This window comes from Acidocella aquatica (assembly GCF_030160635.1).
Classification (GTDB): domain Bacteria; phylum Pseudomonadota; class Alphaproteobacteria; order Acetobacterales; family Acetobacteraceae; genus Acidocella; species Acidocella aquatica.
Map to the genome: position 1 here is coordinate 57,451 of NZ_BSOS01000041.1, position 40,956 is coordinate 98,406.

General features: G+C 59.6%; 31 protein-coding genes (1 of these 31 only partly in view). 19 read left to right on the plus strand and 12 right to left on the minus strand.

Features of this window, described 5'->3' with window-relative positions; translation table 11 throughout:
- Positions 1-179 carry the 5' end (the start) of a 2Fe-2S iron-sulfur cluster binding domain-containing protein gene (locus QQJ84_RS07800; RefSeq protein ID WP_284257566.1) on the minus strand. Its footprint begins 883 nt before the window's first position, so 179 of the gene's 1,062 nt are visible here — the first part of the coding sequence; it begins with the start codon at positions 177-179; its stop codon lies off the left edge, out of view.
- A 9-nt stretch (positions 180-188) separates the two neighbouring features.
- Complete coding sequence (locus tag QQJ84_RS07805) at positions 189-1,610, minus strand: coniferyl aldehyde dehydrogenase (protein WP_284257567.1); 1,422 nt, start codon at positions 1,608-1,610, stop codon at positions 189-191.
- A gap of 356 nt (positions 1,611-1,966) precedes the next feature.
- Here QQJ84_RS07805 and QQJ84_RS07810 point away from each other — a divergent pair, with 356 nt between their 5' ends.
- From QQJ84_RS07810 to QQJ84_RS07845, 8 genes are all read left to right on the plus strand, one after another.
- Positions 1,967-3,082: an alkane 1-monooxygenase gene (locus tag QQJ84_RS07810; RefSeq protein ID WP_284257568.1), complete on the plus strand. Its 1,116-nt coding sequence runs from the start codon at positions 1,967-1,969 to the stop codon at positions 3,080-3,082.
- A 98-nt stretch (positions 3,083-3,180) separates the two neighbouring features.
- The gene (locus QQJ84_RS07815; RefSeq protein WP_284257569.1) at positions 3,181-3,891 is read left to right on the plus strand and encodes a hypothetical protein; all 711 of its coding nucleotides are present in this window, start codon (positions 3,181-3,183) and stop codon (positions 3,889-3,891) included.
- A gap of 115 nt (positions 3,892-4,006) precedes the next feature.
- Entirely contained in the window at positions 4,007-4,756 is a 750-nt protein-coding gene (locus QQJ84_RS07820) for a hypothetical protein (RefSeq protein WP_284257570.1), read from the plus strand.
- On the plus strand, positions 4,753-5,244 hold the full coding sequence (locus QQJ84_RS07825; RefSeq protein ID WP_284257571.1) for a hypothetical protein: 492 nt from the start codon (positions 4,753-4,755) through the stop codon (positions 5,242-5,244). The genes QQJ84_RS07820 and QQJ84_RS07825 overlap by 4 nt, the downstream gene beginning before the upstream one ends.
- A 3-nt stretch (positions 5,245-5,247) precedes the next feature.
- On the plus strand, positions 5,248-6,807 hold the full coding sequence (locus QQJ84_RS07830; RefSeq protein WP_284257572.1) for a long-chain-fatty-acid--CoA ligase: 1,560 nt from the start codon (positions 5,248-5,250) through the stop codon (positions 6,805-6,807).
- Positions 6,807-7,232 (plus strand): PaaI family thioesterase, encoded by a 426-nt coding sequence (locus QQJ84_RS07835; RefSeq protein ID WP_284257573.1) that lies wholly within the window; start codon positions 6,807-6,809, stop codon positions 7,230-7,232. The genes QQJ84_RS07830 and QQJ84_RS07835 overlap by 1 nt, the downstream gene beginning before the upstream one ends.
- A 42-nt stretch (positions 7,233-7,274) precedes the next feature.
- Positions 7,275-8,381 (plus strand): NAD(P)-dependent alcohol dehydrogenase, encoded by a 1,107-nt coding sequence (locus QQJ84_RS07840; protein WP_284257574.1) that lies wholly within the window; start codon positions 7,275-7,277, stop codon positions 8,379-8,381.
- A gap of 74 nt (positions 8,382-8,455) precedes the next feature.
- Positions 8,456-9,256 (plus strand): enoyl-CoA hydratase/isomerase family protein, encoded by an 801-nt coding sequence (locus QQJ84_RS07845; protein WP_284257575.1) that lies wholly within the window; start codon positions 8,456-8,458, stop codon positions 9,254-9,256.
- A 99-nt stretch (positions 9,257-9,355) separates the two neighbouring features.
- Here the strand turns inward: QQJ84_RS07845 and QQJ84_RS07850 are convergent, their stop codons facing one another.
- Positions 9,356-10,159 (minus strand): enoyl-CoA hydratase/isomerase family protein, encoded by an 804-nt coding sequence (locus QQJ84_RS07850; protein ID WP_284257576.1) that lies wholly within the window; start codon positions 10,157-10,159, stop codon positions 9,356-9,358.
- A 72-nt stretch (positions 10,160-10,231) separates the two neighbouring features.
- Positions 10,232-11,026 (minus strand): enoyl-CoA hydratase-related protein, encoded by a 795-nt coding sequence (locus tag QQJ84_RS07855; protein ID WP_284257577.1) that lies wholly within the window; start codon positions 11,024-11,026, stop codon positions 10,232-10,234.
- A gap of 250 nt (positions 11,027-11,276) precedes the next feature.
- Between QQJ84_RS07855 and QQJ84_RS07860 the strand changes: the two genes are divergently transcribed.
- From QQJ84_RS07860 to QQJ84_RS07895, 8 genes are all read left to right on the plus strand, one after another.
- Positions 11,277-14,075: a LuxR C-terminal-related transcriptional regulator gene (locus QQJ84_RS07860; RefSeq protein ID WP_284257578.1), complete on the plus strand. Its 2,799-nt coding sequence runs from the start codon at positions 11,277-11,279 to the stop codon at positions 14,073-14,075.
- Positions 14,076-14,218: 143 nt separating this feature from the next.
- A complete protein-coding gene (locus QQJ84_RS07865) occupies positions 14,219-15,916 on the plus strand; it encodes a DUF1302 domain-containing protein (protein ID WP_284257579.1) in 1,698 nt (565 codons plus the stop codon).
- A 31-nt stretch (positions 15,917-15,947) separates the two neighbouring features.
- Positions 15,948-17,300, plus strand: coding sequence for a DUF1329 domain-containing protein (locus QQJ84_RS07870; RefSeq protein WP_284257580.1), 1,353 nt, complete (start codon positions 15,948-15,950; stop codon positions 17,298-17,300).
- An 86-nt stretch (positions 17,301-17,386) separates the two neighbouring features.
- Positions 17,387-18,445 carry a WD40/YVTN/BNR-like repeat-containing protein gene (locus tag QQJ84_RS07875; protein WP_284257597.1) on the plus strand — a complete coding sequence of 353 codons (1,059 nt, stop codon included), beginning with the start codon at positions 17,387-17,389 and terminating at the stop codon, positions 18,443-18,445.
- A gap of 45 nt (positions 18,446-18,490) precedes the next feature.
- Positions 18,491-20,929, plus strand: a complete 2,439-nt coding sequence (locus QQJ84_RS07880) for an efflux RND transporter permease subunit (RefSeq protein ID WP_284257581.1) — start codon at positions 18,491-18,493, stop codon at positions 20,927-20,929.
- A 62-nt stretch (positions 20,930-20,991) separates the two neighbouring features.
- Positions 20,992-21,750 (plus strand): SDR family oxidoreductase, encoded by a 759-nt coding sequence (locus QQJ84_RS07885; protein ID WP_284257582.1) that lies wholly within the window; start codon positions 20,992-20,994, stop codon positions 21,748-21,750.
- A 47-nt stretch (positions 21,751-21,797) separates the two neighbouring features.
- Complete coding sequence (locus QQJ84_RS07890; RefSeq protein ID WP_284257583.1) at positions 21,798-23,036, plus strand: acetyl-CoA hydrolase/transferase family protein; 1,239 nt, start codon at positions 21,798-21,800, stop codon at positions 23,034-23,036.
- Between the two features lie 23 nt (positions 23,037-23,059).
- A complete protein-coding gene (locus QQJ84_RS07895) occupies positions 23,060-23,992 on the plus strand; it encodes a BKACE family enzyme (protein WP_284257584.1) in 933 nt (310 codons plus the stop codon).
- A gap of 39 nt (positions 23,993-24,031) precedes the next feature.
- Here the strand turns inward: QQJ84_RS07895 and QQJ84_RS07900 are convergent, their stop codons facing one another.
- Genes QQJ84_RS07900 through QQJ84_RS07910 form a run of 3 tightly spaced genes read right to left on the minus strand, consistent with a single transcriptional unit; the run spans position 24,032 to position 28,931 of the window.
- Positions 24,032-25,006: a hypothetical protein gene (locus QQJ84_RS07900; protein WP_284257585.1), complete on the minus strand. Its 975-nt coding sequence runs from the start codon at positions 25,004-25,006 to the stop codon at positions 24,032-24,034.
- Positions 25,003-25,896, minus strand: coding sequence for a RodZ family helix-turn-helix domain-containing protein (locus QQJ84_RS07905; protein WP_284257586.1), 894 nt, complete (start codon positions 25,894-25,896; stop codon positions 25,003-25,005). Before QQJ84_RS07905 ends, QQJ84_RS07900 begins: the two co-directional genes overlap by 4 nt.
- A gap of 14 nt (positions 25,897-25,910) precedes the next feature.
- Positions 25,911-28,931, minus strand: a complete 3,021-nt coding sequence (locus QQJ84_RS07910; protein WP_284257587.1) for a glycosyltransferase — start codon at positions 28,929-28,931, stop codon at positions 25,911-25,913.
- A gap of 200 nt (positions 28,932-29,131) precedes the next feature.
- Here QQJ84_RS07910 and QQJ84_RS07915 point away from each other — a divergent pair, with 200 nt between their 5' ends.
- The 3 genes from QQJ84_RS07915 to QQJ84_RS07925 all read left to right on the plus strand — a co-directional run bounded on the left by QQJ84_RS07915 (position 29,132) and on the right by QQJ84_RS07925 (position 32,251).
- Positions 29,132-29,896, plus strand: coding sequence for a Stf0 family sulfotransferase (locus tag QQJ84_RS07915; protein ID WP_284257588.1), 765 nt, complete (start codon positions 29,132-29,134; stop codon positions 29,894-29,896).
- A gap of 120 nt (positions 29,897-30,016) precedes the next feature.
- Positions 30,017-30,634: a TetR/AcrR family transcriptional regulator gene (locus tag QQJ84_RS07920; RefSeq protein WP_284257589.1), complete on the plus strand. Its 618-nt coding sequence runs from the start codon at positions 30,017-30,019 to the stop codon at positions 30,632-30,634.
- Between the two features lie 123 nt (positions 30,635-30,757).
- On the plus strand, positions 30,758-32,251 hold the full coding sequence (locus QQJ84_RS07925; RefSeq protein WP_284257590.1) for an ATP-binding protein: 1,494 nt from the start codon (positions 30,758-30,760) through the stop codon (positions 32,249-32,251).
- A gap of 44 nt (positions 32,252-32,295) precedes the next feature.
- Here QQJ84_RS07925 and QQJ84_RS07930 read toward each other — a convergent pair whose 3' ends face one another.
- The 5 genes from QQJ84_RS07930 to QQJ84_RS07950 all read right to left on the minus strand — a co-directional run bounded on the left by QQJ84_RS07930 (position 32,296) and on the right by QQJ84_RS07950 (position 40,764).
- Positions 32,296-33,186 (minus strand): ATP-binding protein, encoded by an 891-nt coding sequence (locus QQJ84_RS07930; RefSeq protein WP_284257591.1) that lies wholly within the window; start codon positions 33,184-33,186, stop codon positions 32,296-32,298.
- A gap of 701 nt (positions 33,187-33,887) precedes the next feature.
- Positions 33,888-34,328 (minus strand): hypothetical protein, encoded by a 441-nt coding sequence (locus QQJ84_RS07935; protein ID WP_284257592.1) that lies wholly within the window; start codon positions 34,326-34,328, stop codon positions 33,888-33,890.
- 333 nt (positions 34,329-34,661) lie between these two features.
- Complete coding sequence (locus tag QQJ84_RS07940; RefSeq protein ID WP_284257593.1) at positions 34,662-39,674, minus strand: CheR family methyltransferase; 5,013 nt, start codon at positions 39,672-39,674, stop codon at positions 34,662-34,664.
- Positions 39,675-40,058: 384 nt separating this feature from the next.
- Complete coding sequence (locus tag QQJ84_RS07945) at positions 40,059-40,424, minus strand: roadblock/LC7 domain-containing protein (protein ID WP_284257594.1); 366 nt, start codon at positions 40,422-40,424, stop codon at positions 40,059-40,061.
- The gene (locus tag QQJ84_RS07950; protein ID WP_284257595.1) at positions 40,417-40,764 is read right to left on the minus strand and encodes a hypothetical protein; all 348 of its coding nucleotides are present in this window, start codon (positions 40,762-40,764) and stop codon (positions 40,417-40,419) included. Before QQJ84_RS07950 ends, QQJ84_RS07945 begins: the two co-directional genes overlap by 8 nt.
- Positions 40,765-40,956 lie beyond the last annotated feature (192 nt).

The following is a 40,956-nucleotide window of genomic DNA, read 5'->3' on the forward strand; positions in this document are numbered from 1 at the left end:
CGGCACTTGCAGGAGCCGCAGGTGCCGACTGTGCAGTTGTGGGGGAAGGGGATGTTTTGCGCGAGCGCGGCCTCCAGCAATGTCTGGCTTGAGCTGACCGGGAATTCGGCGCCCCAGGGGTTAACATGGGCAACATGGGGCGCTGAACCGGAGAACAGCTTTTTGAAAAAACCAGACATTGACGGGCCTTATCGCGTTATCATGGCGGCGAGGTATTGCTGCATCGGCTCGCCGTAGGGCGGGCGCAGGGCGTATTCGGCCTCGATGGCCTTGCCCTGGCGGTAGATCGCGCGGGCGTGGGAGAAGGTGCGGAAACCGGCCTGGCCGTGATAGGCGCCCATGCCCGAAGCACCGACGCCGCCGAAGGGCATTGTCTCGGAGAAGGCGTGGGTCATGCAGTCGTTTACGGTCACGCCGCCGGAGATGGTGTTGCTGAGAACCTGGTGTTCCTCGGCGGGGTCCTGGCCAAAGTAGTAGAGCGCCAGGGGGCGGTCGCGCTTGTTCACAAAGTCGATCGCTTCGCCGACATGGCGGTAGGTGAGCACGGGCAGCAGGGGGCCGAAAATTTCCTCCTGCATGATCCTGGAATCCTCCGGCGGCTGGACGACCAGGGTGGGCGGCAGGCGGTGGACGTTTTGCGCGGTGAAATCTTCGTTCGCCGGGTTGATTTCGACGATGCGCGCGCCGCGCTCCCTGGCGTCGGAGAGGTAGGATTGCAGGCGGGCGTGGTGGCGCTCGTTGATGATGGCGGTGTAGCCGGGGTTGTTCGCCAAAGTAGGGAACATGTTGCCGACGGCCGTGGTGGCGGCGGTGATGAAGCGCTCCAGCGAATGTTCGGGGATGAAGACATAGTCGGGTGCGAGGCAGATCTGCCCGGCGTTGAGGGTCTTGATGGTCATGATGCGGGCGGCGGCGTCTTCGACCGAGGCGCATTGCGAGACGATGACCGGGGATTTGCCGCCGAGTTCCAGCGTGACCGGGACGAGGTTGGCGGCGGCGGCGCGCATGACATGGCGGCCGACCGAGGTGCTGCCGGTGTAGAGCAGATGGTCAAACGCCAGGGTGGAGAATTCCGCCGCGACATCCGGCCCGCCGAGCACGACGGCGATTTCGCTCTCGTTGAAGGCGGCGCCGATGAGCCGGGCGATGAGCGCGGAGGTGGCGGGGGTGAGCTCGGATGGTTTGATGATGCAACGGTTGCCCGCGGCGACGATGCCGGCCAGCGGGGCGAAGGTGAGGTTGACCGGGAAGTTCCAGGGGCTGAGCATGCCGACCACGCCAAGGGGAACGTATTCGACGCGGGCCTGGGCATCGGGGAACATGCCGGCATGGGCTTCCGGCTGCATCCATTTGGCCAGATTGTCGCGGGCGAATTTAAGTTCGTTGATGCTGCCCAGGACATCGGCCAACAGGGTGAGTTCGCGGGTGCGGCTGCCGAAATCACGGGTGATGGTGTCGGCGATTTCGTCCTTGTTGTCGGCCAGCATGGCAATCAGCCGGTTTAGCCAGCCGATGCGCTCATCGGCGGAGAGGATGCCATGCGCGAGGCTGGCCTGCTTCTGGGTTTGCAGCAGGGCGTGCATGCGGGCGATTTCGGGGGCGGTTTTCATATGGTTGTCCTCCTTTTGGTTGACCGCAATTGAGCCGGGAACGCTGCGGCGCGAGCCAAACTTTAGGCTGGTGACGCGTTAGAATTCATCGACGAAACGGATATTGTTCGACTGTTGGTCGACATAATAGAAGCGAGCGCGGGCGGGTTGCAAGGGCCGGGCGGGGAATAGCAGAAAAATAACCCGGCGGGGGATTTTTAGCTTGCGGATTTACCTGCGAACTAATATTGTCGACCACAAGACGATAAAAATAGATGGGCGTTCGGCTTTTGCTGGATGGGTTGCGTTGAGGTTTTGGCGGATGCGCTCACCATGCGGGCTGAATTTTTGGAAATGCTTTAGGGAGTCATGAGTCCATGCTGGAATATGCCAGTTATTACGTTGCGGTCGTTGTGCAGTTGCTGACCGCCTATGGGTTTTATCTTGGTGGTGACTGGGTGTTTATGGGCATCGCCAGTTTTCCGGTGTTTGCCGTGGTGGATGCGGTTTTGCCGAACGATATGGCGGCGCGGAAAATGAACAGCCATTTCTGGGCGAATGTGCCGGTGTGGATTTGCACGCTGCTCGCGCCGGCGTTGTATTTGGCCGCCGCATGGCGCGTCGGGCAGGGAACGCTGGATGGCCTGCAGATCGCCGGTTCAATCTTCAGCCTTGCCTGGCTTTCGGTGGTGCCGCTGGTGCCCTCGGCGCATGAACTCTATCACCAGCGCGGCGTGCTGCAGCGGTTTGTGGGGCGTTACGCGCAGGTTTGTTATCTTGATTGCACGCGCGAGATCGCGCATGTCATCGGCCACCATATTGATGTGGCGACGGGCAAGGATAGCGATACCGCGCGCCGTGGCGTCAGCCTTTATGCCTTTACCCTGCCTGCGGTGATTGAAAGCTCGCTGGCCGCCTGGAAGGTGGAGAGCGATGCGCTGGAGAAGCGCGGCAAGGGACGCTGGTCGATTGGGCACCGGCTGTACAAGGCGATATTGGCGCAGGTGATTTTCCAAACGGTTGTGTATTTGATCGGTGGGATTGATGCCGTGCTGGTTGCGCTCGCGGCCATGATGATTGCGCGTTGCTGGGCGGAATGCTTCAACTACTTCCAGCATTATGGGCTGGTGCGCGTTGAAGGCGCGCCGATTGCCAAGCGGCATGTGTGGAACCACATGGGCTGGCTGACGCGCCGGATGGGCTGGGAAATTACCAACCATGCCGATCATCACCTCGATTCCTACCTGCCGTATTACAAGCTGACCCCGGATATGACGGCGATACGGATGCCCAACGTGTTCATCTGCTTTCTGGCGGCGTTGATCCCGCCTGTGTGGACCGGCATGATCGTCAAGCCGGCGCTCAAGCGCTGGGATTTGGAGTTTGCCACGGCGGAGGAGCGTAAGCTGGCGCGGGCGCAGAATCTGGCGGTGGGCTGGCCGGATTGGTTCGATGACGCCACGGTTGCCGCGGGGCAGGCGCAGCCTGCTTAGCGCGACGGTTTGACGCGATGATCCGCAGGGCGGTCTCTGCGGATCGATTTGCGCGACTCATAATAAAATATTCATAATAAAACACGAGGGGATTTCAGATGATGTCAGACCGGACAAGCCTGAAATGGCAGTGGGTTGCGTCGGCCAGTGGCATAGGTTTTGTGTTTTTCTACACGATTTTTTTTGGTTATTATGGGCATAATCTGCCGCCTGTTTCGGCGGCGTTGAGTGCCGATGATCTGGCCGCGTTTTATCATGCCAATGGCAGTGCGATTTTGTTTGGCCAGACCATGGCGGCATTTTTTGGGATTTTGTGGGTGCCGTGGACGGCGCAGCTCACCGTGGTGATGTTGCGCATTGAGGGCAAGAGCCCGGTGCTGACGTGGATTCAGTTGATCGGTGGGATTCTCACGGCGTGGGTCGTGGTGTTCTGCCCCTCGATCTGGGTGACATGCGCATACCGCACGGATATCGACCCGAATTCGCTGCGTGCGCTGAATGATCTGGGATATCTGATGTTCAACATCACTTATATGGGCACGACCTTGCAGGCTGTGGCGGCGGGGGTTGTTGGCCTCGCGGACAGGAGCGAGCATCCGCTATTTCCGCGCTGGGTGAGCTGGGTGGCGATTTTGGCTGGAATCAGCTTCATTCCCATCACGCTGGATCCGTTCTTTAAGTCAGGGCCTTGGTCGTGGAATGGGACAATGAATTTCTGGGCGTGGTTTGGGACGTATTTTGCGTGGATCGTGACCATGAGCTGGTGCATGAGTGCCGATGTGTGGCGCAAGCTGAAGGCGGCGGCGTGAGGCTGGCTTTGATTTTCTTTTAACTAAAGTTAGTTTTTCTGGGGCGGCCCGTGGGATAATGCTTTCACGGGCCGTCAGCCGTAATCGGGGCCAGAAAATACGGAGGGTGTGGAAGATGACAGATAAAGCCAGCTTGAAATGGCAGTGGGCCGCCGGGTTCAGCGGTGTTGCGTTCGCTGTTTTATACGGAATATTCTGGGGATATTTTGGCCATAACATTCCCCCTGCCTCCCCTGCGCTGAGCCCGGCCGCGCTCGCCGCGTTTTATATTCAGTATCATGGCTCGATCTTGTTTGGTGAATCCATGGGGGCGTTCGTCGGGATTTTATATGGCACCTGGAGCGCGCAGATGGCGCTTGTGATGTGGAGGATTGAGGGGGCGAACCCGATCTTGACGATTTCGGCGCTCATTGGAGGCATTTTGACCACATGGGTTGTTGTTTTTTGTCCGGCGCTATGGGCGGCGGCGGCTTATCGCACCGATATCGACCCGAATACGCTGCGGACCCTGAATGACTGCACATTTATTTTGTTTAATATCACCTATATGGGCACCACGGTGCAGGCCATTTTGGCTGGGATTGTCGGATTGCTTGATAAAGGCGCGCGCAAGGTGTTTCCGGCCTGGGTAAGCTGGTGGGCGATTCTGACTGGGTTGAGTTTCATCCCCATTACGGCGATGCCGTTTTATACCTCCGGGCCGGTGGCGTGGAATGGGGCGATCACGTTTTGGATTGGCTTTACGACCTTCTTTGTCTGGATGATCACGATGGGATGGTACATGGCGGTTGAGGCGTCGTACCGGTTGAAGCAGCGGGAAGCTGGCGGCGCGCGCTATGGCGCGAGCGGAAAGGTGGCCGCATGAACACGATGAATTTTGTGCAGCGCCGGCTGATGGGACATGCGGCGTTGATCATGCTGATTGGTTTTGTGGCTGGTGTGGGCTTGCTGGTTAGCGCCGTTGGCGGGATTGAGGTGTTGCCGGGCAAGATTATTCCGATTGCGCTGTTCGGCTCTGTACCTGGGTGGACGGCGGCGCATCTGGGCGGGATGCTCAATGCGATTTTGATGATCGTGGTCGCGCTGATGTTGCCGGTGTTGGGGTTTTCGTTGAAAACGAGCGGGAATTTAGGCCTGATGCTGATTGGCACGGGCTGGGCGAATACGTTGTTTTATTGGGCATCGCTGCTCAGCCCGAACCAGGCGCTGACGTTTGGCGCCAACCGGTTTGGGCCGGCGAGCATGATCGCGGTGCTGGGGTTGTTGCCGGCGCTGGTGTTTGTTGTTGTCGCCATCGTGGCTTTTGTAATGATTGCACGCCAGGCTTTCCGGCCGGGCTCAAGGGAAGTCTGATAGATGTGGGTGTATCCTGAAATTCACTTTCTCGCTGACCTGGTGACGTATCATGCGCGCCGCGCGCCACGGAAGTTGGCGCTTGTCTATGGCGAGCAGCGTTACGATTATGCGGCACTTGAGGTGGAATCTGCGCGGGCGGCAAATGCGCTGCTGGCGGAGGGGGTGAAACCAGGGGATCGTGTTGTATTTTTTGGCAAAAACTCGGCGGATTTTTTTCTGGCGTTGTTTGGCACGGCGCGATCGGGGGGATGTTTTGTTCCGCTGAATTGGCGGCTGGCCGCATCGGAACTGGTGCAGGTTGCAGCGGATGCGGCGCCGGTGTTTGCGATTATAGAAGAGGAGTTTGAGCCGGTCTGGCGCGAGGTGCGCGCGGCGGCGGGGATTACCGCGGGCTATTGCGTGATTGGCGACACGCGGCGGCTTTGCGTCTGGAGTGGCGGACATACAGCGGTGCTGCCGCGGCTGCATCTGCGTGAGGACGATGCCGTGATTCAGCTCTATACCTCGGGCACCACCGGCGTACCGAAAGGGGTTGTGCATACCCATGCCAGTTTCAATCATTCGCGGCTCTCGGAACATTTGGAGCGCGCGTTTGATTGGCGGGAAGGCGATATGTTTTTATACGCACTGCCGAATTTTCATCTGCTAGGCGTCGCGCTTTCGCTGCAATGCCTCTACAATGGTGTGGCTTTGTGCATTCAGAAGCAGTTTCATCCACAGGAATTTCTGATCGGGATTGCGCGGTCGCGCCCCACGCTGCTGGTGTTGACACCGACGATGATCCAGCTTTTGATCGACCATCCCGATGCCGCCGGGACAGATTTCAGTTCGCTGAAGTTGTTGATGTATGCGGGGTCGCCGATTTCGCTTGGGCTGCTCAAGCGCGCGCTGAGCATCATGCCATGCCAGTTCATGCAGTTTTATGGACAGACGGAGACCAGCGGGCCGGTTTCGTTGTTGCGGCCGGATGAGCATAATCTGGAAGTCGAGCAGACGCTGAAATCCTGCGGCCGGCCGTTGCCGTTGATCCGTATGCGGGTGGTCGATGAGCAGGGCAATGATGTTCCCGATGGTACACCTGGTGAATTGCTGATTTGCGCGCCTTCGGCCTCGGCGGGGTATTGGAACCGGCCGGAGGAGACGGACCAGCGCTTCAAGGATGGTTGGTATGCCTCGGGCGATGTCGCGTACCGCGATGCCGAGGGGTTGTTTTATATTTATGACCGGTTGAAGGATCTGATCGTCAGTGGCGGTGAGAATATCTATTGTGCCGAGGTTGAGAATGTTCTTTCACTGCATCCGGCCGTGGCCTCGGTGGCGGTGATCGGCGTGCCGGACCCGCGCTGGGGCGAGGCGGTGAAGGCGGTTGTGGTGTTGCATGTGGATATGACCGTGAGCCATGATGAGCTGTTGAATTTTTGCAGGAAAAATCTGGCGGGATATAAAGTACCCAAGAGCATCGACTTTGTGGACGCGTTTCCGTTGACCGGCACGGGCAAGGTTTCGAAGAAGGACATTCGGGCTCCGTATTGGGCTGGAATGCAGCGGTCTGTTGCCTGATGTCCAAGGGGGTGGTTGTGTTTGATCCGGCGGCGGCCGGCTGGGCGCGCGATGCCGAGGGCGGTTTCGTGGCACTTATCGGCCAGGTGTGGACCAGACGCGAAGATGGGCTGTTGCATTTTGGCCTTGAGGCGGGGCCGCAGCACCTCAACCGCGACGGGCAATTGCATGGGGGAATGACGCTGGCGTTTTTTGACCATGCGCTGGGGATTTCCGCTGCGGAGGCAAGTTCGGAAAAGCGGTTGGTGACGATTCAGCTTGGCGCGCATTTTATTGGTGGGGCCACGGCGGGGGCTTTCATCGAGGTTGCGCCGCGTATTGTGAGCCAGACTGCGTCGTTGTTGTTCATGCGCGGGCGTTGTGTGAGTGGCGGGCGGCTGCTTTCAACCGCCGAGGGGATATGGAAGAAATCGCGCGCCAGGTGAGGCGGGCATTGTTGTTGGAACGATCATCAGGAGGAAATAAAAATGCATATTACCGCAGCCGTGACACGTAGCCCGTCGCAGATGTTTTGCGTGGAGGAAGTTGAGCTTGACGCGCCGCGCGAGGATGAGGTTCTGGTCAAGATTGATGCCGTGGGGCTATGCCATACGGATATTGTTGTGGCGGAGGGTGTGCTGCCCATTCCGCTGCCGGGCGTGCTGGGCCATGAAGGGGCTGGGATTGTCGAGGCGGTTGGCGCCAAGGTGACGAAGCTGAAAAAGGGCGACCGTGTGGTCATGACCTTTAATTTCTGCGGCAAATGTGTGCAGTGTTTGAAGGGGGCGCCTTCGTATTGCGTCAACTTCATGCCGCTGAATTATGCGCCGGTGCGTGGTGATGGGTCTCACACGCTTTGCGCTTGCGGCACGGGCTCTGAGATTAGCGGGTGCTTTTTTGGGCAATCGTCTTTTGCCAGCTATGCGCTGGGCAATGAGCGCAATGTGATCAAGGTGGCTGATGATGTGCCGTTGACGTTTCTGGGGCCGTTGGGCTGCGGGTTTCAGACGGGTGCTGGTGCGGTCATGCGTTCGCTGGCCGCCGAGGCCGGGTCGGGCATTATTGTGTTCGGCGGGGGGCCGGTGGGATTGAGCGCGGTGATGGGCGCGGTGGTGCAGGGCTGCAAGACGATTATTCTGGTGGAACCGATGGCGGAACGGCGCGCGCTGGGGCTGGAACTGGGCGCGACGCATGTGATTGATCCGAAAGCCGAGGATGTGGTGGCGCGGGCGCGGGCGATTGTATCGGAAGGCGTGAATTACGCGGTGGATACGTCGGGCGCGATTGTGGCGATGGAGGCGGCGCTGGGGTGTCTTGGTATGCGCGGCACGCTGGCGTTGATCGGGGTGCCCTCCAACCCGGCGGCGGCGCTGCCGCTGAACGTGTTGGCGGCGCTGAGTAGCGGCCTGACGATTAAAGCGGTGATCGAGGGCGACAGCAATCCCGAAGAGTTCATTCCGCAGCTTGTGGAATTGTATAAAGCGGGGCGTTTTCCGATCGACAAATTGATCACGGCCTATCCTTTCGCCGAGATCAACAAGGCGGTGGATGAGCAGAAGCGCGGCTTGTGCGTGAAAGCGGTGTTGACGTTCTGATGTGAATTTTGGCGCGGGGAGGGCGATGATGCTTGGCCATGAGGCGTGCGGCCTCTCCGCGGGGATTTTCTGAGATGGGTTACAACTGCATAACTGCCGAGACGCGGGGCGGAATCGAAATTCTTACGCTTAACCGGCCGGAGGCGCTGAATGCGGTTTCGCCGGAAATGGCGGAGGAGTTGACGGAATATTTTGCCGCTCTGCCGCAGCGCCTGGAGGTGCGGGTGGTGGTGTTGCGCGGCGAGGGCAGGGCATTTTGCGCCGGGGCTGATTTATCATCAGTGGCGTTTGCGCCGCCGGGCGCCGGGCGGGCGCAGCGGCAGATGGCGATGCAGCGGTTGTATTCGGGGATTCCCAAATTGATGCGCGCGGCGCCGCAACCGATTATTGCCTTGGTGCAGGGCGCGGCGTGTGGGGCGGGGTTTTCGCTGGCGCTGGCTGCGGATGTGCGTATTGCCGGGCCGGCTGCAAAAATGAATGCGGCGTATTTGCGTGTGGGCGTGGGCGGGTGTGATATGGGCTCAGGCTATTTTTTGCCCCGGCTGGTTGGGCTGTCGCTGGCCTCGGAATTGGTGCTGACCGGAAAGTTCATTGACGCGGCGCGCAGTTTGGCGAGCGGGCTGGTGAGCGATGTGGTGCCGGAGGCTGATCTGCTGGAAGCCGGGATGGCGATGGCGCGCGAGATGTTGCTGGCCTCACCTATGGGGCTGCGCATGACCAAGGAGACGTTGAATTTGACTGTGGATGCGCCGAGCCTTGAGGCGGCGCTGACGTTGGAGGATCGGCAGCAGGTGTTGTTGCTGGAAACCGGCGACCACCATGAGGCGGTGGCGGCGTTCAGGGAGCGCCGGCCACCGGAGTACACCGACAGTTAGAGCCTGATCGCTTTAAGTGCGATCAGGCTCTAACCGTTTTTCTGAGGGCGATTCACGCTTTTGGCTCGCTCGGTTGAGCGAACCTCAAACGATCGCACTCTAGTTTCCGGTAAACTTCGCCGGGCGTTTTTGCAGGAAGGAGGTCATGCCTTCCCATGCGTCTTCGGTGCGGGCGACACGGGCGAGTGCTTGCGCTTCTTCTTCCATCTGGCTGGCGGCGCTGCGGCTGCTCACATGTGCGAACAGGCGCTTGATTTCACCAAAAGCGTTGGTTGGGCCGCAAGCGAGCTTGCGGGCGATGGCGATGGCTTCGCTTTGCAGGTCTTCTTCCTGCACGACTTTGTCGGCCAGGCCTTCGGCGAGCGCTTGTTGCGCATCCAGGGTTTCGCCCAGGAGCAAAAAACGTTTGGCGCGGGAGATGCCCATGCGGTGCGAGAGGGCGACGGTAGAGCCGGAGTCGCAGCTGAAGCCGATGCCGGTGAAGGCGGAGCCGAATTTGGCCTCGTGGCCGGCGATGACAATGTCAGCCGAGGCGGTGAGGGCGGCGGCGCCGCCAAATGCGCCGCGGCCGTTGACGGCGCAGACGACAGGGGCGTTCATCATCATCAGGCGGGTGATGGCCATGTGCAGCGGGCTGGTGAGGGTCTTCACGATGGAGGGCAGCGCAGCGCGGTCACCCGACATCAGGGTGATGTCGCCACCCAGGCTGAAGAAGCGGCCTTTCGAGGACATGAGAACGGCGCGTACATCGCGGCGTTCACTGATTTCGCTGACGATGATGTCGAGCTCCTTGCAGAACTCAATGTTGAAGGTATTGCCCTGCTCAGGGCGGTTGAGGGTGATTTGGAAGAGTCCATCATCCAATTTGCACTCGAATGCCGTAAGGCCGCTGAAATCCAACATGGTCCTCCTGAGTTTATTGATTGCGATTATAAGTTTGGGGTTGAATCGCGTGATAATTCAACCCCGCTGGGTTCAGGAATATTTCTTGAAGTCGGGTTTGCGGCGTTCGTTGAAGGCGCGCACGCCTTCCTTGGATTCCTCGCTCATGTAGAAGCCTTTGACGGCCTGGATGCCGAGGAAGCCGATGCCGCGGATGTTCTCAGAGTCGGCGTTGAAGGAGCGCTTGGCGATGGCGATGGCGCCGGGGCTCATCTGGTTGATGTCGGCGCACCAACTGGCGACTTCGGCGTCGAGTTCCTCATGCGGCACGACCTTGTTGATCAGGCCCATCTGCAGCGCCTCGGCGGCCGGGTAGCGGCGGCAGAGGAACCAGATTTCGCGGGCTTTTTTCTCGCCGACCAGGCGGGAGAGATAGGCCGTGCCGAAGCCGGGATCGACGGAGCCGACTTTGGGGCCGACCTGGCCGAACTGGGCCTTCTCGGAGGCGATGGTGAGGTCGCAGATGGTGGCGAACACGTTGCCGCCGCCGATGGCGAAACCCTGCACCTTGGCGATGGAGACCTTGCGCAGGTCGCGCAGGGCGCTGTGCATGTCTTCAACCGGCATTCCGACGGTGCCGCGGGGGCCGTAGAGGCCGTCCTCGGAGAGGTGGACCTTCTGGTCGCCGCCAGTGCAGAAGGCGCGGTCGCCGGCGCCGGAGAGGACGACGGCGTTGACGGATTTCTCTTCATCGGCGCGCTTCAGGGCGTCGATCATTTCTTCGAGTGTCTGCAGGCGGAAGGCGTTCATCACCTCGGGGCGGTTGATGATGATCTGCACCGCATCGTCGCGGACTTCGTATATGATATCTTTATAGTTGGATGACATGGCATATTCCTGGGGGCTATAATATTGACGTTCCTGCTGGATCCGGCCCCACGAACCCTGGACAGCGCCGTGGAGATGCTTCCTCCCTTGAGTGGCGCGGGCTTGCACTGAACGAAAGTTCGGCATTTTGGAGGGCAAACCCAAAAACCCATACTTTAGTATGGAGGTTGAGGGGGGAAATATGCCATTCTTTCCGCGGATCAGGTGCGGCAATAAGAACACCGGCCAGCTTGTTTGAGGGAACCGAGACATGAACACTTTAATCCGGCGTACTGATATGGTTGGGGTTGAGCGCCGGGCGATGTCGCGTCCGGCGCCGCGGGGCAAGGCTTTGAACGATGCTGAAGCCGATAACGGCGCGGGGTTCCGCCAGCGGCGCGTCGGCAAGTTCGAGCCGCCGTTTTATGGCTTCGCGCTGGTCTCCACGCCGCGCATCGTGGAGCATATCACCTGCCCGTTCGTGCCCAAGCTGATGACGGTCTCGGCCCCCACGGGCTATGGCAAGACGACGTTTTTAACCCGGCTGCACCGTGAGTGGAGCGAGCGGCAGCGGCTGTGTATCTGGGTGTCGCTCGACCCTTGTGACAACGATGCGGAGAATGTGCTGGGCCTGCTGGAGAGGGCGGCGGATTTGTGCGCGCCGGAGGAAGCCGCCGAACTGTTGCCCGAACATGAGCATGAAGCGGTGAATAGGCTGGATATTGTTATCAAGAAATTTGTCGCGCTGGGTAATCCGATTCTGTTTTTGGATAATCTGCATTTCTGCTCCGATCCTGGGTTGGCGAAAATCATTGACACGCTGGTGTTCACCACGGGGGCGAAGCTGCGGCTGGTGCTGGCGAGCAGTGCAGAGATTCCCTTCGATAAGGGCCGCGCGCGGCTGGAGTTGAATGCTGTTGATCTGGGGGCGAGGGATCTGAGCTTCGATGCCGGGGCGGTCTCTGATTTGTTGAGCGAGGCAGGCTTGGCGCAGCCGCGCCCGGAGACTGTGGAGCTGATTCTGGACAAAACCGAGGGGTGGCCGGCGGCGGTGCGGCTGATCCAGGCGGTGATGTCCGAGGAGCCGGATTCGGAGCGCGCGTTGCGCCGGTTCACCGGGTCTGACGCTGACCTGGCGGCGATGCTGAACAAGCGGCTGCTTGCCGGGTTTGACGCGGATCTGGTGAATTTTCTGCTTGATTTAAGTTATTTACAGACATTTTCAGCAGAGTTGGCGGTTGCCGCGACCGGGCACGCGCGGGCGGCGGAATATATCGAGTATCTGGTGCATCGCAATGCGCTGATTTTGGCGCTGGACCGGCACCATACGTGGTTCCGCTTCCATGCGCTGTTCCGCGACTTTTTGCTGGGCGAGGCGGCGAAGAAAGTGCAGGCTGGCCGGCGCAAATTGTTGCTGGAGCGTGCCGCGCGCTGGTGCCACGAGAACGGCCATGCCGAGGATGCGGCCAATTACGCATTGGCGGCGCCGGCGCATGAGCTGGCGCGCGAGATCATGGATGCGCATGCGCGCAATATCGTCTCCGACCGTGGTGATCTCGTAACGTATCTGGGCTGGGTCGGGCGTGCGTCGGAACTGGGGATTGAGATTGGGGTTGAGTCGGAATTCTGGTACGCCTGGGCGCTGGCCTTTAGCCGCCGCTGCGTGCGCGCGCAGCAACGCGCGTTGAACTTGGAAAAGCGGTTGAATGCGATGCCGGGCAATGAGCCGGGCGTGCGCGAGTTGACCCGGCGGCTGGCGCTGTTGCGCGTGATGCTCTGCGTGGTGAACGATGATATGGAGGCGGCGCGGCGCGGTGCTGTGGAGTGGCTGCAGGCCGAGCAGGTGCGCTCGCCGATTTATACCGTGACTGCCGCGCTGGCGGCCGCCACCAGCATGCTGCCGGCGCAGACATATCCTGAAATGCGCCGCTATATTCAGATGGCGCAGGGGGCGGTGAGCCATATCCATGGCGAGCACAGCCACGCCTGGATGGCGACGACGAAGGCGTTGCTGGACCTGGAGCAGGGCAACCCGCTGGCGGCGGAACAGATTTTGGTGGCGGCGCATAAAAGCGCCGTTGACCTGATCGGCCCGGAGACACGGATGGTGGCGATGCTGGCCAGCCTGAAGGCGCGGGCGATTTGTGACCTTGGCCGCCCGGATGAAGCGCGGCAGATTTTGCGGTTGTCGCTGGCGCATGGGACGAACCATGGCTTTGTCGACACCACGCGCCATGGGCTGGAGGCGGCGGTGTTGTTGTGGGACGGCGAGGAGACCGGGCCGCTGGGCTTTGCGGCGCTTGACGCCATTGCCAGTGATGGGCCGCCGCGGCTGCGCCGGATGTTTGTGGCGGCGATGGTGCGCCGTTTGTGCCTGCTGGGTGATACCGGGCGCGCGGCGGAGCTGGCGGCGCAGGCGGATATCGATGGCGATATGGCGCAGGAGCAATGGCAGCCGAGCGAGGCGCTGGCGATCTCGCTGGCGAAGATTGATTTGCTGGCCGCGCAGGGGCGGGTAAAAATAGCGCAGAAGCTGGCCGAGCAGGTGCTGCGCCAGGTGACGGCGCTGGATCGCCGGCGCGAGGTGGTGGAACTGCACCTGACCGCTGCCCGGCTGCACATGCTTGCCAATGATCCCTCGCTGGCTGTGCGGTCAATCTCCAGGGCCGTTACCCTGGCGGCCTCGCGCGGGCTCGTGCAGCCGTTCCTGCAACATAAAAAGACGTTCAAGGATGTGTTGCAGGTGGCGCGGCTGAAGGATCTGGCACTGACGTTGAGTGAGCAGATCAGTTTCTTCCAGATCGTCTGCGAGAAAACAGAATCCGTTGTAGGGCAGTCGCCGATGGCTTCCGGCGCGCAGGTTTGCGATTCCGAGGCGCTGACGCGCCGTGAAATCGAGATGTTGATTATTCTGGAGGCTGGGCCCAGCAACCAGCAGATTGCCGACCAACTGCGGGTTTCGGTGCAGACGGTGAAATGGCACCTCTATAATCTTTACGCCAAGCTGGGCGTGAAGAACCGTGCGGCGGCGCTGGCGAAGGCCCGGTCGCTGAAACTGCTGGTACATTAAAATCCGGGGAAAGACCTGGAAACCAAACCTTTAGGTTGGGCAACGAGAACCGGCCCTGGATTAAAAAAGCTCAGGATACAGAACAGCGGGTGTCCAAACCGCAAAATGTGCCTGTGGAACTAAAATAATCTGGGAGGTTATCTATGAAGCGCTTTAGTAAGTCTTGGGCCTATCAGGGGTGTCATGCCCCGCTGGTGGTTTTGGCGATTGCAGCGGTGGCCGGCTTTGCCCATCCCGCGAAAGCCTATACATTCAACACCAACCCTGATTGGGATATCGAGCTCGATACCAATTTGTCTTATACGCTCGGCACCCGCGTGCAGCCGATGAACAAGGACATTGCCAACAACCCGATTCAGCAGAATAACGAATACAAGTTCCCGCATTCCGGCAGCATTATCTCCAACCGTGTTGACGTCGCCAGCGAGTTGAGCGCGACGTATCAGAATAATTATGGTTTTGACGTTAGTGTGGATGGCTGGAAGGACTTTGCCTATAACGGCGGCGTGGCGAAAGGCCCATACCCCGAATCTCTGGCCAGCAGCTCGCCCAATGGGCATTATGGCGCCTATACGCTAAACAATTACAATGTCGGCGGTGAGCTGGTTAACGCGTTTGCGTTCGCCAACATGCAGTTTGGCAATGTTCCCGTCTCGGTCAAGGTTGGCCGCTTCACGGAATATTGGGGCAATGCGCTGTTCTCTGGATTCCAGGCGATCTCTTATGGCCAGAGCCCGATTGATATCATCAAGGCTGTGGATGCGCCTGGCACCGAGGTGAAGGATTTGTTCATGCCGCGCGGGCAGGTCTCCGTGCATATTCAGGCGACTCCGGATTTCACCATTGGTTTACAGTATCAGTTTGAATTCCGTCCGAACCGCTTTCCGGAAGGCGGCACTTATCTTGGCGTGGCCGATGCGTTCTTCAACGGCCCGACGACCCTGGAGGGCGCCTATAAGCGCGGCTCTGACTACCGTGCGCCGGATAACGATGGAAGCTTTGGTATTGAGGCGCTGTATTCACCCGCGGCACTCAATGGCACCGTGGGGCTCTATTTCCGTCAGTTCGATGATCCTTCCGCGTATTCACCGGCGGAGTTTAATTTCACGAACATGACCTATCACTTGGCCTATGCGCGCCATGTGCGCCTGTATGGCATCAGCCTGGATAAAAACATCGGCACGGTGGCGACTGATTTCGAGGCTTCCGTGCGGACCAACACCGGCCTTAACACTGTGCCGCTTGTGGCTGATCCCGCGGTTGATCTGCTAGGCCATGATGGCGCGCGCGGTGATACGTTGAACGTCGTCGCCAACGGGATTCAGGCGCTGACACCCACACCTTTTTGGCAGACGGGCCAGATTGTTGGCGAAATTGCATGGACGCATCTGCTGGCGGTGACGCATAATCGCGCGCTGTATAATGCGGTGGGCTATGCCTGCTCGCCGGGTGGGTATTCTGCCGGCCAGGGCATGGTCAATGGTTGTTCGACGCCTGATGAGGTGAATATCAACCTGTTGTTTGATCCGCAGTGGCTTCAGGTTTTCCCGGGTGTTGACATCGACGCGCCGATCGACGTGAACGCGGGCATTCATGGTAATGGCCAGACCCTGGCGCTGGGCGGCACCGGCGATCAGGCTGGGTCGGTTGCTTACAGTGTTGGTGTCCATGCGCTGATCCGTCAGCTCTACAATATCAAACTGAGCTATAGCGGCTGGCATTCACCGACGGCCAAGAAGGTTCTCAGCCCGTTTGGCCAATATATGTATAGCGGTGGATCTGGTGAATATATGTGGAACGACAAGGGGAATCTCGAACTTGTCTTCTCGACAGCCTTTTAATGACAACGATAAGACATAATAGGAAATAACCATGAAGCTGAAACATTTTCTTCTGAGCGGATTTTTGGCCGCGGGCTGGGGTTACGGCGCGCATGCGCAAATCAGCCAACTGGGCAACACGCTGACTGATTTTGGCTCGATCAAGGCGGGCAGCGCCGATGGGGTGATTCCGGCCTATACGGGTGGCATCACCGCGATGCAGGGACTGCCGGCCGCGAGCGCGACCGCGGGCTATCCTGACCCATTCGCCAGCGAGAAGCCATTGTTCTCAGTGACGGGCGCGAATATGGCGCAATATGCCAGTGAGCTGACGCCCGGTGCGCAGGCGCTGCTGAAGCGTTATCCTGATTACCGGATTGACGTGTATCCGACGCATCGTACTGCTTCATATCCGGCCTGGGTGCTGCAGAATACGGTCAAGCAAGCGGGGCAGGCCAAGGAGTTGCCCGATGGTGCTGGCGTGAGCGGCGTTTATGGCGCCATTCCATTTCCGGTACCGGCTGATGGCTACCAGGTGATGTGGAATTCCTTCCTCCAATATCATCCCGCCTACTGCGAGGAACGTTTTCAAAACTACTTGGTGGATTCAAGTGGTTCGGTGACTCAGCTTGGCACCATTCAGACCTCGTGGACGCATCAATACTACAATCCGAATGCGACATCGCTGGATAGCAATTTCTGGGCATTCTACGAAGTGCGGTATCTGACCCCGGCGGCGGAGGCTGGCCAGACGTTCTTGTTCGAATACCCGATTGACTTCGGCAAAAACGATGACGTGACGTATTTCTATTCGCCGGGGACTCGCCGCGTGCGGCTGGCGCCTGAGTTCACCTATGATACGCCGATTGCCAGCTATGGCGGCGCGATTGATTATGATGAAATCGATCTGTTCTATGGCAAGATGGACAAGTTCGACTGGAAGCTTGTCGGTGAGAAGGAAATGATCGTTCCTTATAACGACTATAAGATGGCGAATACGACCGAGAGCGATGTGCTCGGCTCGCATTTCCTGAAGCCCGATGGCGTGCGCTGGGAACGGCACCGCGTCTGGGAGATTGATGCGACACTGAAGGCCGATCAGCGCCATGCATTCAGCCGCTGGACTTTCTATGTGGATGAAGATTCCTGGCAAATTGTTGCGTCAGAATCCTATGACCATTCTGGCGCGATTTATAAAGTCGGCTTCGCTTATCCATATCAGGACTATGCTGATGGTGATGCAACGAATTTCGCGCACACGTTTGGTATCTACGATCTGAGCCGGGGCAGCTACGAGCTTTCCTACGTTCAGACTCAGGGGAATGGTTTCTACCATTGCACCACGACCCTGCCGAACATGTCCAACTACACAGCGCAGGCAATGGCGGCTCAGTCCGTTCGATAAAAAAAACCAGGTGCGGCGCCGGCGGGTTTTGTGCCGGGCGCCGCGCCGCCTTTGAACTAACCTCAAGGAATAGGAAAGTGATCGATATGCTGTGGGTTCGCACAGTCTTCAGCGCATCGGTGCTGCTGGGTTTTGCCGCGAGAAGTGCTGCCGCGGCGGACTTTGTCGATCCGATGAATGCACCGGCCGTGCATGCTCCCGCACCCGCCACCCAGCCCTTGATTGCGCTGAGCCGCGCGGGTGATCATATGGTGGCTGTTGGGGTGCGCGGCATGGTGGTTACATCCGACGCAAGCGGAACGAAATGGTTGCAGGCCAATGTTCCGGTTGAATCGGATCTGGTGGCTGTGCAATTCATTGATGCGAATAACGGTTGGGCGTGCGGCCATAACGGCGTTATCCTGCATAGCACGGATGGCGGGCATAGCTGGGTTAGACAACTTGATGGCAATAGCGCCAGGACTGAATTTGAAGCTTATTATAACCATAAAATTGCCGCTGGCGATGCCGCACTTTCAACCTATCTGGCCGAGATACAGCTTAATTTTGATGCCGGTCCGACGCTTCCCTGGTTGAGTGTGTGGTTTGATGATGCGCAAACTGGTTATGTGGTGGGGTCTTTTGGCGATCTTGCCATAACGCGCGATGGCGGCAAGACCTGGCAGCCCTGGCTGGACCATATTGATAATCCGAATTTCTACGATCTGAATGCAATCAGGAATATAGGTGGGCAGCTCTATATTGTCGGAGAGCAGGGAGGGGTTTATGTGTTTGATCCCGCGGCGCAAAAGTTTGTCGCGCGTCCCACCGGCTATGATGGAAGCCTGTTCGGTATAACCGGCACGGCGCAGGCTGTTGTGGTTTTTGGTATGCGCGGAAATATTTTTTATAGCGGTGATCAGGGAAAAACCTGGAACAAATCCTCCAGCGCCGCGTCATCGAGTATCATGGCGGGGGCGGTATTGGCTGATGGGCGCTTTGTGCTGGTCAATGTCGCCGGCGATATTCTGGTCAGCAGCGATGAAGGGAAAACCTTTGTTGCCCAACCGCAGGTGCAGGGGATGCCGTTGACAGATTTCGCTGAAACAGATGCGCACCACTGGCTGCTTACCGGACTTGGCGGAATTAAAGATGTTGATCCGTAACGGCCTGCCGCCTCTGTTGACTGAACTCAGAACTGGAATGACGCGATGACGATGGATGTGCAGGCAATTCAGAAAGAGATTGCCGCTCAGCGGTTGAGCCATAACGATTTTGACGCCAGTTCGGGTAACTTCCTCGAGCTACTGATTTTCAATAACAGGTTTGTAATCCTCATCATTAGCGTTTTGCTGACTCTGGTGCTGGGCTATAGCGCCACGCGTCTGACGGTGAATGCCAGTTACATCGACATGTTGCCGCAGCACCAGCAGTATGTCGTGAACTACGAGGCAAACCGCAAGGCATTGCGCGCATTGGGTGATTCAGTGCGCATTGTGGTCGAGAACAAAACGGGGAACATCTATAATCCGCAATATCTGGCGACGCTGCGCAAGATCAACGACAAGGTGTTTCTGTTGCCGGGCGTTGATCGCTCGTTTATGAAGTCGCTCTGGATGCCGGTGGTGCGCTGGACGCAGATTACCGAGCAGGGGGTGGTCGGCGGCTCGGTGATGCCGGATGATTATGATGGCTCCGCAGCCAGCATCGCGCAACTGCGCCAGAATATCGGCCTGGCGGGGATCACCGGTTCGCTTGTTTCCAATGACCAGCGCTCCAGCATCATCTTTGTACCGCTGCTTGATGTTGATCCCGCGACCGGGGCGCCGTTTGACTACGGCAAGTTCTGGCAGGAGATGAAGAGCCAGGTACTGAGCATGCAGTCGCCGTCGGTGGGCATACATATCGTCGGTTTTGCGGCGATCATGGGAAATCTGATCGCGGCGCTGCACGAAATTCTTGGCTTCTTTCTGATTGCGGCTTGTATCGCATCAATATTCATCTTCGCCTTCACGCATTGCGTTCGCAGCACCGTTGCGATTCTCGCGTGCTCATTTATCGCGGTTGTCTGGCTGCTGGGAATCATCCGGTTTTTGGGCTATGTGTTGGACCCATATTCCATTCTGGTGCCGTTTCTGGTTTTTGCCATCGGTGTGAGCCATGGCGCGCAGAAGATGAACGGTATCATGCAGGATATCGGCCGTGGCGCGCATCGTTATGTTGCCGCGCGCCTGACTTTTCGCCGTTTGTTCATGGCCGGGCTGACGGCGCTGATCGCCGATGCGGTTGGGTTCGCGGTGCTCAATGTCATTCAGATTGAGGCGATCCGGACTCTGGCGCTGACCGCGAGTATCGGTGTTTCGTTGTTGGTGTTTACCAATCTGGTATTGTTGCCGATCCTGCTTTCCTATGTTGGCGTCAGCCAGAAAGCGGCGATGCGCAGTCTGGAGACGAAGCAGGCGTCGGGGGATCACAGCCTGTTTGAGCGCGTGTTCCATGTGCTGGAGCATTTCTCCGAGCGGGGTTGGGCGATTGGTGCCATTGTGGTGGCGTTGATGCTGATGAGTGCCGGTTATATTGTTGGCCAGAAGGTGCAGATCGGCGATGTGGCGCCGGGGGCGCCGGAATTGCGTGCGAACTCGATCTATAATCATGATGATGCATTCGTCATACATCACTACAGCCTCTCCAGCGATCAGTTTGCGATCATCGTGAAGGGTGATTCCAGCGGCCGGGGCCTTGTGAGCTATCCCGCGATGATGGAAATGGACCGGCTTGAGCAGTATATGCGGACCATTCCCGGTGTGCAGACCACGGTATCGGCAGCGGATTTCGTGCGGACATACACCGCGGCGTCATTCTCGGGTAATCTGAAATGGTGGACCATCAATAATCAGAAAGACGTCCTTTCTGAATCCATTGATGATGTATTTTCCTATAATCCTGAGTTAATGAGCAACGATTTTTCGGCAGCACCTCTCATTGTTTATCTGAGCGACCACAAGGCAAGCACGCTGACGGCCGTGGCTAACGCCGCGCAGAATTTTGCGGACAAGCATAATTCCGGCGCCGTGCAGTTCATGCTCGCGGCGGGGAATGCAGGAATGGATGAAGCGACGAATATCGTTGTCAAGCAGGCCAATACGATGATGCCGTATCTGGTTTATGCGGCGGTGATTATCCTTTGTTTCATTTCCTTCCGTAACTGGCGGGCGGTGGTGGTGGCTGTGGTGCCGCTGGTGCTCACATCGGTGCTTTGTCAGGCGCTGATGGTTATGCTTGGCATTGGCGTGAAAGTGGCGACGCTGCCGGTGATCGCGCTGGGTGTTGGCATTGGCGTGGATTATGCGCTCTACCTGCTTTCAGTGCAGCTGGCATTTCAGCGCGGGGGAGACAGCTTGCGCGTTGCGTACCGCAAGGCATTGCGTTTTACAGGAAAAATTGTTGCGCTGGTAGGATTCACGCTGGCGACAGGTGTGTCGCTCTGGGCATTTTCGCCGATTAAATTCCAGGCGGATATGGGCATTCTGCTCACCTTCATGTTCCTCTGGAATATGCTTGGCGCGTTGATTCTTATTCCCGCGCTTTCGCATTTTCTGTTGCAGACAAAATGGGTGGCGCCTTCCACGCGGGCGGTTGTCCTGCATTAAGCGGCCGCACTGGTTTGGCGGTGCGGCAGACATATTATTCAGATTATTCAAGGAGATTTAATGTGCGCGGACTAAAGGATAAAGTGGCAATCGTGACCGGCGGCGGCCAGGGTATAGGGCGGGCGTTGACGCTGCGGCTGGCGCAAGAGGGTTTCAAGGTTGCGATATTTGACCTGAACCCGGCCGCCGGCGAGGAAACTGCCAGGCTCGCGCCCGATGCCAGCATCAAGACCTATGTGGTGGATGTTGGCGATTATGCGGTTGTGCAGGCGGCTGTGGCGCGGGTGGAGGACGAGCTTGGACCGATCTGGCTGTTGGTGAACAATGCTGGTTGGGATAAGCCGATGCCGTTCCTGAAAACCGATCAGGCGCTGTGGGACAAGATCATCCGCATTAATCTTTATGGGCCGCTCAATACGCACCACGCCGTTTTGCCGCGCATGGTCGCCCATGGCGGCGGGCGCATTGTCAACATCGCGTCTGATGCCGCGCGTGTTGGGACGAGTGATGAGGCGGTGTATTCAGCTTGCAAGGGCGGTATGATTTCGTTCACGAAATCTGTGGCGCGTGAGCTGGCGCGTAAGAATGTGTTGTTGAACACGGTTTGCCCCGGCCCGACGAACACGCCTATGATGGCCTCTGTGTTGGGCGAAGGAGAGCAGGCTGTGAAGTGGAAAGATGCGATGGTGCGCGGCATTCCGCTGAAGCGGATGGGTGAGCCGGAAGATTACGCCGGTATCGTGGCGTTTCTGGCTTCAGAGGACGCGAGCTTCATTACCGGGCAGGCGTTTTCCGTCTCCGGCGGCATGAATATGATCTGACGCATGTACGCAACGGTTTCTCTCGCTTCATCCTGGGATCGGCCTTGATGCCGATGCGCATTACGCCCAGCAACCTGGCGTCGGTGCTGCCGCCGGGCGGGTTGACGCTGGTGCAGGGGTGTTCGGGGGAATCGGTGCTGCTGGCTGATGCCGTGACGGAGCTTGGCGCTGCCGCCGGGGCGATGCGGTTCACCGGTATTTTCGTGGCCGGACTTAACCGCACGAACTGGCTGGCGAACCCTGAGTGCCGGGTTGAGACGTTCTTCATGACGCCGGAGTTGCGGCGGGGGGGGGGCGCGGTGGATTTTTTGCCGCTTTGCTATGCGGATATCCTGGAGCACCTGCGGCAGGTTAAAATTTCCGCCGCGGTGTTCATGGTCTCGCCGCCGGACCGTGACGGGATTTGCAGTTTTGGCCCGGTGGTGGATTTTCTCGCGGAACTATGGCCGCGGATTCCGGTGCGTATCGCGCATATCAACCCGAGCATGCCGCATACTTATGGGCAGGTGGGGATTCCCTTTTCAGAGCTGACAGGCATCATCGAAAAGGAAGTGCCGCTGCTGGGGATGGAGGAAGAGGCGGGGGATGCGCTGGCGTCTGCCATTGGCGCGCATGTCGCGGCGTTTATTCCCGATCATGCAACCATCCAGACCGGGCTTGGAAAGATTCCAGGTGCGGTGTTGCGTGCGCTAACCGGCCACCGGGGATTGAGGATTCATTCCGGTTTAATCGGCGATGCGGTGCTGGATTTGATAAGCGCCGGCGCGCTGGCCGAAGGGGTTGCCATCACGGGTGGTGTGGCTATCGGCTCGCCACGGCTCTATGGCGCAATCTCCGCGCCGGTGTTCAATTTCCGTCCTGTTTCCTTCACCCATGCCCCGGCTGTGCTGGCGCAGATTCCGCGCCTGCGGACCCTTAACTCGGCGATCGCGGTGGATTTATACGGGCAGGTTTATGCTGAGTTGACGCCGCGCGGGTTGATGTCCGGCCCGGGCGGTGCGGGCGATTTTGCGCGTGGCGCCAAGGCAGCCGGTGGCGTGCGGATTGTGGCGTTGCCGGCCGGGGCGGATGGCGGCAAGATCAGCCGGATTGTGCTGCCGGGGCAGGGGCCGGGGCCGGTCTCGCTGGGGCGGCAGGATGTGGATGTTATCGTTACCGAGCATGGCGCTGCCGACCTGCGCGGCCTTGGCCATGCGCAGCGCGCCGCCGCACTTATCAAGGTGGCGCCGCCCGGTCACCGTGAAGCTCTGGCGGCTGGCTGGCAGGGGGTTTATAAGAGCTTCTAGAATTTTCAGGGAGTTAATGAACCATGGCCGTCTCGAATAAGGTTATTATCAGCTGCGCCATTACCGGATCGATCCATACGCCGTCGATGTCGCCCTATCTACCGGTGACGGCGCAGGAGATTGCTGAATCCGCCTTGGGCGCGGCGCAGGCCGGTGCGGCAATTGTGCATCTGCACGCGCGCAACCCGGTTGATGGCAGGCCTGATCAGTCGCCGGAAGCCTTTGAGCCGTTTTTGCGCGTGATTAAACAATCTTCAAATGTCGTGGTGAATCTTACCACCGGTGGTTCACCTTATATGTCGGTTGAGGAGCGGGTGCGCCCCGCTGAGGTGTGGAAGCCCGAAGTTGCCAGCCTGAACATGGGTTCGATGAATTTCGGCCTGTTCCCGATGCTCAAGCGCTTTAAGGAGTTTAAGCACGAGTGGGAGCCGCAGATGCTGGAGAACTCGAAAGACCTCGTGTTCCGCAACAGCTTTAAGGACATTGCCTACGCGCTGAATATTTTGAACAGCACCGGCACGCGTTATGAGTTTGAGTGCTACGACACCAGCCATCTCTACAACCTGCATTATTTCTGGACCGAGGGGCTGGTGAAGGCGCCGCTGTTTATCCAGACCTGCTTTGGCCTGCTGGGCGGCATCGGCAGCCACCCTGACGATGTGATGCACATGAAGCGCACGGCTGACCGTTTGTTTGGCGATAATTACCGCTGGTCGGTGCTGGCCGCCGGGCGTGCGCAGATGCCGGTGGCGGCGATGGCCGCGGCGATGGGCGGCAACGTGCGTGTGGGCCTGGAGGATTCGCTATGGCTCGGCAAGGGCGCGCTGGCGCCCACCAATGCCTCGCAGGTGACGCAGGTGCGCAAGATTATTGAAGGCCTGGGGCTGGAAGTTGCCACGGCTGATGAAGCGCGTGAGATTTTGCAGCTGAAGGGCGGGGATGCGGTAGGGTTCTGAAGACCCGCTATCAGCGCGGGCCGCTGCCGCGGCCTTCGCTCAAGGGGCGCAGCTTTGCGCGTCCGTGAGGTCGCGGGTGTATTTCGCCTGCATCAGCCCGGCGGCGCGAGCGAGTTGCCCGGCGGTGTGGTTCGCCTGGGCCGTGCCGCGGGAGGCAAACCAGAGTTGCAGATCGGCATAGGCGGCGTCGATGACGAAGCTGGTGACCAGCACAGTCGGGCCAGTGATATCCGTGTAGTGTCCGAAGATGTTCTTCATGCCGGTCAACACGCCGACTGTCGCGTTCAGCGCGTTGGCGGCATGGTCGTAGGTTGTGGTTTCCTCCGGCGGGCCGAGCAGGGCATTACGGAACTGCGGGTCGTTCAGCTCGGTGGCGAGCTGCGCGTTGGTTCCGGCGGCGGCGCGGAAGGCGTCGTTCATGGCGCCTTTGGAGAGCTCCCAACTGTCTGAGGCTTCGAGTGCTCTCTTGGCGGCGAGTCTCGGCACGAGCGCGTTCAGGGGGATGCCCTCGGCGGCCAGCTCTGCCTTTGCCTGTTTCAGCTTTTGCATGCTGGTGACGCTGTTTTCCAGGGTTTTTGTGTCTTCCTCCAGCGCGTCAAGGTCTTTGCCGGCGACGATTTCCTGCGCGGCGTAGGTGCCAACCGCGAGTTTCAGGCCCGCTATCATCAGATTATTGCGGCCGTCCTTGCCGAGATCCTTCCATTCATTGAACTGAACCTGATTTTCCACCGCGAGTTCACGTTGTTTGGCGAATTGTTCAAGGTCAGCCGCCACCCGCGCCTTTGCCACGGTGCAGGAGAGCCTTGGGGCAACTGGTAGCGGTGTGGGCACGCAGGCGCCGGCGCCGATGTGGTATCCAGGGTCGCAGCGGCAATGGATGACGGTTGTGGCACCGGAATCCTCGACCAGATAGGAGGAGGAATGCGCCGGGCACGTAGCGGATTGCGCGAAGGCGCCGTTGCAGGCGCCGCCGAGCACCAGCAGCGCCGCCGCCAACGCCGCGCGATGCCTCATGGGGCCGTGCCGGAGCTTTGTTGCGGGTTGGCTGGTTTTGCCGGGGCGGGGCTTTCGGAATCGAGGACCGCGATGGTTGTTTTCTTCACGTTGTCCAGAGCCTGTTGCGCCTGGTATTGCGCCCAAACCTTGTTGCTGTTGGCTGTCTGCAGATTTTGGTATTTGTCCGTGAGCTGCCCCGCGGGAGCATTGGGGTCGGCTTTAATGGCGTCCCACTGCTGCTGCGCCTGTGCGGCCTGGCTGTTGGCATCCGCCGCGGCGGTGGAGGCCTGGTCATATTGGCTGGTCGCGGCCTGATATTGCGGGTTGGTTGCCACTGTTGGCGGCACGGGCGGCAAGGGGGCGGCGGTGGGGGTATCGGGCACGGGCGGCGCGTAATTGGCGGTGGTGGCGTTGTCGCCATGGCTGCCGTTGTCGAAGCCCGAGTTCTGGTTTTCACCGTTATTCATGTTTTGTAGCTGCTGCATGGCCGAGTTGGCATGCCACGCGGGTTCGTTGGGTGCCGGGGTTGTATCTTGCGGGGTGGCATAAGCGGTGCCCGGATTTGTTTGCGCCGGCTCCTGGCTGGCGCTGGTGTCTGTGTTGTTGGTGCCGCCGCTGTTATCGGTGCCGGCGGTGTTGTCCGTGCTGCCGCTATTATCACTGCCGCCGCTGCTGTCTTGCGGAGACACGGGGCTGGCATCGGGGGTGGGCGGCGCGGGGATATTGCCGGTGCCGCCGTTCTGGTCTTGCAGCTGTTGATAAGCATTGCCCTGGTTGTTGCTGCTCTGATCTTCATAGGCCATTTGAACCAGCGGGTCAGCTTCGGCGCCGGTTACAAAAGTAACCGGAAGAACGATACCAGCTCCTAAAAGGGCGCGGCGCGAAAGGGTGTGTTTTTCGTCGGTCATGGCCACCTCCGGCCTTAAACTTGGTTTGTGAACATAATTTTATCATATCGCGCGGTCATTTCGTCAATGGAAAAATTTTTCTGCCAGTGTTTGTATCCGGCCTCGCCCATGCGGGCGCGCAGGGGCTCGTCGCGCAGCAGGCTGGTAACCCGGCGGGCCATGGCCTCAGGGGTTTCGGCGAGGTAACCGGTTTTGCCGTGCAATACCTGTTCGGCGATGCCCCCGCCGGGCTGCGCGACCACGGGCAGGCGCAGCGACATCGCCTCCAGCGAGGCATTCGGGCAGCCCTGGCGCCGCCCGGTGAGTAGAAACACGCGGAACAGGCGCAAAAAGGGCAGCGGATCATCGGCGGGGCCGGTGAAGCGGATGCTTGGTTGCGATTCAGCGGCGGCGAGCAGGGATTGGAAATAGGGGACGGAGGTGGCATCTGGCCCGCCGACGACCATCAACGTGGCGCCGGGTACGCGTTGCCGTAGTTTGGCCGCCACTTCGAGGAGGCGCTCCACCTGTTTGTCGGGGACGATGCGGCAGATGGTGCCCACCACCAGCGCCGGGTTGAAGCCGCGCGGGGGCAGCAGGTATGGCGCAGGCAGGGGGATGAAGCCTGGCGGCGTGGGCGTGCCAAGCGGCAGCACGGCGTTGCGGGCTGGGGCGGGGGCCTCGCCGCCTTTGTAGAGGGCAATAAAACGGTCCAACCGGGCGAAATAGGCCTCCGCGCGATAAGCGATACGGTGCTGAAAGGAGGCTGCCGCGTCCAACTCGTCGAACAGCATGGGGCCGGGGCTGACATCGAGGATGCGCAGGGCGGTGGGCTCGAGCAGCTTGGTCAGGAGGAGCTTCAGCTCCGGCCGCAGGTTCCAGAAACAAAGAGTGCGCGGCTGGAAATGCGCGATCCAGCCGAGCACGCTCTGCGCCTGCGCGGCGAGCGGCAGCCCGGCGGCGCAGAGGAGTTTGGTGCCGGCCTGCGTGAATGTTGCCTGATGCGCCGCTGTGACCGCGCCGAACACGCCAACCAATAGCTTGCGCGTCTCCGGCAGGGCGGCGGCGAGGCGGGCGAGTGAACTCGCAGGTCCGCCCAGCTCTAGTGATTGCGTGAGGATGAGTGCGCCGGTGAGCGTTGCCTGCGCCGGGACCGTGTGGCGGGCGAGCAGGTTCCATAGCTCCGGGATCAGCCCAGGTTCAACCGGCGGCTGCGGCACATGCCGCGCGGCGGCGGTGAGTTTGCTCAGAATGGCGCCGGCGAAGGCCTCGGAATCCTCGGGGTCCGTGACCAGCGCGATATTGCCCGGCGGAAACTCCCCATTGCCGCCCGTATTCGTGGCAACCACCGGGCAACCCGACGCCAGCGCTTCGAGAATGGCGATGCTGTAGCCCTCATCGGAGGAGGTGTTCAGCAGGACATCGAAGGCGGCGTAATAGGGCGCCGCGGGGCTCACCTCGCCGGCGCAGATGATGTCAGCCACCACACCGGCCTCCACCGCAGCACGCATGAAGGCCGCATAGGCGGCGCGGCCGGAGCCTGTTTCATCGTCCCAGCCGCCCAGGATCAGCAGCCGGGCGGCAACGCCGCGCGCCTGCAAGGCGGACAGCACGCCAACGGCGCGGGTGTGGGATTTGTGTGAACTGAACCGGCCGGCCATGCCGATAAGCACCGTATCGCCGCTTATGCCGTGGCGCAGGCGGATGGCCCGGCGCTCGGCATTGAGGCGGGCGGTGTCCGGGTGGGTTTGTAGTTCGTGGCGCAGCACGGTGAGCGGGCGGTTCAGGCCGTCAGCGCGCAGTTGCGCGGCCACGGACTCGGCGCAGGCCACCACCAGGGGCACCTGCGGGTGGTTGTAGCGCGTGGGGATGTTTAGCCAGCCGGGGCGGGAGGTGTGGATGACTGGTATGGTCTCCAGCCCGAAGCCCCAGAGTGTTTCCAGATCCTCGGCGCGGACCAGATGGGTGTGGATATGCTTTGCTCCGGCCTCCAGTATCTCGAAGGCGATGGCGCGCAGCTGGGCGGTGCGGTTGCCGGTGGGGCGGTGTAGGGTGAGGGTTTTATGTGCTGGCAGCGGGTATTCCACCGGCTGGCTTTCCAGCAGATGCAGCCGGCAGGTGGTGGCGGGGGCCAGCGCGGCGAGGGTTTCCGCGACGATCCGGCTGGCGCCGTTGCGTGCCAGCGCGGGCAGCAGCACGTCCAGGCGGTTGGTTCCGGGGGCCGCCTGCGCCGTGAGGGGCAGCGCCGCATTGGGGCGCCGGGGCGGGCTGTAGGGTTCGTAGATGTCGGCCAGCCCATAGGCGCGATATAGCTCGTGCAGCGTGGAGCCGAGGGGCGGTGTGTCCTTATCCGGCGCGGGCGTGTCGCCGTCGATGACGCTGCCGTTTTGCAGGCCGCGCCAGTATTCGTTCAGCCAGTGGATGGCGTGCCAGGAGGCCGGCGGCGTGACGAAACCGTTGACCAGGGGCGAGACGACGTTGCGCCAGTCATCCGCATTGCAGAAACCATCGATGATATAGCCGGTGAGCTTATGCGCCACGATATATTTGTTGAGAATCTGGTTGGCCGCCAGCCAGGGGCAGTCATGCCTGATGGTCGCGGCCGCTTCCGCGTAGGTATCGCGCATGAGCGGGCTGCGCGGCGGGCATTTCATGATGTTGCCGACGACGCCGATTTTGTGGCTGCGGAACATGTAGTCGCCGCAGATATCGAAGGGGCGCAGGCAGGTGACGTCCATATCAACCCAGATGCCGCCCTGCTCGTAGAGTAGTTTGTAACGGAACAGATCGGAGAAGGCGCCGAGGCTCCCGCGCCCGACGCCGCAACCGGGGTCGGCCGTTGTGTTGCGGAAAATTTCCTGTTCGGGAATGATTTGATTGGCGTCGCGCACCACCACGCCCTCGGGCAGGGCATTGACCAGCGGTTGATAGAGCCAGAGGTGAAACGCATGTCCGAAATGGGTGAAAGAACGCAGGGTCAGCATTTCCAGCTTTGTCAGGCGATCGCCGATCCATAGACCGTGAATGATGGCGTTATCTGCTGAAGGACTGTTCATCAAAGCCTCTGATCTCGCTGACAAACACGGGTAACATGGAAATGAGCGAAGACAAAGCCGGATATGGGGCGCCATAACGCAGGCTGATTGATCGTCCGTAGGGCGTATGTTAGCAATTTATGTCCTGATGGCCAGTGTGCCGGGCAGGGTGGAGTGAGATGGCCGATGATGGTGAGTGAGGGTTACCGGAGCAATTCGCGTTGAAGGGGCAAAACGCGCCCGGCGATGGTGGCTGTGTTATTTTCTGCGCGACCGCGCGGACCGGCTCCACCATGGTGTTTGACGATTTCAGGAACGTGCTCGGCTACGAGCCGGTGGATAGTGAAATCCTCTATGAAGAGATTATACATAAACGGACCACGCAAACCTGGGCGGAGCTGTGGCCGGCGCTGCAGCGGGACTGGAGGGTGGGCGCATTCTGGTGCGTGAAGGTGATGTATCATTATACGCCCTATATTTCGCGTTTTATTGCCGGTCAGCCGCTTAGTAGAACGCCGCCGGTGCGGTCATTCAACCCAGCGGATTGCGATGATTTTCATCGGTTTTTCAAGGATGCGGTCTGGGTGCATGTCCGCCGGCGGGATGTTTATGCGCAGGCGGTCTCAATGTATTTCGCGGAGACGACCGGGGTGTGGGAAAGCCGGGACGCGGCGGCGGCACCGCAAATGGTTGCCCCGGCGTATGACCGGGATAGAATTCTTGAGTATCTTCATGGATTTCTTGAGGAGCGGCGGCAATGGGATTTGTTCTTTTCACATTATAATATCACGCCGCTGACAATTGATTATGAGGATGCGATTGGCGGCTATCCGCAATATCTGAAGCCGCTTGTTGAGCGGTTGGGAATGCGGATGCTGCAGCCTTTGCCGCCACGGCGCCTTTTTAAAATCGGAAATGAAACGAATGAAGGCTTTGCCGCGCGGCTGCGCGCGGATGCGCTGGCAGCGGTCAGCAGGGAAGGATAAAACCGCGCGCTCATGCCAGGGCAAAGGCAATGCGCGCGAGCCTCTGTTTGGCAAAACAACCAAGAAGCTTTTAAGGTAGTTCCGATGACGGCAGACCCTCCCGGAGCAGGTAGAAGAGATATGCGAAAATCCTCTACGGACAATCCCGGCGCGGCCGGGGGCAATTCGCGTGCCGATATTCTGAATGCGGCCATCGGCATGTTTGCTGAAAATCCTTATGAAGCCGTTGTCATCCGCGATATTGCCAAACGGGCCAATGTGCAAAGCCCGACGATCTATCATTTTTTCAAAAGCAAGAACGGCCTCTACCGCGAGGCGATGCTGGCTTATTACAGCCGGAGGGTGACGTCGATTGATTTGCTGCCACCCAAGGGTGCGCCGCCCCGGGTGCGTATCCACGCGCTGGTGCTCAAGCAGTTGCAGGCGGTTGCCAGCGATCCGGTGTTTTTTCAGCTGCTGCAACGCGAGCTGCTCAATACCGATGATGCCTTCAAGAAAGACATTGCGGAAAAAATCATGGCGGGGCTTTATGATTACCTCGATGATCTTCTGGCCGCGACCCGGTTTGGCAGGGGGAATACCGTTATTCCCACCATGGTCATGTCAATGCTCCTTGGCTATTTCCAGGTGGCGAGATTCCAGAAATTCATGCCGAATTTCGCGGGCAAACCCGCTGATGATCTTTCCGCGTTACAGCAAATAGCCGATGCGATCACCGATTTCATTCAGCCGGGATGACGGCGGCCCCGGTTTCCTGGCCGGTGCGGTTCTGGGCCGGGGGCGCCGGCCAGCCATACAGCGCTCGACTGGCCGCCATCAGGTTGATAAGCCCCTCCTTTGAAGGGGGCTGCGAGTCGGGATATGACAGTTGCGATCGAGATGGGACAAACGGCGTCAGGCGCCCAGGCGGTGCTCGACCTGGAGGAGCTGCTGGCCACCCGCCTGCTGGTGCAGGGTAATTCGGGCTCCGGAAAATCTCATTTGCTGCGCCGACTGCTGGAACAGAGCGCCCCCTGGGTGCAGCAGGCGATTATCGACCCCGAAGGCGATTTCGTCACGCTGGCCGAGCAGTTCGGGCATCTGGTGATTGATGCCGAGGTCCATACCGAGCAAGGGCTGCAGCTTGCGGGCGAGCGGGCGCGCCTCCACCGCGTCTCCACCGTGCTCAACCTGGAGGGGCTCGACGCGGAGAACCAGCTGCGCCGCGCCGCGGCCTTCCTGGGCGGGCTGTTCGATGTTGAGCGTGACCATTGGTACCCGATGCTGGTGGTGGTCGATGAGGCGCAGCTGTTCGCGCCGGCCATTGCCGGGGAGGTGTCGGACGAGGCGCGCAAACTTTCCCTCGGGGCGATGACGAACCTGATGTGCCGCGGGCGCAAGCGCGGGCTGGCCGGGGTGATCGCGACCCAGCGCCTGGCCAAGCTGGCCAAGAACGTGGCCGCCGAGGCGTCCAATTTCCTCATGGGCCGCACTTTTTTGGATATCGACATGGCGCGGGCCGCCGATCTGCTTGGCATGGAGCGCAGGCAGGCCGAAGCGTTCCGGGACCTGGAGCGAGGGCATTTCATGGCGCTCGGCCCCGCTCTTTCCCGCCGCCCCTTGAGCCTGCGCATCGGCCCGACGGCGACCCACGCGCGCCACGCCACGCCGCGGCTCATGCCCATGCCGGAGGCGATGGAGGACGCACAGGCGGTTATTCTGGCGGCCCCACCGCTAGAGACCGCCCGGCCCCCGCGCCGTTTGGCCCCGCCAGTGCCTGACCTGCTCAGCCAGTTGATGGCCGCCAAACCAGCCGTGAGGGAGGCTGGCGCGGAGATGGTGGCGGCACCGGCGAGCCTGGAGGAGCTGGCGGAACGGCGCGCGCGGCTGGACCGCATATTGAGCGCGCTGCTGGCTGACCCGGAGGAGGGGTTCCGTGCCATCGGCGTACTCTACCAGGATTTTCTGGTCCGTTGCCGGATAGAGGGGCTGGGCGCCGGGGCGCCTGACCTTGGCGCCTTCCGCCGCATGCTGACGCGCGCGCGCGCCGGCATCAGCGCGGAGGCGGCGCAGGATGATGCCTGGCGGGATGTCTCAGCGCGCGCCGCCGTTTTACCAGAGGACATGCAGGGCATCTTTATGATGCTCGCGGGGGCGGCACGGGAGGGGCAGCCTTGCCCGGGGGATGCGGCGATCGCCCGGGCCTATGGCACCCGCTCATTGGGCCGCGCGCGGCGGGTGCTGAGCTATATGGAGGAGCAGGGATTGATCGTCTGCCAGCTGGACGGCGCGGGCCGCCGCATTGTCACCCTGGTGGAACTTGCCTGGGCAACCGCGCCGGGCGACCCTCATGCCGGGGAGGCGTTGGCCGGCTAAGGCCGCGGCGGCTTCGAGCAAATCGGGCCGGAGCGCGCCTGAGGTTAAACCAACGAGGCAACGGGGAAGGATAATTGCGCCACGGTTCCACCTCCCTCACGGGCGCGATAGATGACTTCGGCTTCGAGTACCGCGGCCAGATCCGAGGCGATGCCGCGCTGTAATGGTGGCGCGCTTTTGGGCATTCCCCTGCCGTCGTCTTCCACGCTTAGCCGTGCCACGGCGCGGGCCGTGCGGCGGAGTGCCACGGTGATGTTGCCCGTGCCACGCCCTTCCAGCCCATGGCGGAGAGAGTTCAGCACGAGTTCGCAGGCCGCCAGCACAAGCGCGCGCCGCTTATATGCCGGTAATGTCAACCGCTCGAAAGACATGTCGACAAAAACCAGGCCAAATGCAGGACCAAAAAGCTCGGTGAGATTGAACACAACGGCTTGCAGCGCGTTGAAACATGGCTGCATGCCGCCATCATCGGCTGCCGCCAATGATCTGAATGATTCGGCGAGGTCGATGGCCAGCTGGTATTCGGCCAAGGATCGGTCAGGTCTGTCGGGATGGAACGGCGCCTTATGTTCGAGTTCGGCGATGAGGCGAACCAAGTTATGGGCGCGTTGCATCGCTTCGTTCACCCAGAGCGGCTTCAGCACTGAGGACCCGCAGCGGGCGAGTGGAACCGTGGTGTCCAGTAAAATATTGAGGATCGATTGCCGCAAGGGTGAGATGGCAGCGGTTTGATTGGCTATTTTCGTGACGTTGTCCGATCCGCTCTCGCCGGGCTTAAACCGTGCTGCTACCCGGCGATTTCTGGACCGGATTATGCCGGGTGCGCGGGGGGCGATGTCAAACTGGCGGATGGTGGCGCTGGGCACCAGGCCAGTTGCCTGACAAGGGAGATCACCACCGATCTCTCGGCCTGCCGGTTGAATTTCAATGGACATCACACCCTCCCTTACACGGGGTAGCCAGCCATCGCACAACGGCCGAGGTGTACGCTACGGGAACGATGATCGCCGCCATGGGGCACTTCCTCCGCTGGTTGAGTTTGTTTTGGCCTTTAGCTGGTGCGAGACATGATGCTGGAGCTTCAGAGTTTTCGGCGTAATTTCCACTCATATAATGGCGAGTAATGGCAGGCGAGGCTGAAAATATATGCCTTACTTGGTATTCAAATCCTGTTTAATTCTTTGTGAAAGATTTCTCTCGTGGGGAGTTCCACGGCATAGCTCGTTTATAATTAGAATTGGTATTCGCCATGCGAGGCGCGACGAAGGTAAAAATTGTACAGGCGTGGCACGCCTCGGACAATGTAATTCATCTGACCGGGTTATTGTAATTGAAACGCAGTTCATGGCAGTTCGAGACCTTTTTATTATAATGTGCGGAGTAATATCCGAAGGTGTAATTGAATTGAGGAGAGGAAACGCTTGAAAAAACTGGTTGCCTCCTCACGGTCACTTATCTTCCGGATAAATGTTCCAGCTTCAGGCGATTAGGCCGAATGTTTCGCTTCGGCCTAATCGCACGAAAATAAGCTGAAATGCCACGGTTTTAAATGAGTCGGTTGTTAATGTATCCCTGTCAAATACAAAACGCAGGGGGTGATTAAATGTGAATTCCCTGAAATTATTCCGGTCTCTATCTATTCGGCTGCAATTTTTTCCTTCGCCGGGGCGGTTGGTTTCTTCTCCACGGCGGAGGTTGTTTTCAGGGCATCCGGCAGAGTTGCCTCTTCAATCGAGAGTCCTTCCAGCAAGCTGTCCGCCGCGGCAAAAAAACTTGCCGTAAGGCCATCGTCTATCTGACGATATTTTCGCCTCATCGCATCCAACTGCTTCTTGTTGCCGGTAAGCCACCGGTGCGTGACCTCGCTGGCATTGCCAGAATTAATAATCCCCGGCCATTCGGCATGTTCAGTTGTCAACATTGTACGAGCGAGGTCGGCCTGGGCCGATGCCGCGGACATAAAGCCCTCAAGCAGATGAGTGTAGGCACGCGACCAGCACGAGGCATTTTTTTGCGCGATGGTGAATACCATCTCGGGGCGAAATGTCTGGCGCGGGGAATCTGCTGTGTCGAACACTATATACCTCCTAATTATTATCCGGACCTGAAGCGAGATCAGCCCGGGCTGCACAAAAGGTCCGCAACCAAATTTGGTCACTTTCCGTTGATAACCGGGAGCGCCCCCCCCTGAAACCATCGGATTCTCTCTGGGTAGCTCTACCCAGAAAGATACCGGTATATTGCCTTGACGTTAGGAAAATGACCTAAAAATGCCATATAAACGGCCCCTCGGACCGTGGCGTGGCCTGGGTCGCCCTGGCGGATTGTGCTGGCCGGTTCTTCCCGCCGGAATTTGCCGCAAAATCAAACGCCTTGTCACCGGAGCCTGATTCTGGATGGCGGCGCATAATTATTCCGTGGGTGTGCGCAGGCCAACCTTGCGGACCAGCGCCGCCAGGGATTTGACGGCCATCTTGCGCATCACACTTTGCCGGTGGTGCTCCACAGTGCGCTGGCTGATACGCAAATCGGCGGCAATGACCTTGCTCGCTTCGCCGGCCGCGATCCGTTCCATGACCTGCCGCTCGCGAGCGGTCAGAGTTGCGAGGCGGGCGTCTGTTTCCTGTTGCTTGGCGTGGTTGCTCCCCTCAGAGGCAACATGCGCCAGCGCCCGCGAGACGCTCGCATAAAGCTCGGTGCCTTTAACCGGCTTTAGCAGAAAATCCACGGCACCGTCGCGGATGGCCTTCACCGCCTTGGGTAAATCACCGCTGCCCGTCACAAAAATGACCGGGGTGTTGATGTGCTCCTCCTTCAGCAGGCGTTGAAGTTCGAGACCATCGATGCCGCGATCTCCCAAGCCGACATCAACCACCAGGCAGCGGTATTTGCCGTGATCAGGTTCCGCCAAAAACGCCTCGCAGGAGGCGTAGGTGTCAACCTTGTGTCCTTCTGCCTCGAGCGTGTGCCTTATGGCATCGCACACGCCGGGATCATCATCGACGACGCCGATCTCGGCGCCGGCGGTGGATGCGGTTGCTGACACGGGATAATTCATAAGTTGCTTGCCGGACCATCCCGGCCTCACCGTCTCGACCAATGCGGCGAGCGTTGCCAGCAGCTCGGCGGCTTTCACCGGCTTGGTAATGAATGCCTGGGCACTTGCCTTGAAAGCCTGGCGCGCGGATGCTGATTTGTCCCCACTCACGATCAATGCGGGAATCTGCACGCCCAGGCCGCTGCGTAACCCCTTGATGACCTGTAGGCCGTTCATGCCGCCTGGCAAATTATAGTCGGCGGCGATTACATCGGGCTGGCCCTCCGCATTGTCCGCCAGCGCCAGCGCCTCCTCGCCCTTACGCACCGCCAGGACACGATAACCCTCGGTTTCCAGCAGCAAGCGCAGGGATTCGAGCTGGTTCGGGTCATCCTCGATCAGCAGGATCGTGGGAGGTTTGGCGCCTGAGATGGCTTGTTCCCTGCGGGCGGTTCGCGGCCAGGCCGCCTGATCGCCCGCCGCGGCAATGACGGCAAACATCGTGCCCTTGCCAGAATGTGAACGCACCTCGATTTTGTGATCCAGCAACAAAGCCAATCGCTGCACGATGTAGAGACCGATGCCCAGGCCAAATCTGCTGCTGTCCTCGGGGTTGAGCCGGTGAAATTCCTCGAACACCTTTGCTGTGCTCTCTTCGGGAATACCGATGCCTGTATCCCAGACTTCGATCCGCAGCTTGTTGCCGCTGTGGCGGCATCCGAGCAAAATCCGGCCTCGGTCGGTGTATTTGATGGCATTTGACAGCAGGTTCCCCACCACGCGTTCGAGCAGGTGGTGGTCGCTGCGGATGACGGCGGATGATGGCACGACCCGCAGTTCCAGCCCCTTCGCGGCGGCAATCGGCCCATACAGGTCGCTCAGCCGCGTGAAGAACCCGGCGACGGCGAAATCGGTGATGTCGGGTCTTACCCCGCCGCTCTCGATCTGGTTGATGTCGAGCAGCGTATCCAACAGTTCCGACATGCCCGAGATGGTATTTTCCAGTTTGCCGACGATCGCCTGGGCCTCGGGGCCGGCGGTTCGTTTCGCCAGCACCCCGAGCAACAGGCCGATGGTTTGCAGCGGTTGCCGCAGGTCGTGGCTTGCCGCGGCGAGAAAGCGGGACTTCGCCTGATTGGCGCGATCCGCCCCGGCCATGGCCTCCCGGAGCCTGGTCTCCGCCGCCTTTTGGCCCCGCAGGTCGAGGATTGTCGCAAGGATCAGCGTCCCGTCGGAGGTGGCCACCGGACTCAGGCCGATTTCCAGGGGGATCTCCCCGCCCCCCCTGGTCAGGCCCTTGATATCCAGACCCACGCCCATTTGCCGCGCCGTGGGCATCTGCGCCATATAATCAGAATGGAGCTGCTCGTGGCGGGCGCGCAGCGCCGTGGGCAGGAGAACCTCGATATTCTGCCCGGCCAGCTCGCCGGGGCTATAGCCAAATAGCGGTTCGACGAGATGATTGACGAAACGTATCAGGCGCTGGTCATCGACCGCGACGACAGCTCCGGGAAGGGCATCGAGCATCATTTGCATCTGCCGGTGAAGAATAAGCTGCCGGTCGGTGATGTCATTGAGCACCAGCAGGATCATCGGCGGCTCCGCCGGCGCGGGCGCGAAGTTGCGGGCTGTGGCTCTCCACACGCGTAACCCGCCGTTTGGCTGTTCCACCTCAAGCTCGGCCGCGCCGGTTCCTGACTGGTTCCGTGAAACACGGGCAAGCAGCTCATGCAGCTTTTTGTGCCGCAGGATGCCGATGCCTGCTTCGCTCAGCGTCTTGCCCTGGATCGCCTCGATTGTGAGACCGAAAGAGATTGCAAATGCGGTATTGACGGACAATACCTTCATTGCGAGATCGACCACCGCGAGCGGCTCGCGGATGGTATCGACGATCGCTTCCGCGTAGCTACGCGCGGCGGCGGCGGTGAGCGTGGCTGTTTTCAGTTGAGAGACATCGGTGAACGTCACCACCTCGCCCTGAATGTCGCCTGACGCGGTACGGTATGGCAGCACCGTGCGCAGATACCAGGTGCCAGATTGCGCCTGTACCTCACGTTCAATGGGCGCGCCATTCGAGCGTGCCTGGATGGCATCCTGCAAGAGGTTCGGGTCGGCGAATTTTGGCAGGAGATCGGCGATCGGCCGGCCGATATCTTTTTCGATAATGGCGAACAGCGATTGCATCGCCGGGTTAAAGACCTTGATGTTGAGCTGGCTATCAAGAAACAGCGTGGCCACACCCGAACTGTTGAGAAGATTCGCCAGATCGGTCGAGATCTGCTGTTGCTGGTCCAGGGATTGCCGCAACTGCCCGTTCAGGGTTGTCAGCTCCTCGTTCAGCGATTGCAGTTCCTCCTTCGAGGTTTCCAGCTCCTCATTGGCGGAGAGCAGTTCCTCGTTCAGCGATACGGCTTCTTCATTCGCAGCCATCATATCTTCGTTGGTTCGCCGCAGCTCCCTTATGGTCCGGTTCAGCTCCTTGCGCGTATCGGCGAGTTCCTGCTGCATCTCGGCGAATGCCGCGGAATGCACGGCGTCTCCGGTGCTCGGCTCAGCCATGCCGCTCATATCGGGTGGCTCGTCGATGAAACTGACAAGCGCCAGATCATCATCGATCAGCTGGGCTTCTATTGTTACCTTGACCTGCTTACTGCCATGTTTGCATCGTACGCCATGGACACTAACGGGCCGTTTGCCACGGAAGGCGCTGCCAATCGTCTCGCGCAACATGGGCCGCAGCCCCTCGCGGGCCATGGACAGCACATCTTGCTGCGGCTCTCCGGGGGCGACTTGCAGGTAGCGGTCAATCGCGCCGGAAAAATAAAGCGCGATATGCTGGCGGTTGGTTACAACCGAGGCCGGCGCGTAGACCTCCAGTATCTTGCGTTCGACCAGCTCGGCCAAAGGCGGTTGCGGCATTTTTGACCGCACGGCATGGTTAATCTGGCTGCGCTGTATGCCGCTGGAGCCTGGCTGCAATCCAACACGGGGGCCGCGCGTTTGGCCTATGCGCCGGTAAAGCCGCTGCGCCGGGTCCACCGGCTTGAACAAATCGGCGGCGGCGCCCGATGATTCCGCCGTGCCAAGAAACAACAGGCCGTCGTCGCGCAAGGCAAAGTGGAACATCGTCAGGACAAGTTCCTGCGCGTCAGGCCGCAGATAAATGAACAGGTTGCGGCAGGAGATCAGGTCCAGCCGGGAAAACGGCGGATCCTTCAGCAGGTCATGCCGGCTGAAAATAACGGATTCGCGCAGTCCATTTGTAATTTTGAAGCCCCGGTCAACCGCCGTGAAGAATTTCCCGAGACGCTGGGGCGAGATATCGGCCCGGATGCTTTCTGGATATATCCCGGCGCGGGCGGCCTGTAGCCCTTCTTCGTCAATGTCGGTCGCAAAAATTTGCAGCTTGAGGCGTTGCGGCGCTTGGGCGATCTGCTCCAGGAACACCATGCCCAGCGTGTAGGCTTCCTCCCCGGTGCTGCAACCTGGCACCCAGATACGCACCGGCTGGTCAGGTGAATGCTTGCTCAACAGGCCAGGGAGTATCCGTTGCGCCAGGAAAGCAAACGCGTCTGGGTCCCGGAAGAACTGAGTTACATGGATCAGCAGATCCTTGGCCAGAGCCTCCGCCTCCGCCGTATTGCGGTGCAGCAGGGCGATGTAATCCTCCCAGCTCTCAATCGCATGCAGCCCCATGCGGCGTTCGATACGGCGCTGCACTGTTCCGGTTTTGTACTGTTCAAAATCCCGTCCGGTCACGGATTTTAGTGTATCGAGCACGGCGGCAATATGCCGCATTCCGTCTCCACCATGATCTTCCTCATGAGGGGGCTTGACGCAGCCACGCGCGATATATTGCAGCAGGGCGCGCGGCATATCGGCCACCGGCATTACATGGTCTGGCGATGCCATGAGAATTGCCTGCTGGGGCATACCGTCATGCTGGGCCTCGCTGGGCTCCTGCACCAGCGTGAGGCCCCCGGCTTCCTTGAGCAATTTCAGCCCCTGGGAGCCGTCGGTCCCGGTGCCGGACAGGATGATGCCAATGCCCCGGTTGCGGCAATTGGCGGCCAGGGAGCGCAAAAATACATCGACCGGCAAGCGCGCGCCTGCGCCGGAAGGGGCATCGACCATATGAAATTTGTCCGAGACGAGCGACAAAAAGACACCCGGCGGAATTACATAGACCTGATTAGGCAACAAGGCCGCGCCCTCGCTGGCAAGTTGGACCTGCATCCGCGTATGCCTGGCCAACAACTCTGGCAGCAGGCTTTTACCTGCTGGATCCAGGTGCTGGATGACGATAAAAACAGCGCCGCTATCGGCTGGCATCGCGTCAAGGAATTTGCTGATCGGCTCCAACCCCCCGGCGGAGGCGCCGATCACAACGGCGGCAGTGTATAGGCTGGACGTGGGTTTTGATGAAGGCTGACGCCGCCTTTCGCGATAAACCGGAGGGATCGCTTGATTTTGGGGCGCCCCGCTCTCATTTTTTTGTCGTTTTGCCATTACGAAATGCTCCGGTTCATCAGTCCGGACCCGCGACGGTGCTCGGAGCCATGCCCCTCTCACGGAACGAAGGGCTTGTGTGAAAAGCATAATCGCATTGCATTACATTTCCAAGAGCCTTGGGCGCTGACGCCGTTGGGGCTTTAACCGGCGGGCCTCGCCGGAGGCGCGCCCCCGGCGAGGCCCGCCGGTTTTATGTTTTAGCGATTGAATTGATATCGCCAGTTTGGAGCTTTCGGTTCGCTCCACAGGCATATGGCGTTAGTGGAGCAATCCTGCGGCTGCTCTTGCCGCGGGGCCGGCGCTTTGGAAGAGCGTGTCAGCGCTGGTGGTGTTGCTGGTAATCGTCCATAGCGCCGCATCGGTTCCCGCCTGAATGACCAGCACATTGCCGGCTTTGCCTCTGATCATGGCTTGCTCGAAGTCACCGCGGATAATGCCCGCCGCCATGTGCTTGCCCAGCGACAGCAGGATGGCGATCATGGCCCCGAGATCATCATCCTCAATGTCAGTGGAAAGAGCCGAAGAGATGATGGAACCATCCGAGGATATGAGAAGGGAGGCTTCAATGCCGGGGGTGCTCCTGTTCAGCCCGTGCAATATGGCTTTTATCTGATCTTCATGCATAAGCGTCTCCTAAATGGTTTTCGCGGTCAAAAAAATTCGAGCCAAAACCGTCATCCATCAGTTGGTAGCTCAGCAATATATCCTCGGGTGGATCACCGGTACCCGCAGCCCAGCCCGGGGGAAGCGCATCAACCATGCCGCAAGCCCACGCGCTGAGTTCTTCCGTCCGATCAGATGTAAACATCAATTGAAAAAGGTCGCTCTGAGCTTTGGCCAGTCCCATCATGTTTCGGAAATGCCACAAATAGCCATGAGACCAGAACGACGCGACATTGTGTGCCACCTTCCACACTGTTTCAGCACGGCAGGCCAAATGCGGCGCATTGCAAAACTGTGGCACGAAAATCTCCGCGTGTTGTGATGTTATCAAAATAATATTGGTTTAAACATTAGAACGTCATGTAAATTCTGGCCAATAGTTTTGAAGATATCCGGCACGCCCGATGCTGATACCCCCGGATTGTATCTAGCCCGGATTATGCAGGACTGCTGGCGAGCATAGCGTAAACCGTTGATTTGATGTAAGAATTGG

Coding starts and splice junctions, on each gene's coding strand:
- QQJ84_RS07905 (WP_284257586.1), bottom strand. CDS start 25,896: ATGACCGACGAAAAACACACCCTTTCGCGCCGCGCCCTTTTAGGAGCT.
- QQJ84_RS07830 (WP_284257572.1), top strand. CDS start 5,248: ATGTGGGTGTATCCTGAAATTCACTTTCTCGCTGACCTGGTGACGTAT.
- QQJ84_RS07825 (WP_284257571.1), top strand. CDS start 4,753: ATGAACACGATGAATTTTGTGCAGCGCCGGCTGATGGGACATGCGGCG.
- QQJ84_RS07835 (WP_284257573.1), top strand. CDS start 6,807: ATGTCCAAGGGGGTGGTTGTGTTTGATCCGGCGGCGGCCGGCTGGGCG.
- QQJ84_RS07860 (WP_284257578.1), top strand. CDS start 11,277: ATGAACACTTTAATCCGGCGTACTGATATGGTTGGGGTTGAGCGCCGG.
- QQJ84_RS07920 (WP_284257589.1), top strand. CDS start 30,017: ATGCGAAAATCCTCTACGGACAATCCCGGCGCGGCCGGGGGCAATTCG.
- QQJ84_RS07845 (WP_284257575.1), top strand. CDS start 8,456: ATGGGTTACAACTGCATAACTGCCGAGACGCGGGGCGGAATCGAAATT.
- QQJ84_RS07865 (WP_284257579.1), top strand. CDS start 14,219: ATGAAGCGCTTTAGTAAGTCTTGGGCCTATCAGGGGTGTCATGCCCCG.
- QQJ84_RS07930 (WP_284257591.1), bottom strand. CDS start 33,186: ATGTCCATTGAAATTCAACCGGCAGGCCGAGAGATCGGTGGTGATCTC.
- QQJ84_RS07820 (WP_284257570.1), top strand. CDS start 4,007: ATGACAGATAAAGCCAGCTTGAAATGGCAGTGGGCCGCCGGGTTCAGC.
- QQJ84_RS07875 (WP_284257597.1), top strand. CDS start 17,387: ATGCTGTGGGTTCGCACAGTCTTCAGCGCATCGGTGCTGCTGGGTTTT.
- QQJ84_RS07925 (WP_284257590.1), top strand. CDS start 30,758: ATGACAGTTGCGATCGAGATGGGACAAACGGCGTCAGGCGCCCAGGCG.
- QQJ84_RS07945 (WP_284257594.1), bottom strand. CDS start 40,424: ATGCATGAAGATCAGATAAAAGCCATATTGCACGGGCTGAACAGGAGC.
- QQJ84_RS07850 (WP_284257576.1), bottom strand. CDS start 10,159: ATGTTGGATTTCAGCGGCCTTACGGCATTCGAGTGCAAATTGGATGAT.
- QQJ84_RS07855 (WP_284257577.1), bottom strand. CDS start 11,026: ATGTCATCCAACTATAAAGATATCATATACGAAGTCCGCGACGATGCG.
- QQJ84_RS07910 (WP_284257587.1), bottom strand. CDS start 28,931: ATGAACAGTCCTTCAGCAGATAACGCCATCATTCACGGTCTATGGATC.
- QQJ84_RS07840 (WP_284257574.1), top strand. CDS start 7,275: ATGCATATTACCGCAGCCGTGACACGTAGCCCGTCGCAGATGTTTTGC.
- QQJ84_RS07895 (WP_284257584.1), top strand. CDS start 23,060: ATGGCCGTCTCGAATAAGGTTATTATCAGCTGCGCCATTACCGGATCG.
- QQJ84_RS07880 (WP_284257581.1), top strand. CDS start 18,491: ATGACGATGGATGTGCAGGCAATTCAGAAAGAGATTGCCGCTCAGCGG.
- QQJ84_RS07870 (WP_284257580.1), top strand. CDS start 15,948: ATGAAGCTGAAACATTTTCTTCTGAGCGGATTTTTGGCCGCGGGCTGG.
- QQJ84_RS07890 (WP_284257583.1), top strand. CDS start 21,798: ATGCCGATGCGCATTACGCCCAGCAACCTGGCGTCGGTGCTGCCGCCG.
- QQJ84_RS07805 (WP_284257567.1), bottom strand. CDS start 1,610: ATGAAAACCGCCCCCGAAATCGCCCGCATGCACGCCCTGCTGCAAACC.
- QQJ84_RS07815 (WP_284257569.1), top strand. CDS start 3,181: ATGATGTCAGACCGGACAAGCCTGAAATGGCAGTGGGTTGCGTCGGCC.
- QQJ84_RS07810 (WP_284257568.1), top strand. CDS start 1,967: ATGCTGGAATATGCCAGTTATTACGTTGCGGTCGTTGTGCAGTTGCTG.
- QQJ84_RS07900 (WP_284257585.1), bottom strand. CDS start 25,006: ATGAGGCATCGCGCGGCGTTGGCGGCGGCGCTGCTGGTGCTCGGCGGC.